This is a genomic window from Nonomuraea mesophila (assembly GCF_004352805.1).
Classification (GTDB): domain Bacteria; phylum Actinomycetota; class Actinomycetes; order Streptosporangiales; family Streptosporangiaceae; genus Nonomuraea; species Nonomuraea longispora.
On record NZ_SMLD01000057.1, the window covers coordinates 1 to 51,216 of the forward strand.

General features: G+C 69.9%; 50 protein-coding genes, 1 tRNA gene and 3 pseudogenes. 36 read left to right on the forward strand and 18 right to left on the reverse strand.

Annotated elements, in window-relative coordinates; translation table 11 throughout:
- Nucleotides 1–221: 221 nt before the first annotated feature.
- A complete protein-coding gene (locus E1295_RS21900; RefSeq protein WP_132632188.1) occupies nucleotides 222–1,250 on the forward strand; it encodes a M15 family metallopeptidase in 1,029 nt (342 codons plus the stop codon).
- Here E1295_RS21900 and mscL read toward each other — a convergent pair.
- The 6 genes from mscL to E1295_RS21930 all read right to left on the reverse strand — a co-directional run bounded on the left by mscL (nucleotide 1,247) and on the right by E1295_RS21930 (nucleotide 5,871).
- On the reverse strand, nucleotides 1,247–1,645 hold the full coding sequence (mscL, locus tag E1295_RS21905; RefSeq protein ID WP_132632189.1) for a large conductance mechanosensitive channel protein MscL: 399 nt from the start codon (nucleotides 1,643–1,645) through the stop codon (nucleotides 1,247–1,249). The two genes, E1295_RS21900 and mscL, sit on opposite strands and share 4 nt — an antisense overlap.
- A gap of 23 nt (nucleotides 1,646–1,668) precedes the next feature.
- Complete coding sequence (locus E1295_RS21910) at nucleotides 1,669–2,259, reverse strand: RcpC/CpaB family pilus assembly protein (RefSeq protein ID WP_246080194.1); 591 nt, start codon at nucleotides 2,257–2,259, stop codon at nucleotides 1,669–1,671.
- Nucleotides 2,256–3,062, reverse strand: coding sequence for an S-methyl-5'-thioadenosine phosphorylase (locus tag E1295_RS21915; RefSeq protein WP_132632190.1), 807 nt, complete (start codon nucleotides 3,060–3,062; stop codon nucleotides 2,256–2,258). The genes E1295_RS21910 and E1295_RS21915 overlap by 4 nt, the downstream gene beginning before the upstream one ends.
- Nucleotides 3,063–3,384: 322 nt before the next feature.
- Nucleotides 3,385–3,705, reverse strand: a complete 321-nt coding sequence (locus E1295_RS21920; protein ID WP_132632191.1) for an FmdB family zinc ribbon protein — start codon at nucleotides 3,703–3,705, stop codon at nucleotides 3,385–3,387.
- Between the two features lie 67 nt (nucleotides 3,706–3,772).
- Entirely contained in the window at nucleotides 3,773–5,278 is a 1,506-nt protein-coding gene (locus tag E1295_RS21925; RefSeq protein WP_132632192.1) for a potassium/proton antiporter, read from the reverse strand.
- Nucleotides 5,279–5,301: 23 nt separating this feature from the next.
- Nucleotides 5,302–5,871, reverse strand: coding sequence for a 5-formyltetrahydrofolate cyclo-ligase (locus E1295_RS21930; protein WP_132632193.1), 570 nt, complete (start codon nucleotides 5,869–5,871; stop codon nucleotides 5,302–5,304).
- Between the two features lie 24 nt (nucleotides 5,872–5,895).
- Here E1295_RS21930 and galU point away from each other — a divergent pair, with 24 nt between their 5' ends.
- The 17 genes and pseudogenes from galU (at nucleotide 5,896) to E1295_RS52500 (ending at nucleotide 22,829) form a co-directional block, all read left to right on the forward strand.
- On the forward strand, nucleotides 5,896–6,798 hold the full coding sequence (galU, locus tag E1295_RS21935) for a UTP--glucose-1-phosphate uridylyltransferase GalU (RefSeq protein ID WP_132632194.1): 903 nt from the start codon (nucleotides 5,896–5,898) through the stop codon (nucleotides 6,796–6,798).
- On the forward strand, nucleotides 6,785–7,972 hold the full coding sequence (glp, locus tag E1295_RS21940) for a molybdotransferase-like divisome protein Glp (RefSeq protein WP_132632195.1): 1,188 nt from the start codon (nucleotides 6,785–6,787) through the stop codon (nucleotides 7,970–7,972). Before galU ends, glp begins: the two co-directional genes overlap by 14 nt.
- Entirely contained in the window at nucleotides 7,969–8,445 is a 477-nt protein-coding gene (gene moaC, locus E1295_RS21945; protein WP_132632196.1) for a cyclic pyranopterin monophosphate synthase MoaC, read from the forward strand. The genes glp and moaC overlap by 4 nt, the downstream gene beginning before the upstream one ends.
- Nucleotides 8,445–8,924, forward strand: coding sequence for a MogA/MoaB family molybdenum cofactor biosynthesis protein (locus E1295_RS21950; RefSeq protein WP_132632228.1), 480 nt, complete (start codon nucleotides 8,445–8,447; stop codon nucleotides 8,922–8,924). Before moaC ends, E1295_RS21950 begins: the two co-directional genes overlap by 1 nt.
- Before the next feature lie 67 nt (nucleotides 8,925–8,991).
- Complete coding sequence (locus E1295_RS21955) at nucleotides 8,992–9,636, forward strand: GNAT family N-acetyltransferase (protein ID WP_132330796.1); 645 nt, start codon at nucleotides 8,992–8,994, stop codon at nucleotides 9,634–9,636.
- Between the two features lie 124 nt (nucleotides 9,637–9,760).
- The gene (gene sepX, locus E1295_RS21960; protein WP_132632197.1) at nucleotides 9,761–10,342 is read left to right on the forward strand and encodes a divisome protein SepX/GlpR; all 582 of its coding nucleotides are present in this window, start codon (nucleotides 9,761–9,763) and stop codon (nucleotides 10,340–10,342) included.
- Nucleotides 10,343–10,391: 49 nt separating this feature from the next.
- Nucleotides 10,392–10,468 (forward strand) — tRNA-Ala (locus E1295_RS21965).
- Between the two features lie 364 nt (nucleotides 10,469–10,832).
- On the forward strand, nucleotides 10,833–11,777 hold the full coding sequence (locus E1295_RS21970; protein ID WP_132632198.1) for a C45 family autoproteolytic acyltransferase/hydrolase: 945 nt from the start codon (nucleotides 10,833–10,835) through the stop codon (nucleotides 11,775–11,777).
- A gap of 600 nt (nucleotides 11,778–12,377) precedes the next feature.
- Nucleotides 12,378–12,509 carry a hypothetical protein gene (locus E1295_RS51915; RefSeq protein WP_281284763.1) on the forward strand — a complete coding sequence of 44 codons (132 nt, stop codon included), beginning with the start codon at nucleotides 12,378–12,380 and terminating at the stop codon, nucleotides 12,507–12,509.
- Nucleotides 12,510–12,708: 199 nt separating this feature from the next.
- Nucleotides 12,709–13,590, forward strand: a complete 882-nt coding sequence (locus E1295_RS21980) for a sigma-70 family RNA polymerase sigma factor (protein WP_132632199.1) — start codon at nucleotides 12,709–12,711, stop codon at nucleotides 13,588–13,590.
- Between the two features lie 174 nt (nucleotides 13,591–13,764).
- Nucleotides 13,765–14,106 (forward strand): DoxX family protein, encoded by a 342-nt coding sequence (locus E1295_RS21985; protein WP_132632200.1) that lies wholly within the window; start codon nucleotides 13,765–13,767, stop codon nucleotides 14,104–14,106.
- A gap of 374 nt (nucleotides 14,107–14,480) precedes the next feature.
- Nucleotides 14,481–14,600 carry a TOBE domain-containing protein gene (locus E1295_RS21990; protein WP_246080203.1) on the forward strand — a complete coding sequence of 40 codons (120 nt, stop codon included), beginning with the start codon at nucleotides 14,481–14,483 and terminating at the stop codon, nucleotides 14,598–14,600.
- 125 nt (nucleotides 14,601–14,725) lie between these two features.
- Nucleotides 14,726–15,709: a helix-turn-helix domain-containing protein gene (locus tag E1295_RS21995; RefSeq protein WP_132632201.1), complete on the forward strand. Its 984-nt coding sequence runs from the start codon at nucleotides 14,726–14,728 to the stop codon at nucleotides 15,707–15,709.
- A gap of 138 nt (nucleotides 15,710–15,847) precedes the next feature.
- Nucleotides 15,848–18,295 (forward strand): S1 family peptidase, encoded by a 2,448-nt coding sequence (locus E1295_RS22000; RefSeq protein ID WP_132632202.1) that lies wholly within the window; start codon nucleotides 15,848–15,850, stop codon nucleotides 18,293–18,295.
- A 25-nt stretch (nucleotides 18,296–18,320) separates the two neighbouring features.
- Nucleotides 18,321–18,812: pseudogene (locus E1295_RS52495) on the forward strand (hypothetical protein); the annotation flags it as partial.
- Between the two features lie 69 nt (nucleotides 18,813–18,881).
- Complete coding sequence (locus E1295_RS22005) at nucleotides 18,882–22,400, forward strand: DddA-like double-stranded DNA deaminase toxin (RefSeq protein ID WP_246080198.1); 3,519 nt, start codon at nucleotides 18,882–18,884, stop codon at nucleotides 22,398–22,400.
- A gap of 84 nt (nucleotides 22,401–22,484) precedes the next feature.
- A complete protein-coding gene (locus E1295_RS52500) occupies nucleotides 22,485–22,829 on the forward strand; it encodes an NUDIX domain-containing protein (protein ID WP_425465358.1) in 345 nt (114 codons plus the stop codon).
- 2 nt (nucleotides 22,830–22,831) lie between these two features.
- Here the strand turns inward: E1295_RS52500 and E1295_RS52505 are convergent.
- Nucleotides 22,832–23,179, reverse strand: a pseudogene (locus tag E1295_RS52505) (thiopeptide-type bacteriocin biosynthesis protein); the annotation flags it as partial.
- Between the two features lie 875 nt (nucleotides 23,180–24,054).
- Here E1295_RS52505 and E1295_RS52510 point away from each other — a divergent pair.
- From E1295_RS52510 to E1295_RS22050, 6 genes are all read left to right on the forward strand, one after another.
- Nucleotides 24,055–24,663, forward strand: a complete 609-nt coding sequence (locus E1295_RS52510) for an RICIN domain-containing protein (protein ID WP_132632204.1) — start codon at nucleotides 24,055–24,057, stop codon at nucleotides 24,661–24,663.
- Between the two features lie 737 nt (nucleotides 24,664–25,400).
- Complete coding sequence (locus E1295_RS22030; RefSeq protein ID WP_281284764.1) at nucleotides 25,401–26,207, forward strand: AfsR/SARP family transcriptional regulator; 807 nt, start codon at nucleotides 25,401–25,403, stop codon at nucleotides 26,205–26,207.
- Nucleotides 26,208–26,344: 137 nt separating this feature from the next.
- Nucleotides 26,345–27,694: a lanthionine synthetase C family protein gene (locus E1295_RS22035; protein WP_166427354.1), complete on the forward strand. Its 1,350-nt coding sequence runs from the start codon at nucleotides 26,345–26,347 to the stop codon at nucleotides 27,692–27,694.
- 30 nt (nucleotides 27,695–27,724) lie between these two features.
- Nucleotides 27,725–30,976, forward strand: a complete 3,252-nt coding sequence (locus E1295_RS22040) for a lantibiotic dehydratase (RefSeq protein WP_132632207.1) — start codon at nucleotides 27,725–27,727, stop codon at nucleotides 30,974–30,976.
- The gene (locus E1295_RS22045) at nucleotides 30,973–32,781 is read left to right on the forward strand and encodes an ABC transporter ATP-binding protein (RefSeq protein ID WP_132632208.1); all 1,809 of its coding nucleotides are present in this window, start codon (nucleotides 30,973–30,975) and stop codon (nucleotides 32,779–32,781) included. Before E1295_RS22040 ends, E1295_RS22045 begins: the two co-directional genes overlap by 4 nt.
- A gap of 55 nt (nucleotides 32,782–32,836) precedes the next feature.
- Nucleotides 32,837–34,714, forward strand: coding sequence for an AfsR/SARP family transcriptional regulator (locus E1295_RS22050; protein ID WP_132632209.1), 1,878 nt, complete (start codon nucleotides 32,837–32,839; stop codon nucleotides 34,712–34,714).
- Between the two features lie 68 nt (nucleotides 34,715–34,782).
- On the opposite strand, the gene E1295_RS48900 is transcribed toward E1295_RS22050, so the two are convergent.
- The 4 genes from E1295_RS48900 to E1295_RS22065 form a co-directional block, all read right to left on the reverse strand.
- A complete protein-coding gene (locus E1295_RS48900; RefSeq protein WP_166427356.1) occupies nucleotides 34,783–34,923 on the reverse strand; it encodes a hypothetical protein in 141 nt (46 codons plus the stop codon).
- 154 nt (nucleotides 34,924–35,077) lie between these two features.
- Nucleotides 35,078–35,626 (reverse strand): peroxiredoxin family protein, encoded by a 549-nt coding sequence (locus tag E1295_RS22055; RefSeq protein ID WP_132632210.1) that lies wholly within the window; start codon nucleotides 35,624–35,626, stop codon nucleotides 35,078–35,080.
- A 15-nt stretch (nucleotides 35,627–35,641) separates the two neighbouring features.
- Entirely contained in the window at nucleotides 35,642–36,178 is a 537-nt protein-coding gene (locus E1295_RS22060; RefSeq protein ID WP_132632211.1) for a MauE/DoxX family redox-associated membrane protein, read from the reverse strand.
- A gap of 219 nt (nucleotides 36,179–36,397) precedes the next feature.
- On the reverse strand, nucleotides 36,398–36,637 hold the full coding sequence (locus E1295_RS22065; protein WP_132632212.1) for a hypothetical protein: 240 nt from the start codon (nucleotides 36,635–36,637) through the stop codon (nucleotides 36,398–36,400).
- A 357-nt stretch (nucleotides 36,638–36,994) separates the two neighbouring features.
- Between E1295_RS22065 and E1295_RS51050 the strand changes: the two genes are divergently transcribed.
- Nucleotides 36,995–37,483, forward strand: coding sequence for an FtsX-like permease family protein (locus E1295_RS51050; RefSeq protein ID WP_425465359.1), 489 nt, complete (start codon nucleotides 36,995–36,997; stop codon nucleotides 37,481–37,483).
- 58 nt (nucleotides 37,484–37,541) lie between these two features.
- Here the strand turns inward: E1295_RS51050 and E1295_RS22080 are convergent, their stop codons facing one another.
- Both E1295_RS22080 and E1295_RS22085 read right to left on the reverse strand, forming a co-directional pair.
- Nucleotides 37,542–38,966, reverse strand: a complete 1,425-nt coding sequence (locus tag E1295_RS22080; RefSeq protein ID WP_166427358.1) for an alpha/beta hydrolase — start codon at nucleotides 38,964–38,966, stop codon at nucleotides 37,542–37,544.
- A 145-nt stretch (nucleotides 38,967–39,111) separates the two neighbouring features.
- Nucleotides 39,112–39,726, reverse strand: a complete 615-nt coding sequence (locus E1295_RS22085; protein ID WP_132632214.1) for a TetR/AcrR family transcriptional regulator — start codon at nucleotides 39,724–39,726, stop codon at nucleotides 39,112–39,114.
- Nucleotides 39,727–39,852: 126 nt separating this feature from the next.
- Here E1295_RS22085 and E1295_RS22090 point away from each other — a divergent pair, with 126 nt between their 5' ends.
- Together E1295_RS22090 and E1295_RS22095 are read left to right on the forward strand one after the other, a co-directional pair.
- A complete protein-coding gene (locus E1295_RS22090; protein WP_132632215.1) occupies nucleotides 39,853–40,146 on the forward strand; it encodes a hypothetical protein in 294 nt (97 codons plus the stop codon).
- Between the two features lie 68 nt (nucleotides 40,147–40,214).
- Nucleotides 40,215–40,826 (forward strand): NADPH-dependent FMN reductase, encoded by a 612-nt coding sequence (locus E1295_RS22095; RefSeq protein ID WP_132632216.1) that lies wholly within the window; start codon nucleotides 40,215–40,217, stop codon nucleotides 40,824–40,826.
- A 51-nt stretch (nucleotides 40,827–40,877) separates the two neighbouring features.
- Here E1295_RS22095 and E1295_RS22100 read toward each other — a convergent pair whose 3' ends face one another.
- Nucleotides 40,878–41,342 (reverse strand): hypothetical protein, encoded by a 465-nt coding sequence (locus tag E1295_RS22100; protein WP_166427359.1) that lies wholly within the window; start codon nucleotides 41,340–41,342, stop codon nucleotides 40,878–40,880.
- Nucleotides 41,343–41,953: 611 nt separating this feature from the next.
- Entirely contained in the window at nucleotides 41,954–42,292 is a 339-nt protein-coding gene (locus tag E1295_RS22105) for an Imm51 family immunity protein (protein ID WP_132632218.1), read from the reverse strand.
- Between the two features lie 146 nt (nucleotides 42,293–42,438).
- Here E1295_RS22105 and E1295_RS51055 point away from each other — a divergent pair.
- Together E1295_RS51055 and E1295_RS51060 are read left to right on the forward strand one after the other, a co-directional pair.
- Nucleotides 42,439–42,561 (forward strand): annotated as a pseudogene (locus E1295_RS51055) (nitroreductase/quinone reductase family protein); the annotation flags it as partial.
- A gap of 145 nt (nucleotides 42,562–42,706) precedes the next feature.
- Nucleotides 42,707–42,871 (forward strand): hypothetical protein, encoded by a 165-nt coding sequence (locus E1295_RS51060; protein ID WP_246080209.1) that lies wholly within the window; start codon nucleotides 42,707–42,709, stop codon nucleotides 42,869–42,871.
- Between the two features lie 119 nt (nucleotides 42,872–42,990).
- Here the strand turns inward: E1295_RS51060 and E1295_RS22115 are convergent, their stop codons facing one another.
- A complete protein-coding gene (locus tag E1295_RS22115; RefSeq protein WP_246080200.1) occupies nucleotides 42,991–43,608 on the reverse strand; it encodes an ABATE domain-containing protein in 618 nt (205 codons plus the stop codon).
- A 90-nt stretch (nucleotides 43,609–43,698) separates the two neighbouring features.
- Here E1295_RS22115 and E1295_RS22120 point away from each other — a divergent pair, with 90 nt between their 5' ends.
- From E1295_RS22120 to E1295_RS22130, 3 genes are all read left to right on the forward strand, one after another.
- Entirely contained in the window at nucleotides 43,699–44,448 is a 750-nt protein-coding gene (locus E1295_RS22120; RefSeq protein WP_132632219.1) for a phosphodiesterase, read from the forward strand.
- Nucleotides 44,445–45,062, forward strand: coding sequence for a LysE family translocator (locus tag E1295_RS22125; RefSeq protein ID WP_132632220.1), 618 nt, complete (start codon nucleotides 44,445–44,447; stop codon nucleotides 45,060–45,062). Before E1295_RS22120 ends, E1295_RS22125 begins: the two co-directional genes overlap by 4 nt.
- Nucleotides 45,063–45,158: 96 nt before the next feature.
- Nucleotides 45,159–45,554 (forward strand): hypothetical protein, encoded by a 396-nt coding sequence (locus tag E1295_RS22130; protein WP_132632221.1) that lies wholly within the window; start codon nucleotides 45,159–45,161, stop codon nucleotides 45,552–45,554.
- Between the two features lie 46 nt (nucleotides 45,555–45,600).
- On the opposite strand, the gene E1295_RS22135 is transcribed toward E1295_RS22130, so the two are convergent.
- On the reverse strand, nucleotides 45,601–46,770 hold the full coding sequence (locus E1295_RS22135) for a YbfB/YjiJ family MFS transporter (RefSeq protein WP_132632222.1): 1,170 nt from the start codon (nucleotides 46,768–46,770) through the stop codon (nucleotides 45,601–45,603).
- Nucleotides 46,771–46,883: 113 nt separating this feature from the next.
- On the opposite strand from E1295_RS22135, the gene E1295_RS22140 reads away from it, so the two are divergent.
- On the forward strand, nucleotides 46,884–47,468 hold the full coding sequence (locus tag E1295_RS22140) for a TetR/AcrR family transcriptional regulator (protein ID WP_132632223.1): 585 nt from the start codon (nucleotides 46,884–46,886) through the stop codon (nucleotides 47,466–47,468).
- A 226-nt stretch (nucleotides 47,469–47,694) separates the two neighbouring features.
- Entirely contained in the window at nucleotides 47,695–48,507 is an 813-nt protein-coding gene (locus E1295_RS22145; RefSeq protein WP_220448836.1) for a GON domain-containing protein, read from the forward strand.
- Between the two features lie 75 nt (nucleotides 48,508–48,582).
- Here the strand turns inward: E1295_RS22145 and E1295_RS22150 are convergent, their stop codons facing one another.
- On the reverse strand, nucleotides 48,583–49,209 hold the full coding sequence (locus E1295_RS22150; protein WP_132632225.1) for a TetR/AcrR family transcriptional regulator: 627 nt from the start codon (nucleotides 49,207–49,209) through the stop codon (nucleotides 48,583–48,585).
- A 45-nt stretch (nucleotides 49,210–49,254) separates the two neighbouring features.
- On the opposite strand from E1295_RS22150, the gene E1295_RS22155 reads away from it, so the two are divergent.
- Nucleotides 49,255–50,100 (forward strand): CPBP family intramembrane glutamic endopeptidase, encoded by an 846-nt coding sequence (locus E1295_RS22155; protein ID WP_220448837.1) that lies wholly within the window; start codon nucleotides 49,255–49,257, stop codon nucleotides 50,098–50,100.
- 85 nt (nucleotides 50,101–50,185) lie between these two features.
- Entirely contained in the window at nucleotides 50,186–51,049 is an 864-nt protein-coding gene (locus E1295_RS22160; RefSeq protein WP_132632226.1) for a TIGR03560 family F420-dependent LLM class oxidoreductase, read from the forward strand.
- Nucleotides 51,050–51,216: the final 167 nt, after the last annotated feature.

Below are 51,216 nucleotides of genomic sequence, written 5' to 3' on the forward strand. Positions count from 1 at the left end.
CTGCTTGGTAGGTGGGTGGGGCGCCTGATTGGAAGGTGGTGGGGCGCGTTGTGGGGGTTGACCGTACAAACTGGGTTTTTTGTCTCATAACAGCTCTTCGGAGTTCGCTCCGGACACTCTGAGGGCTGTAGTAACGTGCGTGCCTGACCCCGGTAACGAGTCTGCAAACGGAGGAGTCGAACGTGCCAGCCCCTCGGTCAGCGGGTCTGATCGCGGTCGTCATGGCGGTGGCTTCCCTCCTTACGCCGTCCGCGCCGGCTCGGGCTGAGACGCACAAGCCACGTGATCCCTCCGGACTGACCGCGCTGCGGAAGGAAGCCGAGAAGTCGGCCAAGGAGCTAGAGGACGCCACCAAGGCGCTCGAGAAGCGGCGGGTGGAAATCGCCGCCTCGGAGAAGCAGCTCAAATCCAAGCTCAATACTCTGGAGAAGCTGGAGGGCCGGCTCGCGGTGATGCGGCAGCCCGTCGCTGAGATGGTCGAGTTGATGTACGAGCAGCCGGTGGCGGCGGACGGGGTGCTTCCGTTCCTGTCCGGTACGTCGGACCAGAAGACGCTGAGGGCGTTGACGGACGCGACCCACATGGTGAGCATGCGGCAGCAGGCGGTCGAGCAGACCAGCACGCTGTACAAGGAGGCCCAGCGGCTGGCCGCCGAGGCGCAGGAGCTGCGGGCCGGCAACCTGCTGGCCGAGGCACAGATAGCGGCCGAGGTCGATACGTTGCGGAAGCGGTCGGACAAGATCGTGAAGTCGGTGACGGCGGCGCTGGTCAAGCTCGGGATCAAGATCGACAAGGTGGGGCGGGACGCGCTGGGGTGCAACCCGCTGCGGGCGGCGACGGCCGATGACTATCCCAACGGGCTGATCCCCAAGGGCATGCTCTGCCCCCTGCAGCAGAAGGGGCACAGTCTCAGGGCCGACGCCACCATCGCGTTCGTGAGCTTGAACGAGGCGTATCGCAAACGGTTCGGTAAGTCGATGTGTGTGACCGATGCCTATCGCACCCTCGGTGAGCAGCAGTCCATCTATTACCGCAAGCCCGGGCTCGCCGCGGTGCCTGGGCGGAGCAACCACGGGCTCGGGCTGGCCGTCGACCTGTGTGGCGGGGTGGAGAGGTCGGGGACGGCGGAGTTCGTCTGGATGGAGAAGAGCTCCAAGCGGTATGGGTGGTTCCATCCTCCCTGGGCCTACACCGGTCCAATCGAGCCGTGGCACTGGGAATATGATCCCGACCTCGACTCGGTGCTCTAGACGGTGGCGACTTCCGCGCTGCAGAACGCGCAGCGGGAGGCGGCCTTGGGGATCTCCGACAGGCATTCGGGGCAGTCGCGGGTCGTCGCCTCGACCTTGGCGGTCAGACGATCTTTGACGTGAGCGTAGGGCTTGACCACGAAGAAGTAGACGACGCCGGCGACGATCAGGAATGACACCACCGCGTTGATGAAGTTGCCGTACATGAAGTCGGACCGGCCGACCGTGATCTTGAGTGAGGAGAAGTCGGGCAGCCCGCCGAAGGCCGAGATCAGCGGCGTGAGCAGGTCTTTCACGAACGACTGCACGATCGAGTTGAAGGCGGCGCCGATGACGACGGCCACGGCGAGGTCGATGACGTTCCCCTGCATGAGGAACTTCTTGAATCCACTCATGCAGAGGGATGGTAGCCATGTGCTCACGTGCCGCCACCCGGATGGATGGTGATGGACAGGCGGCCGCCGGACTGGGCGGCGGCCAGTTCGGCCGCCTGGGCCGGGGTGGTCGCGAGCACGATCAAGGCGCCGCGGTCGTCGCCGGAATCCCTCGTTGCCTCCGGGATGGTCAGGACCGTCAGCTCCGACGCGATCTGGCGGGCGGGCAGGCCCTCCTGCCAGGACGCGAGGACGCCGATCGTGGAGCCGGGCGAGATGAGCTCGACCGCCGCGGCGTCGGCTATGCGCACCGGGGCGGCCACCATGCCGGGCGGCAGGCGGAAGGAGTGGAGGAGGCGGACGTCGGTCAGCGGTTCGCCCTTGCGCATCGGGGCGGCGAGGACCTGGCCGGCCCGCGTGCTGCGCACCGCTCCCGACGGCGGATGGTCGAACGGGACGGGGCTGAAGTCGTCGGGGTCGAGCGGGCCGGGGGACAGGTCGCGCGCCGCCACCAGCACCGTGGGACCGTCGGCGGGGCGCGTGGCGAGGTAGGCGGACAGGACGGCGACCGCGGCCGTCGCCGCCGCGATGAGACGGCGGCGACGGCTGTAGCGGCTCAGCCAGGTCTGGATCACGGGAGTTCGAAGGGGTGGTCGATGCCGTCGAGGGCGGCGGGGCAGGGGCAGCCGCGCTCCTCGGGAAGCGCCTGCACCGTCTCGGTCACGAGGGTGCGCATGCGGGCGACGTTTTGTGCGAAGAACTTGAGCACCTCGTCGTGGGTGACGCCCTGGCCGGTCTCCACCCCGGCGTCGTGGTCGGTCACCAGGCACAGCGAGGTGTAGCACAGGGCCAGCTCGCGGGCGAGGATCGCCTCGGGATGGCCGGTCATGCCGACGATCGACCAGCCGTTGCCCGCGTACCACTGCGACTCCGCCCGCGTGGAGAAGCGCGGGCCCTCGATCACCACCAGCGTGCCGCCGTCGGCGGTCTCCCAGCCGCCGGCTTCGGCGGCCCGCACGGCCACGGCCCGGCCGGACGGGCAGTAGGGGTCGGCGAACGAGACGTGGACGGCGCCGTCGGCGTCGTAATAGGTCTGGACGCGGCCCGAGGTGCGGTCGATGAGCTGGTCGGGGACGACCAGGGTGCCAGGGCCGTATTCGGCCTTCAGCGAGCCCACGGCGCTGGGCGCGAGCACCTGCCGCACGCCGAGTGAACGCAGCGCCCAGAGGTTGGCGCGGTAGGGGATGCGGTGGGGAGGGAAACGGTGGTTGCGGCCGTGCCGGGGGACGAACGCCACGGAACGCGCGCCGATGCGCCCGACCGTGACGACATCGCTCGGCGATCCGTAGGGGGTGGAGAGCTCGATCTCTTCCGCGTCGTCGAGCAGGGAGTAGAAACCCGAGCCGCCGATGACGCCGATGTCTGCGCGAGTGACCATGGCGAGAGAGTAGCCGGGGCGGGGGAGGGGAGTGGGGAGCGGAATGTGGTTCTGTGGATAACGTGGCTGCGGCGCCGGGTCGCTGTGGACGGGCTGTCGTCACGGATCACGAGCCGCAGAATCTGCGCCTCCGGTCAACCGCCCCAAAGGGCCGGCGCGGCTCGCGACGGCTGTTCCACCCGCACCCGCGCGTTCGGAACGGCTGTTCCACCCGCACCTGCGCGCTCAAGACGGCTGTTCCGCCCGCACCCGCGTGCTCGTAACGGCTGCTCCACTGGCGCATGCCGAAGATCCGGGCGGCACGCCCAGGGGTACGGCGCGGTCAGCTGGAGGCTGCGGCCGGTGCGGGAGCGGAGGTGGACGAACCGGAGTCGCCCGACTTGCTCTCCGAGGACTTCGACGACGAGTCGGACGACGACGCGTCAGCCGACTTGGAGGACGCGGAGGTAGAGGCGCCAGAGGACGACGAGCGGCTGTCGGTCTTGTAGAACCCCGAGCCCTTGAACACGATGCCGACGGCGGAGAAGACCTTGCGCAGGTTTCCTTCGCAGCTCGGGCAGACCGTCAAGGCGTCGTCGGTGAACTTCTGGACGACCTCGAGCTGCTCACCGCAGTCGTTGCAGGCGTACTGGTAGGTCGGCACGCGCTTCTCCTTCAGGTTTGGCACTCGAGGGATGCGACTGCTAATGCTAACCGATGCCGTCAATCACCTATTCCAGCCCCCGTTCGCCGTACCAGCCCGCCAACTTCCCGCTGCGGCTCACGGCGCGCATGCGGCGCTCGACCTGGTCGCGGCAGGAGGCGGTGGCGACGACGAGCAGCTGGTCGTTCGCCCTGACCCTGGTGGTGCTCGCGGGGACGAAGGACCTGCCGTCGCGCACGATCAGCGTCACGGCGGCGCCGGCGGGCAGGCGCAGCTCGAAGATCTCCACGCCGTGCAGGCGCGAGCCCGGCGGCACCGTGATCTGCAGCAGGTCGGCCTGGAGCTCCTCCAGCGGCGCCGACTCCACCGCGAGGTCGTGCGCCTCTCCTGGCGCCGTCACCTTGAGCAACCGGGCGACGAACGGCAGCGTCGGTCCCTGCAGCAGGGTGAACACGATGACGATCACGAAGACCTGGTTGAAGATGTCTTTGGAGCCCTCGACCCCGGACGCCCACGGGATGGTCGCGAGCACGATGGGGATCGCGCCGCGCAGCCCCGCCCATGACAGGAACGCCTGGTCGCGCCAGCTCACCCAGCCCATCCGCAGCGCCCATGCGACCGCCGAACTCGCCACGACGCACAGCGGGCGTACGAGGAGCACCATGACCGTTCCGGTGATCAGGCCGGGGATGATCGCCGACGGCATCTCTTTCGGGCTGGCCAGCAGCCCCAGCATCACGAACAGGCCGATCTGCGCCAGCCACGCGGCCCCCTCGGCGAACCCCCTGGTCGCCGCCCGGTGGGGCAGCCGCGAGTTGCCCAGGATCAGCCCGGTGAGGTAGACGGCCAGGAAGCCTGAGCCGTGCAGCAGCACCGCGCCGCCGTACGAGACGAAGGTGAGCGCGAGCACGGCGATGGGATAGAGGCCTGAGGCGGGCAGGGCGACGCGACGCAGCGCGTACGCGCCCGCGGGCCCGACGGCGAGGCCGACCGCCGCGCCGATGAGCAGCTCGATCGTGGTGTCGAGCAGGAACGTTCCCAGATTGGGTGACGAGTGCGCCGCCCCGCTGAGCAGCACCACGGCGATCACGGTGGGCGCGTCGTTGAAGCCGGACTCCGCCTCCAGCACGCCGGCCAGCCGGGGCGGCAGCGGCAGCCTGCGCAGCACGGAGAACACGGCCGCCGCGTCGGTGGAGGCCAGCACCGCGCCGAGGATCAGCGCCGTCTTCTGGTCGATGCCGAGCAGGCCCTGGACGACCAGCGCCAGCACGACGATGCTGACCGCCACCCCCACGGTCGCGAGCACCACGGCTATCGGGACGGATCGCCGCACATGGGACCAGTTGGTGGTGAGTCCGCCCTCGGCCAGGATCACCGCGAGCGCGGTCAGGCCGATCTGCTGGGCCGCTTGAGGGCTGTCGAAAGGGATGCCGAACCCGGAATCGCCCAGGAGGATGCCGAAGCCCAGGAACACCAGCAGGCTGGGCAGACCGGTGCGATGCGCGAGGCGTACGGACGCGATGGCGGCGATGACGATCGCGGCTCCGAGAAGGAGCCAGACATCAAGCGTCATTCAGCCCCCTCTCATCCCTGCGGTCACATAAGCCTAGTAAGGCCTGACGGTGTCATGGCATAGCGGACGCGGCGGTCGTGTGGTTCGGACGGGACATCGTCGATCAGCTCCCCGTCGTGGAGGAGTGCCACTGTGGGGACGTTGGGACCGACTCTGGCCAGGGCTCGATCGTACGAGCCGCCGCCGCGGCCGAGACGTAGGCCCGTCTTCCTGTCGACGGCGAGGGCGGGCACGATCACGAGGGCGGCGGTGCGGATGGCGTCGACGCCGCGGCGGGTGTCGACGGGCTCCATGATGCCGAAGCGCCCGGGGGCGAGCGTGCCCGGTCCGTCGTAGACCGCCCAGTCGAGGTCGTCGTCCTCACGGAGCACCGGAAGGATCACGGTGGCGCCGTGTTTCCACAGGGCGAACACGAGCCCGTGCGTATCCGGCTCCGACCCCGTCGACCAGTAGCAAGCCACGAGACCGGCCATCTGGACCCACGGTTGTTCGAGCAGCGTTTCGCGAACTTTGATGGCGTTTGCCCGTAGTCGTTCGGGGGAGAGTGCCCTACGCGCCGCGTTCAGCTCGCGGCGCAGGTTGAGCTTGTCCACAGGTGCCTCCACTAGGGTCTACTCATGGCTGACTTCGACCCTGTGACGAAAGCCGTTGTGCCCGCCGCGGGTCTGGGCACCCGGTTTCTCCCGGCGACCAAGGCGACACCCAAAGAGATGTTGCCCATCGTCGACAAGCCCGCGATCCAGTATGTCGTCGAAGAGGCCGCCTCGGCGGGGCTCCTCGACGTGCTCATGGTCACCGGCAAGAATAAACGGTCGATCGAGGATCACTTCGACCGGGCTTTCGAGCTGGAGGGGGCCCTTGAGGCCAAGGGCGACGAGCACCGGCTGTCCCAGGTTCGTGAGCCCGCCTCGCTCGCGACGCTCCACTACGTACGCCAGGGCGAGCCCAAGGGCCTCGGCCACGCGGTGCTCTGCGCGAAGCAGCACGTCGGCGACCACCCGTTCGCCTGCCTGCTCGGCGACGACCTGATCGACCACCGCGACCCGCTGCTCAAGCGCATGATCGAGGTGCGTGACACGTTCGGCGGAAGTGTGATCGCGCTGATGGAGGTGCCCAAGGAGCAGGTCTCGCAGTACGGCGTGGCGACCATCGAGGCGACCGCGGAAGACGACGTCGTGCGGGTCACCGACCTGGTGGAGAAGCCGCCGGCCGACGAGGCGCCGTCCAACTGGGCGATCATCGGCCGCTACGTGATCGATCCCGCGGTGTTCGCGGTGCTGGAGGACACCCCGCCGGGGCGCGGCGGCGAGATCCAGCTCACCGACGCGCTGCGCACGCTCGCCGCCCGCGGCTCCACGGAGGGCGGGCCGGTGCACGGCGTGCTGTTCAGAGGGCGGCGCTACGACACGGGCGACAAGCTCGACTATCTGCGGACCGTGGTGAAGTTCGCGGCGGACCGTGAGGATCTGGCGCCGGATTTCGTGCCGTGGCTGCGGGAGTTCCTCGATGAAATCGGTTGACGCGCATCTGGCCGACATCCTGGCCACTGTGCGTCCGCTGGCACCCCTCGAGCTCGACCTGGAGCAGGTGCTGGGGGCGACGCTGGCCGAGGACGTGTCCTCGCCGGTGCCGCTGCCGCCGTTCGACAACTCGGCCATGGACGGGTACGCCGTACGCGCCGACGACTTGTCGGAAATTCCGGTTACGTTGCCGGTCATCGACGACGTGGCGGCCGGGTCGACCGAGCTGCGGGCCGTCGGGCCCGGTCATGCCGTACGCATCATGACGGGCGCGCCCCTGCCCGCGGGGGCGGACACCGTGGTGCCGGTGGAGTGGACGGACGGCGGCACCGTCTCCGTACGCATCGATCGCCGCGCCGAGGCCGGCAACGCGATCCGGCGGGCGGGGGAGGACGTCGGGGCCGGCGACGTGGTGCTCGAGGCGGGCACCGTGATCCGCCCCGCACAGCTCGGCATCGTCGCCGGGGTGGGGCGGCGCCGGGTCAAGGCCCGGCCGCGGCCCCGGGTTGTGATCATCTCCACCGGAGCCGAGCTGGTCGAGCCCGGATCGCCGCTGACCACCGGGCAGATCTGGGAGTCCAACAGCTACACCCTGACCGCCGCCGTGCGGGAGGCGGGCGCCGAGGGCTACCGTGTCGGCTCCGTCACCGACGATCCCGCCGTGCTGCTCGACCGGCTCGACACCCACCTGGTGCGGGCCGACGCGATCATCACCAGCGGAGGGGTCTCGATGGGGGCGTACGAGCCGGTCAAGGAGGCCCTGTCGCCGCTGGGGACCGTCCGGTTCGAGAAGGTGGCCATGCAGCCGGGGATGCCGCAGGGGTTCGGCGTCCTGGGGGACGACCAGGTGCCGATCTTCGCGCTGCCCGGCAACCCGGTGTCCTCGTTCGTGTCCTTCGTCCTGTTCGTACGCCCGGCGCTCGACAAGATGCGCGGCCTGCCCAGCGGCCTGCCCTCATCCGTCACCGCCAGGGCGGCGGGGCCCCTGCGTTCGCCGTCGGGGCGCAGATCGTTCCTGCGCGGGGTGCTGGCGCCCGACGGCACGGTGGCGCCGGTGCACGGGCAGGGCTCCCACCAGCTCGCCGCCCTGGCGGCGGCGAACGCGCTGATCGTGGTTCCCGAGGACGTCACCGAGGTGGCCGCGGGCGCCGCTGTGGAGGTGATCAAGCTGTGAGCGAGCTGACCCACATCGACGAGACCGGCGCCGCGCGCATGGTCGACGTCTCGGCCAAGGACGTCTCGGCCCGCACCGCCACGGCGAGCGGCCGGGTGCTCCTGACGGCCGAGACGGTGGCGCTGCTGCGGTCCGGCGAGGTGCCGAAGGGCGACGCGCTGGGCGTGGCGAGGATCGCGGGCATCATGGGGGCGAAACGCACCCCCGACCTGATCCCGCTCTGCCATCCGATCGCGCTGCACGGCGTGAAGGTCACGCTCGAGGTCGAGGACTGGGGCGTGGCGATCACGTGCCGGGCCAAGACGGCCGACCGTACCGGCGTGGAGATGGAGGCGCTGACGGCGGTCTCGGTGGCCGCGCTGGCGCTGATCGACATGGTGAAGGCGGTCGATCCCGGCGCGACGATCACCGACGTACGGGTGGAGGAGAAGCTGGGCGGCAAGACCGGCAGCTGGACCAGGGAGCCGGCGTGATGCGGGCCCTCGTGATCACGGTGTCGAACCGGGCGTCGTCCGGGGTTTATGCCGATAAATCGGGTCCTCTCCTGCTCGATCTGCTGCGCGACGAGGCCGGCTGCGAGAGCGTCGAAGGGCCCGTACTCGTGCCCGACGGCGAGGCGGTCGAACGGGCGCTGCGCGAGGGCGTGGCGGAGGGGTTCGACGTCATCGTGACCACCGGGGGCACTGGCCTGACGCCTCTCGACCTGACACCCGAGATGACCGCCAAAGTGATCACTCGTGAGATTCCCGGGATAGCCGAGGCCATTCGCCAGGCCAACCGCGAAAAAGTGCCTACGTCTGTCCTTTCCAGAGGATTGGCCGGACAAGCGGGGACAACAATGATCGTGAATTTGCCGGGATCTTCCGGAGGTGTACGCGACGGCGTCGCCGTACTCGCGCCCATTCTCCGGCACGCGGTCGATCAGATCCGGGGCGGCGATCACCCGCGCTGACCCGATCCGGATCTTCGCCCCCAGGACCCCGTGGCGACATCCCGCCCGATAGGGGGATGATGGAAGCGTGGATCGACTTCGTGGCTGGCCGGCGACTCTAGGCGAAGGTCCGGTCGGCCTGCGGCCGCTGCGGCTGAGCGACGTGCGCGTGTGGCGCGAGACCCGCCTGCGCAATGCCGACTGGCTGCGCCCCTGGGAGCCGAGCAACCCCGAGACGCCGCTGTTCAGGACCGGTCTTGGCCCCTACATCTCCATGGTCGGCACCCTGCGCCGCGAGGCCAGGCAAGGACTCGCGCTGCCCTGGGTGGTCACGTACGGCGGGCGCTTCGCGGGGCAACTGACCGTCGGCGCGATCGTCTGGGGATCCGCCCGCTCCGCCCAGGTCGGCTACTGGATCGACGGCGCGCTGGCCGGTAAGGGCATCACCCCCACCGCCCTCGCCATGGCCGTCGACCACTGCTTCTTCACCACCGGCCTGCACCGCCTGGAAGCCAACATCCGCCCCGAGAACCAGGCCAGCCGAAGGGTGGTTGAGAAGCTCGGATTCCGGGAAGAAGGCATTCGGCGGCGCCAACTCCACATAGATGGAGCCTGGCGCGACCACATCTGTTACGCGTTGACCGTCGAGGACGTACCTGGCGGGCTTCTCGTGCAGTGGCGTCGTGCACGTGAGTCGGCAACTCACGGCGGTTCTCCCGTCGAAGAGGTTTGACGATCTCGCGACACACCGCACCGAATGCTCGTCAATTAGTGACACGCGGTCTTACGGTGCGTGACGTGAGCACATTGAAGACGCAACCAGCACACTCGCGTCTTCGTGCTGCCCGGAGGTGCCCATGAGCATCCTCCTCTACTTCGCCATCGTCGTGATGTGGCTGTGCGTCCTGATCCCGATGTGGCTGCGCAGGGACAAGACCAACCTCGCCGAACTCGCCGAACTCGAAGAGCACTACACCGGCGAGCACCAGCTTCCCGACCTCGACAACCTCGACCCCTCCGACGCCGACGAGGACGACGGGGCGGTGCCGATGGAGGTCGAGAAGGTCGACGTCCGCCAGTTCCGGCTCCGCCGCCGCGCCATCATCGTGGCCCGCCGGCGCCGCCTGCTGTTCTTCACCGCCCTGCTGGTGCTCGCCTCGATCATCACGGCGGCGGTCAAGATGATGCCATGGTGGGGGGTCGCGCCCTCCGTCGTCATCATGATGACGTACATGGCCTTTCTCCGCATCGCCGTACAGGTGGACAGGGACCGGCGCGAACGTGCCCGCCAGGCGCGCGCTGAGCGGCAGCGGCGGACACGTGAGCAGCGGCAGGCCGTCGAGGAGGCGGAGGCCGAAATCATCGATCTCGCCTCGCACCACACGGATGTCCTGTTCGATCAGTACGCCGAACCACCCAAGCGAGCCGTGGGCGACTGAAACGGTGGCGCGAGGACCCTCTGGAGTTTGCTAATCTGGTCGAGTCCTTGGGGATGTAGCGCAGTCCGGTAGCGCACTTCGTTCGCATCGAAGGGGTCAGGGGTTCGAATCCCCTCATCTCCACCAGAGGCCGTTCTTGAAACGGCTGGACTGAAGTTGACGGGATCCCGTCTGATCATCGCGATCGGGCGGGATCTTGTTGTTTCAGGGGTTTCCCGTTCGGGTTCGTCCTGGTTTGGGGACCGCAGAGCAGGTGGCTGGCCCGGGTGATGTCGGGCCGCTGGCGGAGGTCCGAGTTTGTGTCGCTGGGCATGCCGACGCTGGCTCCGGGCTCGGGACATGTTCGTCTACTTGGAATCGGCCATGCTCGCGTTCAGCGGCTTCATCAGATCCAGCGCCTGGCCGTCGCCGATGGCGGCCACCTGGTGAATACCTGCCGAATTAGCTAGGTTGCTCTCACCTCGTCCGATTCTCACAGGGAGTGGCAGCCGTGCGGCAACAGCACAAGACCTTCCAGGCGATCGAAGTCGGCGACGGCGGCGACGGGCGGTGGGCCGCCTACGCCCGGGCCCTGTGGCAGGAGATGGAGGGCCTGCTGACCGAGGAGGGCCGGACTCCGGAGGGCGCGGATCGTGTTCGGGCGCTGTTCCGTGCGCACATGCCGGAATTGGTCCCGGTTCTGGACCGCCTGGCCGGCCAACTCGACCGGCCCGAGGCGGAAGTCTTCCTCACCCACGCGGCACTGCGGCCGTTCTCCCAGGCCTGCACCCAGATCGGCCAGAACGGCACTCTGCTGCGCAACTATGACTTACGGCCCGATCAGTGCGAGGGGGCCATCGTCTCCTCCTGCTTCCTGCGCCCCGTGATCGGGATGCAGGACATGCTGTGGGGCTTGCAGGACGGGATGAACGACGCCGGTCTCGCGATCTCGCTCACCTGGGGCGGACGTTCTGTGTACGGACGTGGCTTCGCCATTCTCATCCTCGTGCGCTACCTGCTGGAGACGTGTGACACCGTCGATGAGGCGGTCGACAGGCTGCGGTCCCTACCGGTCGCCGTCCCCCAGAATCTCACCCTTGTCGATCCCAAGAAGGCGATGACGGTGTTCGTGGGACCGGATATGCCGCCGACGGTGGCACCGGACGCCTGCGCCTCCAATCACCAGCACCTGCCGGTGACCGACGAGCAGGAGCGGGCCATGCGGACGCAGGAGCGGCTGCGAGCCATCCGCGCCGCGGGCGCGGACGTGGCGGCGATGCTCAAGCCGCCGCTGTATCGATCCGTCGACGAGCAGGGGACGGTAACGCTCTACACCGCCCACTACCGACCCGCCGAGGGCCTTGTGACGTACTACTGGCCCGGTGAGTCCTGGCAACAGTCCTTCGGCGACTTCACACCCGGAACCCGCACCGTGACCTTGGGTCGGGCCAGCTGAAAGGCTTTCCTGACTCCTGCTCACCCCTGCACGAAGATCTTGCAAGAACGTGATTTCACCCGCAGCAGACAAGCCCTCCCTCGGCTGGCCCTGCCACGTGGCAATCCCCCTGAACGGTCAGCGCCCGGACTGCCTACGCGGGAAGCGATCTTCTCAACCCCTCTTGCGCCCCAGGCCAGCCCTATTCGTGAACACCCCACCAGGAAGATGCAGGTGAGAAGGGTCTTTGGAGCAATCCAGAGGCCCTTTTCTCATGTCTGGAAGTCGATGGGAGCCAGTCGGGGAGCCATCTCACTTCGACTCCCTACCCGTGTCGGCTGTCGCCGAAGATGGTGTCCATCGTTTGAGCACCTTCAGTGATCACCGGCCGTAGCTGGTGCACCATCCGTACCGGCTGGACAAGCAGCCGTCGCGCTGTTCAACGACATGCACCGATAGGAGAACTTTGTGTGCTGTTCGACGCCACCAACGGCCCGCGTTCTTCGGACCGGCTCTCACCAGACTGTCGCCTCGTTCACCCCGAACGGTCGAGTATTCGTCGCATCAGGCCCCGATGGCATCAGCGCCTGGTTCCTCGACGCGCTTCCCTGATATGCGTCGGTGCCGTCGAGGGTGAAGCAGCGCAGGGCGGTGGACGTGTTCGGACTGGTCATCGCGGTGGTGGTGCTGGCCGCCTCCGCGCACGAAACGCCGCCGGGACCGCTCCCGCAGCCCAGAGCTCCGGTACGGTGACCAAAGCCTTGGTCGATCAGGGGTCAAGAGCACGGTCGTCGACCATGGGGCCGGGCTCGAGATCGACGTGGAGATCGTCGAACGCAACCCGCCGACACCGGGTTCGCAGCAGCTCGTTCGGACGCCATAGCTCCCTCTTTGGGGCGATATGTCGGAAAGTATCCTTCCCTTTCGACATTGGTTCACGGAGGAACGTGACATGGACGAACAGCATTGGCTGGCGGAGCGGTTCGCCGAGCATCGCTCGCATCTGCGCGCGGTGGCCTTTCGGATGCTCGGCTCGCTGAGTGAGGCCGACGACGCGCTGCAGGAGGCCTGGCTGCGTGCCAGCCGCGCCGACGTCGGCCAGGTGGACAACATGGCCGGATGGCTGACCACGGTCGTGGCCCGGGTGTGTCTGAACATGCTGCGCTCACGCGGTCAGCGCCGCGAGGAACCGCTGGACATCCAGGCGGCCGATCCGATGCTCGGCCCCGCGTCGGCGGGTGATCCCGAACACGAGGTGGTGATGGCCGACTCGGTGGGGGTGGCGCTGCTGGTGGTGCTGGACACCCTGGGCCCGGCCGAGCGGCTCGCCTTCGTGCTGCACGATCTGTTCGCCGTACCGTTCGAAGAGATCGCCCCCATGCTGGAGCGATCACCGGAGGCGACCCGGCAACTGGCCAGCCGCGCGCGTCGCCGGGTCAAGGGCGCCACACCCGTGCCGCACGTCGATCTGGCCCGTCAGCGGGAGATCGTCGAGGCATTCCTGTCGGCCACGCGCGGCCAGGACTTCCGGGCGCTGATCACGATGCTCCACCCCGAGGTCACCCTCCGCGCCGACAGGGCCGTCATGCTGACCGCCGAACCTGTGATGGTGGCGGGATCCGAGCCCGTCGCCAAGGGCGCGATGGCCGCCATGCAGCGGGCCCAGTTCACCGGACCCGCCCTCCTCGACGGCGCCGTCGGCCTGGTGATGGCTCCCCACGGCCACCTGCGGGTGGCACTCACCTTCACGATCGCCGACGGCCTCATCACCGCCATCGACGTCATCGCCGAACCCGATCGTCTCGGCCAACTCCATCTGGCAGTCCTCGACTGACACAGGCGGGCAGGCGGATCGCTGCGATTCATCTGCCCGGCCAGCTTGCCTATGACGCACATCACAGCCGCCGTCGGTCACATCGCCGTACGGCGGCGGGTCAAGGCAGCGACGGACTCACCGATCACCGCCGCTGCGACCCCCGCCCGGCGTCATCCAAGCAAGGAACACCCCATGATTCACAGCATCGTCACCGTTCTGGCCGCCGCCTGGGTGGCTTTCTCCGCCTACGCCATCCTCACCCGCGCCACGTGGGTCATCGAGCCGCTGCAATCGTACGGTGTCCCCGCCTCATGGTGGCCCTGGCTCGGGGCCGCCAAGGCCGCAGGGGCAGCGGGCCTGCTGGCCGGCCTGGTCGTGCCCGTGATCGGCATCCTGGCCGGGATCGGCCTGGTGGTGTACTTCGCCGGGGCCGTCATCACCGTGCTCCGCGCCCGCTCCTACAAGACTGTCGTTTACCCGATCCTGTACCTCGTCCCGGTCATCGCTGCCCTCCTGCTGGGAGCCGCCGCCTGAGCACACAACCAGAACCCACCCCGGTTGTCCCCGCAGCCGTGGGGGGAACCGGGGTTCCCGTTCCATCATCTGTCGCGAGAGGCGGGAAGCGATCACGCCCGATCCGGGAAGCGATCTTCCGGAACCTGTCGTCGATGCTGCTCAGCCCTACTCGTGAACGTGCCGAGCCTGGAGCGCTACGCCCGGTCAGTGCGCAGCGACTATGCCAGCGATCGATGGTGGGGCCTGTACTGGGTGGACGAAGTGGAGAAGATCCCCGGGGGAGCCAGGTTCATGGTCACCGAGCTTGAGCTCGGCGCGTTGCTGGCGGGCGTGGTCGCCGGTCGCGATGCCGGCGAGCTGCCGGGCGCCGGCGATGGCGGGGGTGCCGTAGCATCAGGACGGGCGCGCCGGTCCCGGCCGGTCGGGCGGCCGTCGCCGAGCTCGATCTCGGCCCGGGCCGAGAGGTGTGGGCGTCGGTCAAGGCCGCCGAAACGCACGCCTATCCCGCCTGAGCGCTCACGTTAGCCTCCGCAGGATGCGACGATGGGAGTAGAAGAGCCTGCGCCGAGGGGAGGATGCCGGGCGCGAGGCGTCGGCCGACAATGACCCTTACAGCTGTCAACACTGTGGTGGTGTCATGGGCGTGGTCAGCACCGAAGAGGTCCCGACGGGAGAGCGGTTCGCCCTCTGGCGCGAGGTCAGCGCGAAGCAGTGGGTGCCCCTCGATGCCCGCTGCGAACGGCATCTGGAGAGCACCTTCCGGGCGCAGGCCGCCTTCGGCGGGCTCGGTCCCGTGCAGGCGGTCCTGCTGACCACGACGCCGCTCACGACCCACCGCACGTCCAGGCTGATCCGGCAGTCAGACCCCGAGACGTTCCTGGTGAGCTGCGCGGTGCGGGGCCGGGTGTGCGGGGAGCAGGACGGCCGGCAGGCGGAGCTGCGCGTGGGTGATCTGTGCTTGCGGGACAGTTCGCATCCCACCGTGACCCGGCTCGGGCGGCCGGGCGAGCGACCCGCTCAGATGCTGTCCCTGCAGTTCCCGCGTTCGTTGCTGCCGTTATCGGGGCGGGAGCTGCGGGACCTCGCTGCGGTACGCATCCCGGGCGACCGGGGCGTCGGGGCGCTAACCTCGCAGTTCCTCTTGCAGACGGCCGCGCGGATGCACGAGTTCAGCCCGTCCGACGGCGTGCGGCTGTCCACCCTGACGCTCGACGTGCTGGCGGTGGCACTGGCGAGCGCGCTGGACGCCGGCGCGTCGATGCCGCCCGAGGCGAGGCGGCGGGCGCTGCTCGCCCAGATCCACGCCTTCATCCAGCAGAACCTGGGCGACCCGCGGCTGACCCCTGGCGCGATCGCCGCGGCGCACCACATCTCGCTGCGCTATCTGCACAGGCTGTTCCAGCAGGAAGGGCACACGGTCGTCGGCTGGATCCGTGAGCGCCGCCTGCGGCGGTGCCGGCGCGACCTGGCCGATCCCCTGCTGTCCGCCCGCCCGATCAACGTGATCGCGGCCCGGTGGGGGTTTGCCAGCCCGGCGCGTTTCAGCCAGGTGTTCCGCAGCGCGTACGGCCTGTCGCCGGCCCAATTCCGCCGGGAGTGCCTGACTGTGCACGCAGGCTAAAGACGTGTGCGCTCTCCCGTAACGACAGGCTCCGGCGGTGGCGTGCACAGTCATCGTTGCGGGCTGCGCCTCAGCCCCCTCGATTGTGCGGCGACGGATACCCCGTGGCCAGGTGTGCTGATTCCCGGAGGGATTTCCATGCGTTCTCTGTTATGTCGCCGTGCGCTCGTCGCGCTGGCCGTCGGTGGGGTGGTCTGCGCGACGCTGCCTGCCGTCCCGGCCCTCGGCATCGTGGGCGGGTCGGCGGTGCCCGCGGACGGGTACGGGTTCGTGGCCAACGTCATGGTGGGCGACGCGGTGCGCGGCTGTTCAGGCGCGCTGATCGATCCGGAGTGGATCGTGACGGCCAAGTCCTGCTTCGCCGAGGGATCCACGCCCGTGGCGATCGGTCCGCCGCCGCTCCCGACGACCGTCACCGTCGGCAGGGTGGACCTGACCACCGTCGATGCAGGCCAGACGCGCGGCGTCATCCACGTGGTGTCGCACCCGGCGCGCGATCTTCTGCTGGCCAAGCTGGCCGCCCCGGTGACCGAGGTGGCTCCGGTACGGGTGAGCGCGACGGCGCCGACGGCCGGTGAGGTGCTGCAGGTCGCCGGCTTCGGGCGTACGGCGACGGAGTGGGTGCCGCACCGGTTGCGCACGGCACCCTTCTCGGTGAAGACGGTGGACGGCGGGGCCATCGAGATCGCGGGCGACCCGTCGGCGCCGGCGACCATCTGCAGGGGCGACGCCGGCGGACCCGCGCTGCGCGGCGTCGCGACGGGTCCGGAACTGGTGGCCCTGCACACCGCGTCGTGGCAGGCCGGCTGCCTCGACACCGACGCGTCGGAGGCCCGTACCTCGGCGACCGAGACGCGGCTGGACGACGTGCGGGACTGGGTGCGGCAGACCGTGCGCGGAGGCGCCTTCGTCCGCCTGGCCACCAGCGCGACAGTGCTCGACACGCGATCCGGGGTGGGCGCGCCCGCCGGTCCGCGGGCCGCGCGCAGCCTCACCCCGTTCCAGGTGACCGGGGTCGGTGGCGTACCGGCCACGGGCGTCACGGCGGTGCTGGTCGACGTGACCGCCGTCACGACCGCGGCCACCTATCTGACGCTGCTGCCGGACGGCGCGCCGCGCCCGCCGGTGTCGATGGTGAACGCCACCGCGAACCAGGTCATCTCCAACACCGCGGTGGTGCCGGTGCCCGCCAGCGGGAAGATCGCCGTCTACAGCCACGGGCCCGGCGCGCACGTGGTGGTCGACGTCCAGGGCTACTACACCAGTTCCACGGATACCGGGCAGGGCTTCGTACCGGTCGGCCCCACCAGGATCGTGGACACCCGCAGCGGCTTGGGCGGCCCGGCCGGCGTCGTGCCGGCGCGGGGGACGCGGACCTTCACCTTGACGGGTGGCGCCATCCCGGCGGGGGCCGGAGTAGCGTACCTGGATCTGATCGTGGTCGGCGCGACCGGGCAGGGCTGGGTCGGCGCCTTCCCGCCCGGCGGCGCCAACAACCGCAGCGTCATGGACTTCGTCCCCGGTACGACCTCCCACGGCGTGACGGTGCGATTGGACACGGACGGGCGTGCGACTTTCACGAACAACAGCAACTCGGCGGTGCACTTCGTGCTGACCGCGCTGGGCTACTTCGGCGGCGCGGACACCGGTACGCGGTTCCGCACGATGGCGGCGCAGCGCCTGCTGGACACCCGCGGGACCGGCACCGGCGTGCCCGTCCCGGCGAACGGCACCGTCGACGTGCCGCTCGGCGTACCCGCGGGCACCACGGCGGCCGTGAACCTGACCGTCGTCGACAACAAGGCCGACGGGCACCTCAACGTGTGGCCGGTCGACGGCGCCGAAACGACCATGTCACTGGTCAACTACGCGCCGCCCGCCGACGGCATCCGCGCCGGGCACAGCGTCGTCAAGGCCGGGACCAGCGGCAAGATCCGGATCAGGAACAACAGCCCGGGCACCGCGCACATCCTGGTCGACGTCCAGGGCTGGTACGCCGGCGACCTCGTTCCCGCCGGAGGCGCCCAGGCGGAACCGGTCGCCGCCGCTGCCCGAACGACGGCCGGTGACTCGATCGTGGAGGACTTCGGCTACCCCGTGAACTTCCCGCACCAGTACGCGGGCACGTCCGGTCAGGAGGATTGGGGCACGGACGAGGCCGAAGCCAAGCACTTCGAACTGATCTCCGGCAACGGCGGCCTCATCTGGGTCTCGTGCACCACGTCCGCCGAGAACGGGGTCGGCGTGATCAAGGTGTTCCCGGGGCTGCTGAACGGCGACACCGAGGTCGGAGAGCCGCACCTCGGCGTGACGGCGGTGTGCTTCAAGGTCCTCGGACCGGCGGGATACGTGAAGCTCCGGATCCCGAACGTCTTCGAGGTCCAGGGAGACAGCCGCGCACCGGGGGCGGGCCATGACGTGGACGCGACAGTCGTGAACGTGACGTCCGGCGCGGAGCGTACCAAGCGCGTGGAGCGGGACGAGAGCGAGCAGTTCGGACGTACCGACACCACGTGCGACCAGAACCACGCGGATTATCCGGACAACTGCCGAGAGACCCTCCTGGAATTGCGGGTCGTCAACTGAGGACGGAAACGGAGGAGTGACTGCGATGCGTGTGAGTCACGCTTTACGTCACAGGGTTCCCTGGCGGGCCGCAGGTGTCATCGGCGTCGTGCTCTCGCTGCTTCTCGTCATCAGCCCGGTGGCTGAAGCGCGGGCCGCGGCGACGGTGACGGCTTCTGCCGAAGCGCCGGTCTGCGAACGCCAGGTGGTCCTGGACGCATGGGCCACCGGCGGCGTGAACGTCCGCCCGGCCGCGGAGAAGGCTCTGCTCGGGGACAAGGCAGCGGTCTGCGCCTTCCTCCAGGAACTGCCGCGGCTCGTGGCCCAGGACGCTCGTGAACAGGTCGGCCACATCAAGGCTCAAGGAGGCCCCGAGGTGGCCGCCGCCGCCAACGCCGCCCTGGTCTCGGAGGACTCCGGCGCGGTGGCGGCGTTTCTCGACGGCGGCTGGGAGACCGCCCGGCAGATCGACCTACGCGCCAGCGTGAACCAGATGAAGGCGGCCGGCGGTCCGGAGGTCAAGGCCGCTGCGAACGTGGCGCTGCGGAACGGGACGCGCGAGGCCCTGGGGAAGTTCGTCGAGTCGGGATGGCGGCTGCCGTACCGCATGGACCTGCGGGCGGTCGTCAATCGTGCGCTGGCCGAAGGCGGCCCGGAGGTGAAGGCCGCGGCGAATCGGGCGCTCCAGGACGGCAGCCTGGAGACACAGGAGCGGTTCGTCCAGATCGACTGGGGTGTGGCGCAGGCCCGGGACCAGGAGAACCAGACCTTGAACGATCTTCGGGCGAGCGCCACGGAGGCGACGCGCCGTGCGGCGTTCGAGGCGATCGCCACAGTCGCGCAGGCCGAGCGCGCGAAGGCTGCGTCACTGGCGGCCAAGAACGACGCGGAGGCGGCGAAAAGCCTCGCGCTGGAGGCGGGAAAGGAGTCAGAGGAGGCCAGGCGTCAGGCACGACGTGCGGCGGAGGCCGCCGACCGGGCCACAGCGGCCTCCCGCGTCGCCGTGCAGGCCGCGCGAGCGGCGGCGGACGCCGCGCGCGTCGCCGCCGGGGCCGCCGGACGCGCGGCGACAGCGGCAGCGCGGGCACACACGAAGGCTGACGAGGCCTGGGCGGCAGCGGCGGCGGCGGAGCTGGACGCGGACGCGGCGGCCGCCGCGGAGGCGTACAACCGAGACATCCAGCAACGGGTCGGTCCGGAGATCGCCGCCTGGATCTCGCCCCTCGATCAGATCCTCACCGTGAGCCACCAGGCGTCTGTCGCCGCCCTGGCCGCCGACTCGGCGATGAAGAACACCGAGGCTGCCGGACGCGCCGCCGAGGCCGCCGGTCATCACGCGGGAGAATCGAGCGCCGAGGCCAAGGTCGCGTTCGCCGCGGCCGGGCGTGCGGCCGCGAGCGCGGAACGGGCCAAGCGCGCCACCGCGACAGCGGTGCGTCATGCCAACATCGCCAAGGACGCGGCCGGCAAGGCGCGTGACGCCGCGACGCGCGCGGTGTCCTACGCGGAGGCGGCGGCGCGCGCGGCGGCGAGCGCGGCCGAACACGCGGGCACTGCCGTCAACGCGGCCGAGCTGGCGACGCAGCACGCGAACAACGCCTACAGCGCGGCGGAGGTCGCGTTGGAGGCGGCGGAAACGGCCAAGACCGTGTATGAAGCGGCGCGTGAGGCGGACGCCGAACGGCTCCAGGACGAGCTCGAACTCGAGCTGTCCTTCGCCCGGCACGTCAGCGCGCAAGCCGCCCAGGCCAGATTCGAGGACGTTCGCGGCTACGGAGTGCCGATGGTCCAGTACCACACTCCGCAGATCGACGCGCTGATCGCCGAGGCCGCCGACACGCAGGCCGATCCGGCGGTGGCGGTCGGCAAGGCACGCCAAGTGGCCCGATACTTCGCGACGGTGCCCGGCACCTGGACCAGTTCGGCGGCCGTGGCGGCGCTCGGCGAGGACGACGCCGTCCCCGTCATCGAGTTCGTCCGGAGCGGGCTCGCGGCCGCCGAGGAGCAGGACGACCGCACCACGCTGACCGGTCTCATGGTCACCGGCACCGCGGCCATGAGAGCCGCCGCTCAGAACGCGCTCGACGCCGGGTGGCCCGAGGTCGTCGAGTTTCTCGGCGACCCGGACTACCCCGAGCTCGCCGCCGAAGAACGCGAGCAGGTCGGGCGGATCCTCGCCGACGCCCGCGGCGCCGGCCACGCGGAGACCGAGCAGGCGGCGAACACCGCCCTGCGGTCGGACGATCCGGACGCTCTGGAGGAGTTCCTGGAGTCGACGCACACCACCGCTCGCACGATCGACATCCGGGCGCGGGTCGGCGCCATCGCCGACGACGACTCGCACGGCACGGAGGTGCGGAACGCCGCCCAGGCCGCTCTCGCCGGCACGACGGCGATGCAGGTCGAGTTCCTGGAGGTGGATCGGCACCGTGCGGCCGAACGCGACTACGCGACCGCGACGCACAACTACATCGCCTCTTCCTTGATGATCGAGACAGCGCGGATCGCGCAGAGCGCCGTCGACTTCGCGCGCACCGCCCAGGCCGCGGCGGCACAGGCCAGCGGCTCGGCGGAGGATGCCATCCGTCACGCGCAGGAGGCCGGTGCGGCGGCCGGCCGGGCGCGGACGTACGCCGCCGAGGCCGTCGCCCGGGCGCGCGACGCCGCCGCGTCCGCGGAACGAGCGGCGCAGGCCGTCCGCACCGCCGCCGCCGCGACCAAGCGGGCCCAGCAGTCGGCCAGTGAGGCGTCCCTGTCGGCCCGCTGGGCCCGTGCCTCGGCTGTCGCGGCCGGGCAGGACGCGGCCCGCGCCTTCGCCGCCTACGACGTGGCGTACGCGGCCCAGATCCGGGCAGGCAAGAGCGCATCGGAAGCAGCTCGCATCGCCGCTGAGGTGTTCGAGTATTACCGGGATGAGGCCGAGAAGCGTCTTGGCGCGCTCAAGGCATCGTGGTTCGGGCACTGCCCGCAGGTGCCCGAGGAGGACCGGCCCAGCGACTGCAACGATTACGTGGAAAGCATTCTCAACGATCCCAAGGGGCCGCTCCACAACCCGGACGGCTACGCCCAGAACAATATCCAGCACTGCCGGAACGAGTTCGTCGGCAAGTCATTGAAAACCTGTTTGTCCCTCGTCCTCAGCCCGCTCTTCTACGTCGCGGTGCGGCGGATTCACGATCGGGAGACCGAGACCCACCGCCTCGAAGAAGAGTACATAGCCCTGACCGCACGGGACGGGGTGAACGTCGTCTCCGACCACATGAAGCTGCTGAAGAAGTGCTGGAGAATCCGTTCGCACCCGGCGATGATGGTCCCGCAGTGCCTCATCGGGATCATGGAGCTGCCTGACGAGCAGGCCCCCGACTGGAACCAGCACATCAAACAGTGGCAGGGGACCTTCGATGCCTCGCACGTCCCGGTCGAGCTTCGGTTCGCCGAGGAGAATTCGATGTGGGGGACGATGTACCTGAGGGAGCAGTTGGCCGATCAGGCCATCGTCATGGCGATTGACGAGACCGAACTCGCGACCTCACTGGGAGATTTCCCGATCGAATGCCTGCGGGGCGAGGAGCCGTGCGTGCACGAGAGAGTCGCGAATGTGCTTAAAGACGTGAGCGAGCGCTACAAGCCGAAGAACAACCAGGGCTATATCGTCGACGAGTCCGGACGGGCGCTCGACTCGAACGGGCTGCCGATCGCGAACACCCCGCCGATCGACGATCTTGAGGCATGGTCACGCTATACGGTCGAGAGCGGGCTGCACGACGATCTGACGGCCCTCGAACACCGTCTCGGACTGCTGTTCAGGCAGCGGTTCGGGGTGCCCATCGCACCGCCGGCGCTGCATCTGGAGACGCAGCTCGCCCATCGCGTCGCCAAACGGGAGGTGGCGCTCCGCGAGAACACGTTGCGGCTCGTGATGAACAACCGTGGCGGCGTCTGTGACGCGGTGCCGGCCGACGACACGGGGCCCGACGAGCAGCGACAGGCCGTGGCGGGCTGCGTGCAGGCCATCAAACTGCTGCTCCCGGCCGGCACCACGATGATCATCTACTATCCGGACCCGGAAAATCCGGCGGAGCTGCTGGAGGTGACCGTACGCGGCGTGGGCCGCTGGCTGGACTGAGGTGCGCGGGCGTTAGATCTACCTGTCCCTGTCGGATCGGGCCGCGTTCTTCACTCCGCTGACGACTCCGGTCCGGTCCGGATAGTGACGGCCGTTCTTCGTGACGGCGATCGGGTGTTGCTGTGTCATCGAAGCGCCGGACGCCGTTGGCATCCCGACGTGTCGGACCTGCCGGGCGGTCATGTCGAGGAGGGGGAGCATCCGAAAGAGAGCCTTGTCCGCGAGCTTCGGGAGGAGCTGGAATCACGGCATCGGAGCCGTCCGGCCCGCCGGTGCATGAGATCCGGACCGCGACGTTCGACATGCAGATCTGGTTGGTCGACAGGTGGACCGGAACACCCGTCAACGCCGCGCCGGACGAGCACGACGCTGTGGCGTGGTTCGAGACGTCCGACCTTGACAGCCTGCGTCTCGCCCACAGCTGCGTAGGCGGCGCCGGCGGCCGTGCGCGCCTGCCAGGCCGCCGTCAGGGCGGGACCGGCCGGCAGGCCGCGCAGCACCGCCCCGCCGGGGTCGGCCAAGCTCATCGCCTGCCGCAGCACCGTCCGGTCGCACGGTGAAGCCGGGGCAGGGCGGGGATGGCGGCCGAGCAGCCAGCGCATGCCCGCCGACCGGCCGCCGGTCATCGCGGCCACAAGGTCGACCATGCTGGCCGCGGTGAGCGCCTGCGGGTGGACGGTCCGGGACGTGGCCACGACGCGAAGCTGCGCCAGAGCGGCGGCCGAGTCGGCGACGAACAGCTCCTCCGCCGCCTGCAGCGCTGCGCCGGAGCCGTAGCGGGCCGTCTCGGGTGGTAGGTGTCCAGGATCAGGTCACCGATCAGGCCACGGCGGCGCAGGCCGGCACCGCGGCGACGGGCGGAGCGGCAGCAGCCAGTGGGAGGACGATCTCGTGGGCGCGGCCTCCGAGAATGTGCCCGGCCCCATGTGGCTCACGGTCGCCGACCCGCACGCCGAGACTCTCGAAACCGACTACCGCAAGACCATCGCAGCCGTCCACAGCTGGTCTCAATCCTGGAGTCGGCCGCCGCCACTGCCGACCGACATCGCGCCTTCTCTCATCTCGCCGCATGGACGCGCCTGCTGGCTGAGCACCTTCGGCGGCGCTGGGCCGACGCCGACATTGACCTGGCAGCCATTCCGTCCTACACCAAGCGCTGAGCCCCCTCTCTGTCAGCCTTGATCAGCTTGTGCCTGGTAGCCACGGTCATAAGTCGCGGTCGTCTTTGCGCAGGGTGATGGAAGATCTTCGGCAGTTCGGCTGCTCTTGGCGTCGGGGACGGATGGCAGAACGCGGGGTTGTGCGGCGGGGCTCGCGCTGGTGGAGGCGGTCGAAGCGGGGGCGACAACCAATGCCGTCACGATGGGAAACGGTCTGTAGTTCGGTCAGGCCGCGAAGTCCTCGCCGAGCCTCGTGCCGCATTCACGAGACCAGAATCACCGGGGAGGACCTGGGCAGGCTGCGTGTCACCTCGGGCATTAATAAACTCGACGGACAGTTAAATGTCCACCATAGGTGCAATGACAAGACATCCAGTGCGTTTTTGCCCTGATCTGAAGCAATTCCCGATAGGCTGCCTCTATGAGTCTCCCGCGCCTGGTGCGTGAACCTTGGGTGGCCCGCTCCGCGATAGGAGCAGCAAGGGGGAATCGCAATGTCGAAGCCCAAGACCTGCCTCAACGCGATCAGCGCATCGCTCGTGTTCTTCGCCCCACTGCCTCCCACGTTCGCGCAACACAATAATTTCTCAGGCCCCATAACCTGGATCCAGCACAGATCTTCGGGCCGACCGGTTGTTGTTGAGCGAAGCGGCTTTTGCACCCCCACGTACCCGGACTGTCTCAAGGGCAGATCCATCTTGCTCAGCACCTTCGACGCCCACCCGGCAGCCGAAGTATTTCGGGTGGTAGAAGCGCCCGCGCCCAACGCGATCCAGATCAGACTCGTTTTGCCGGACTCGCGGAAAAAATTCTGCCTGGATGTCGGGGGATTCCGTACGGACGCCGGCGCCCCTGTGATCCTTTGGGAGTGTCACCAGGGTACCAACCAGCAATGGCGGATAGAGGAGTACTATAAGGGCCCCAACGAAGGCATCAGACGTCTCGTAGGCGTCGGTAGCAACAAGTGCCTCGACGTCCGAAACCCTTCCGGCGGAATCTTCTTCCCACCGCCCAACAACGCCCATCTACAGATTTGGCACTGCTTCCCCGACCACGAGGGCGTCTGGTGGCGTCACAACCAAGACTTCACGTTCAAGTTCTAGTGCTCCTATGTGGACGCGGGACTCGCGCAACCAGCGCTCATCACGGCTCAGCTTCCTAGCGTTTGTCGTGCCTTCGGGCTCACAAAAACCTGCCCGATCAAGGCCGAGCGTCTCCGGCGGATCCGTGCAAGGAGCAGGTAGTAGCCGGGCGGCCCTTATGCTGCGCCGCCGTGGGTCACGCGGTGCCACACCGTGGCTGACCAAGCACATGCCGGTATAAGGTCAAGCACACCGCCCGGGCTGACCTGCCGCCCGAGGAGCGGTAGGCGCAACCATAACCGCCCCCCGTCGTAACTGGGACGGCGGCGGCGCGCATTCTGACGATCGCCGACCTCGTAGGGCACGCAGGCAGCAGCGTCACGGAAGCGGTCTACCGGCACCAGCTCAAGCCGTTGATCACCAAGGGTGCTCCCGTGGCTCGTCCCGGGGTGGGAGAAGACCGGACCGGGGGGCGCGATAGCGGTCGGCTGCGAGCGGCCGTTCGCCGTGACGTAGGCGCCCACGGCGTCGGCCCCGGGCAGGGCTCCGGTGTTCTCGCGTTGATTGGCGTTTCGTCTGATTGTGAGTCCGGAAGTGGCCAGGCAGCGGTGAGCATCTTGATGTGACTACGTCGCTCGCCACGCAGGGCTGAGGTAAGGCAGATGATCGGAGCAGTCGCCCGGATGTCCGGTTAGTGTCCTGCGGAGGCCCTGGGGCGGTCGGCGCGCTCGCCTGAGGATGTCCATGTGAATCATGCGATGTTCCCTGACCCATCATCGCGACCCTCCAACAGGCTGGGAGCGCTGCGGTTCGGCGTGCTCGGAACGCTGGCCGTATGGCGGGAGGGAGGCTGTACCGAGATCGCCGCAGCCAAGCATCGGACCGTGCTGGCGATGCTGCTCGCCAACCCGAACCGGACCGTGAGCGTCGGCATGCTCATCGACGAGCTGTGGCCGGGCCTGGCCCCGAGCACGGCCAGGAAAACAGTTCAGGGCTACGTCTGGCGGCTGCGCCGGGTGCTCGGGCCGTTCGCCGACCGGCTGGTGACCATCGGTTCGGGCTACAGGATGGTCCTGCCCCAGGACGGGCTCGACGTCCTGGAGTTCGAGAGGTCGGTCGACACCGCGCGCGTCGCCCTCCACGCCGGCGCGTCCGAGAGGGCGGTCGGTGAGCTGACCCGGGCGCTCGACCTGTGGCGCGGGCCGGCTTTCGACGGCGTGCCCCGCAGCCCCGCCATCGAGGCGTACGCGGTCCGGCTCGACGAGGCGTACGTGGCCGCGCAGGAGTCGCTCATCGCGACCCGGCTCAACCTCGGCCGGCCTGCCGAGGTGGTGCCCGACCTGGTCGGGCTGTCTGCGGCACATCCCCATCGCGAGTCGCTGCACCGCCTTCTCATGACGGCGCTCCACCGTACGGGGCGGCGGCTGGACGCGCTCGACGTCTTCCAGCGCCTGCGGTTCCGGCTGGCCGCCCATTACGGGCTCGAACCCGACCGGCAGACCACGGAACTTCACCAGGCGCTGCTCCGGGACTGCGTCGACGTGGCGGCCATCCCTCAGCGGTGACCGTCCGCACGCCGGCCCTCACCCCCTCGTTCCCCGCGTGCGCCGGCTCTTCACGGCCGGTCCGAACACCTTTGGAGATCTTCGGCATGCCAGATGCCCACCTTCTGCCTCCGGCGACAACATCGAAGGCCGCCGCGGTGGCAACGGCGATCCTGCACCGCCTGTCCGACGAGACGCTCGTCACCGAGGTGGCGAAGGACGCGTCGCGGACGATGGGCCGGCCGGTATGGGAGCCCGGAGCGTCGCTGTACGCGGGCGCCGCCGGCAGCGCGCTCGCCTTCGCGTACGCGGCGCGAGCCTGCCCCGATTCCTCCGGACACTGGTGGGCCCAGGCGCACCGCTGGTTGAAGCTGGCCGCCGCCCGTACCCGGGACAAGCCTGTGGTGGTCTCCGGCCTGTCGGACGGGACCGCCGGCATGGCGCTGGCCGTGGCCGGGTGCGACCCGGACGGCAGGTACGCCCGGACGCTGAGCGGATTGCACACCCGGCTCGCCGAGCAGGTCGACCAGCCGGACCTGGCCGACGACCACGACTTCTTCTACCCGGACTACGACGTGGTGACCGGGCCGGCCGGAATCCTCGGCCAGCTGGCCCCCCATCTCGCGGATCCCACGGCTCTGCGGGTGGCCACCGGCATCGCCGAACGTCTCATCGCCCGCTGTGACACCACCGGCCCTCGCGGGGATGACGGTGGATCGCTGCGTACCGCGCCGTGGAAACCCTGGTTCATCGCCCGGAAGCACTACGACCGCTGGAAGGAGGAGGTCCGGCTCAACCCGTACGGCTTCGTGAACCTCGGCCTCGCCCACGGTATCCCCGGACCCCTGGCGGCGCTCAGCCGAGCCTGGCTGGCCGGGCACCGTGTCCCCGGGCTCCGCGAAGCGATCCGCGCTCTCGGCGACCAGCTCGTCGCGGCGTCGCGGCACGAGGACTGGGGCCGCACCTGGCCGCGGGTCCTGCCGTTCGACGAGGCGGGCGAGGTCGCGCCGGACAGGGGCCGGCCCACCCGGCCCTCCTATTGCTACGGAGCTCCCGGCATCGCCTCGGCGCTGCTCGACGCCGCCGACGCGCTCGGGGACGACACGCTGCGGACCGTCGCCGTGGAGGGCTTCGAGGCCGCGCTGCGCCAGATGGAGGACCTGCCGGCCGCGGCGCTGAACTACCCCGGGCTGTGCCATGGCGACGCCGGGATGGTGCTGATCTGCCGCAAGTTCGCCACCCAGACCGCCAGCGTGGCGGCCGGCACGGCGCTGGAACCTCTGGTCGACCGGCTGCTCGGCCACTGCGACCCGAGCCACCCCCTGCTCGTCCGGGACTACCGGCCGGTGCAGGCCGCGGAGCCGGGATCGCCGTCGGCTCTCGACCCGGACGGCACCTGGGTGGACGACCCCGGGCTGCTGGAGGGCGCCGCCGGTGTCGCGCTGACGCTGTTGTCCGTCGCCACGCCCGTCCCCCCTTTCTGGGCCCGGGCCGTTCTCGTCAGCTGACCGAGTACCCAAGATCGAGAGGAGAGTCGAATGGCGCAGCCTGGCAGCGGCTCCGTCGCGGCCGCGCGGGCGTACGGCACCGGCCTGTACGCGGCATCGGATCTGTTCGTGCTCCGGGCGCCCGTGCTGCCCGCCGACACCTTCGTCAATCTGGGCGCCGACGCGGCCGTGCCGGCGCCTGCCGGGACGGCGGAGACGCTGGCCGCCGCCCGCGCCGAGGGCCGGGGGATCCTTCGCACGCTGGCCGCCTCGCCGCGGGTCCGCCAGGCGGTTCAGGTCGCCAGCCCGAGCCTGGCCGCCACACTGCCCGGACTCGACGCAAACGTCCCGCATGACCGGGCCACCGACCGTGCGTACGCCGCGCTGCTCCACTACCTCATCCGGATGTCGACCCGCCCCACCCCGCTGGGATTGTTCGCCGGAGTGGCCCCGGGTACGTTCCTGGGCGAGCCCGCGGGAAACGGAGAGGGGATCGCGACGCTGGACCGCGACCCGGTGCGGGCCACGCGCACCCGGGCCGACAGCGCGTGGCTGGCGCACCTGGTGGAGCGGATCGGGCGCGACCCGAAGGTCCGCGACAAGCTGCGGGTACGGGTCAACGCGCTGCTGCGGCGCGTCGGAGACAGAGCCGTGCTGGTCAAGGCCGACGGCACGGACGAGCCGGAGCGGGTCGAGCTGGCCGTCAACCCCGCCTTCGCGGCGGTGCTGGACCTGGCCGGGCACGACCCGGCCTACGGCGAGCTCGCGGCCGCGCTGGCCCGCCGCTTCCCGAGTACGTCCCCGGAGAAGATCCGCGCCCTGCTCGACCGGCTCTGGGACCTGGGCGTCCTCCTCCCCGACCTGCTGCACTCGCCGACCGAGCCGCTGCCCGAGGTGCATCTGGCCAAGCGGCTGATCGACCAGGGTGCCCCTGCCGACGCCATCGACGGCCTGACACGCCTGCGGCAACTGGCCGATGACGTGGACCGGGGCCCGCGCGGAGGCGACGTGGCGGGTCTGGAGCGGCTGGAGGCGCACCAGCGGGCGATGGCGCCGGACTTCACCGGCCCGGCGTTCCAGACCGACACCGCGCTCGCGCTGGAGCCCGCGACCCTGCCCGCGGACGTCGCCGCGACCGCGGCCGAGGCGGCCGAACTGCTGATGAGGCTCGGCTGCGTGCAGCAGCGGCGCCCGCACATCGCCGGCTACCACGAGGTGTTCCTGGAGCACTATGGGATCGATGCGGAGGTGCCGCTGCTCGACGTGCTCAACCCGGAGACCGGGCTCGGCCCGCCCGGTTCGTACATCCGGCCCGCCCGCCGGCCTCCATGGCCGCCGCAGGCCGGGCAGACGCACCCGGAACGTGACCGGACATTGGTCGAGCTGGCGTCGCACGCCGCCCGAGAGGGCCGGCCGACGGTCGACCTCGACGACGAGCTGATCGACCGGCTCGCCGTCTGGCGGCCGGACGCGGAGCACAGCCGCCCGCGTACCTCCCTGGACCTGTTCTTCGCGCTGGCCGCAGGCTCGCCCGAGGCGATACGGGACGGCCGGTGGCGGATGGTCCTCAACCCGATCGGCATCTTCGGCGGCTGGCAGGCCTTCGGCCGGTTCTTCGACCTGTTCGACGAGGCCACCGTGACCCGTATCCGCGCTCAGCAGCGCCTGGAGGAGGTGCTCCGCCCCGATACGGTCTTCGCCGAGCTCAACTACGGGGTCAGACACCGGGGCGGGAACGTGGCCGGCCACCCGCCCACGCGCGACTACGAAGTGTGCGTGAACGCGGCCCCCACAGGGCCGCCCGTGCGGCGGATTCCGCTGGCCGACATCGTCCTCGGCGCCGACGCGGACCACTTCCACCTCCGGTCCGTTTCGCTGGGCCGCACACTCTCGGTCGGCCAGACCCATGCCATGACCGCCACGTGGGCGCCCAACATCTGCCGTGCCCTGCTGGAGTTCTCGGAGGACGGCTACACCCCGCCGTGCCGGTTCGACTGGGGCGCCGCGGCCGACGCCCCGTTCCTGCCGCGCCTGGTCCGCGGCAACGTGGTGGTGCAGCCGGCCCAATGGACGATCACCGCGGCGACCTTCCCGGCGTGCCAGGACCCGGACGACTTCTTCCGCGCCTGCCGGGCCTGGCGGCGTCAGTGGATGGTCCCCCGGTACGTCTACCTGGTCGAACTGGACAACCGGCTCCTGCTCGACCTGGAGCACCCGACCTGGGTGGACAGGCTGCACCGCCAGGTGACCCGGTTGTCGGCCCGGTCCGGCGCGTCCGTCCGCCTGCACGAGGCGCTGCCGGGACCTGGCGATCTGTGGCTTCGCGATCGGGCCGGGCGCCCGTACCACGCCGAGATCGTGGTGCCGCTGGTGCTGCGGGACCGTACCCGGATGCCGGAGCCGGCAGCCGCCCGGACCGCCGCACCGCCCACGACGACCCGCCGCTGGCTGCCCGGCGACGAGTGGACCCACCTGAAGCTGTACGCCGCCGCGGAGCTGCACGACGCGATCATCGCGGGGCCGCTGCGGGAACTGCTGGCCGACGACCGGTTCGGCCGCCTGGTGGACCGCTGGTTCTTCATCCGGTACGCCGACCCCCTGCCGCACCTGCGGCTGCGCTTCCACGCCCGCGGCCCCGAGCCGGCCGCGGAGGTGATGTCGCGGTGCGCGTCCTGGGCACGCGGCCTCGTCCACGCCGGCCAGGCCACCGACCTCGCTTTCTGCAGCTACGACCGCGAGGTGGAGCGGTACGGCGGCGGGCATGCGATCGACTCGGTGGAGACCGCCTTCTGGGCCAACAGCCAGGCCGCGGTCGAACTCCTCCACCTGCTGCGCACCGGCCGGTTCGACCCGGACGTCGTACGCGTGGCCGCGCTCCACGAGCTGTACCGGGCCTGGGACGCCGGCCCGCCGCCACTCGACGGCGACGGCGGCGTGGCGGCGTGGATGACCGACGCGGCCCGCAAGCGCTTCCGTGACGTGCGGCCCCTGCTCTGCGAGATCCTCACACCGGGGGAGCGCCGCCCCGACCGCCGCGCGCCGGAATATCGGGCCGCGCTGGAACCGGTGTTCGCCCGGCAGCGGCGGCCGCTGGCCGAGGCGGGCGGGTTGATCCGCGATCTCGCCTCCCGCGGGCTGCTGACCGGCGGCGAGCGCAACGTCATCGAGAGCCTCGCGCACATCCAGTCGATCCGGCTGGCCGGGATCGACCGCGACCAGGAGCGGCTGACCTGGGCGCTGTGGTCGCTCAGCCGGCGCGCGATCCGCAACCGCCCCGCCGGCACGGCCGGAGCCCGGCGGTGAACCGCCTGAAGGTCCTGCTGCGCACGATGCGGCTGATGGCCACCCTGGCGCCCGGCAAGGTGCTGGCGGCCGCGCTGCTCGCCGTGGCCGGAGCGCTGCTCCCGGCCGCCAGCGTGGCGATTTTGAGCTGGTCCCTGCAACTCCTGGTGGAGGAGGCCCGCGGCGGCTCCGGGGCCTGGACCGGAGGGGCCACCGTCGCCGTGCTGGCGCTAGCGACCGCGTCCACGTTGACGTTCCTGTTCGCGGTCGGGCAACGCTACAACGAGACGCTGCTGCGGCAACGGCTGGGCAACGCGGTCATCGACCGGGTCCTGGCCAAAGTTCTGACGCTGGAGCTGCGGCACTTCGAGGACGCCGCGGTGTACGACTCGCTGGAGCGCGCCAAGGCCGGCGCGCGAAGCCGTCCCCATCAGGTGTTCGCCGGTCTGCTCGCGACGGTGTCGAGCCTGGTCACGATCGGTTCGGTGGCGGCGCTGCTGCTGTCCTGGTCTCCGCTCGCCGCCGCGCTCATGCTCGTCTCGCCGGCGCCCCTGGCGATCGCGCAGGTCGTCCACCACAGGACGCGCTGGCGGGTGGAGTACGCGCGCTCCGCCGATCAGCGCCGGCTGTTCTACCTGGAGTACCTGCTCACGAACGACAAGGCGTACAAGGAGATCCGCCTGTTCGGGCTCGGCCCGTTGTTCCGTCGGCGCTACGCGGCCGTGGTGGACGGGTTCTACGACGTCGACCGGCGGCTCGAAGGGCGCCACGCGGTCGCCTGCGCGCTGCTCGCGATGTGCGGCGCCGTCGCCGTCGGCCTGGCGCTCCTCCTCATGGTGCAGGATGCGGTGCGCACCGGTCAGGCAGGGCAGTTCGCCGGCTACGTCACCTCGGTCGTCCTGATCCAGACCTCGATGCGCGCCTTCTTCGAGGGCGTCGCGAAGCTCTACGACGACTCCCTGTACCTGTGCAACCTGTTCGAGTTCCTGGACCTGCCGGTTCAGGAGCGGCGCCCCTCCGTGGCACCTTTCCCGGGCTCGCTGCGCAAGGGGATCGAGTTCCGCGACGTGTCGTTCACCTATCCGGGCACGGACACGCCGGTTCTGGACCACTTCAACCTGTTTCTGCCCGCCGGCCGGTGCGTGGCGCTGGTCGGCGCCAACGGCGCCGGCAAGAGCACGATCGTCAAGCTGCTGACCCGGTTCTACGAGCCGACCGAGGGTGTCATCCTGGTCGACGACGTGCCGCTCGCCGCGTACGGCCTGGACGACCTTCGGAAGCACGTCAGCGTGATGTTTCAGGACTTCATGGAGTACGAGGCGCCGGCACGGGAGAACATCGGCTTCGGCCGGGTGGAGAACATGTCGGACCGGCCCGGTGTCAGGCGGGCGGCCGAGCGGGCGGGCGCTCTGTCCTTCCTCGACCCGTTGCCGAGCGGGCTCGACACCACGCTGGGCCGCTGGTTCGAGGGGGGACGGGAGCTGTCCGGCGGACAATGGCAGAAGGTGGCGCTGGCCCGGACCTTCTTCCGGGCGGCTGCGATCAACGTCCTGGACGAGCCTGCCGCCGCCATCGACGCCGCCGCCGAGGCGGAGCTCTTCGCCCGCCTGACGAACGCAGCCGCCCGGTCCACCACTCTGCTGATCGCACACCGGTTCTCCACCGTCCGCGCCGCCGCGGACCACATCGTCGTCATCGACGCGGGCCGCGTGGTCGAAGAGGGCGGCCACCACGAGCTGATCGCGACCGGCGGTCTCTACGCCCGGTTGTTCCGGTTGCAGGCGGCCGGGTATCAGGACGAGCCGAGTGACGCCGTACCTCGGTGAGGAACCGCGAAAGGGGACGACATTGCCGAGGTTGACGGTCGGGATCCTCGGTCCCTTGCACGTCGCGGTCGAAGGGCGGCCGATCCGGTTGACCGCCGGCAAGCTGCGCACGCTGCTGGCGGCCCTGGCGATGTCGGCGGGCCGGGCCGTCACGGTGGAACGGCTGGCCGAGATGGTGTGGTGCGACCGGTTCCCCGCCAACTCCCGGCGGAGCCTGCAGAACTACGCCGCACGGCTGCGCAGCGCCATGGGCGATCCGTTGATCGAGACGTGCCCGGGAGGGCTGCTGCTGCGTGCCGACGCGGATGACGTGGATGCGCTGCGCTTCCTGCGTACTCTCGACCGGGCCGCGCAGGCGCAGGATCCTGATGCCGAACGTGGGCTCCTCGACGAGGCGCTGGCCTTGTGGCGGAGCGAGCCGTTCGAGGACGTGGATTCTCCCTGGTTGCGGGAGAGCGAGGCGCCGCACCTGGTCGAGCGGCACCTGGCGGCTCTGGAACGGCGCGTCGACCTGGACCTTGCCGGCGGGCGGAAGAGCCGCTTCACCGCCGACCTGAGGAAGCTGACCGACCGGCATCCCCTGCGTGAGTCGTTGTGGCTGCGCCTGCTGCGGGCCCTTGTCCAGGACGGCAGACGGGCGGAGGTGCTCGATCGGTACGAGGAACTCCGGGCGCGGCTGGCGTACGAACTCGGCGTTGATCCCGATCCCGCCATCCAGCGGCTGTACGCGGAACAGCTCGCCGATCACCCTAAGGCGTACGCGGAACCCCGCGCGGACCATCCGCGTGTTCCCGCCGTCGACGGCCTCTCCGCGACGGGCGATCCGGCGGATCGCCCCGCCGAGGACGCGTCGCTCTTCGCCGCGTCACCACGACGGCTCCCCACGGCCACGGTGGACTTCATCGGCCGCGAACGTGACCTCGCCTCGCTGGCCGCCCTCGTACGGGCGGAGCCGGCGACGGCGATCGTGGTCGACGGGATGGCCGGGGTGGGCAAGACGACGCTCGTCGTCCACAACGCCCATCAGGTGGCCGCCCGCTTTCCCGACGGCCAGCTGTTCATCGACCTGCACGGCCATACGCCTGGCCGCGCTCCGGTGCCGCCGGAGGACGCCCTTGATCGCCTGCTCCGCACCCTCGGCGTGCCCGCGGACCGCATCCCGCCCGACCCAGAGGACCGGGTCGCGCTGTACCGCGGCCTGCTGGCAGACCGGAAGGTCCTGCTTGTGCTCGACGACGCGGCCGGCGAAGCACAGATCCGGCCGCTCCTGCCGGGCAGCGTGAGCTGCTGTGTCCTGGTCACCACCAGGAGGCGCCTGACAGATCTGGACGGAACGCGCACGCTGACGCTGGGCGTCCCGTCGCCGGCCGACGCGATCGCGATGTTCACCCGCGTCGCCGGACCGCATCGGGTGGCCGGCACCGCCGCCGGAACGCTGGCCGAGACGGTGGCGCGGTGCGAGCTTCTCCCGCTGGCCATCCGGCTGGCCGCCATCAGGCTGCGCTCCCATCCCACCTGGAGCGTCGTCCGGCTCCTGGCCCGGCTGGCCCCGGCGCGCAGGCGACTGGCCGAGCTGGCGGCCGGAGAGCGCAGCGTCGCCGTCGCCATCGACATGTCGTACCAGAGCCTCCCCGACCGCCTGCAGCGCGCCTACCGGCTGCTCTGCGGGCACGCGTCCGAGAGTTTCGGCGCCGACCAGGCCGCCGCCCTCATGGGCACGGACATCATGGCGGCCGAGCGGCTTCTGGAAGGCCTGATGGACGCGAACCTGCTGCAGGAGCCGGCTCCGGGCCGCTACGCCTTCCACGGCCTGATACGCGATCACGGCGCGGAGCTGGCGATGGAAGGAGGCAGCGGCTCGGCGGGGCGAACCGCGCCGCTCCTCCACCTGCCCTGCCCTCCGAGAGGGGCCCTGGCCGAGCACAACAGGTAGGCGGGTGGGCGCCCGCAGCCTCGCCGTGGCGGCTGTGGCTGCGGGCGCCCCGTGCACGATCCGTCCGGTCAGTTGTTGCAGCAGTCGTGGTCGAAGATGCCACTGGCCGGGGCCCCGGTCGAGGCGCCGGCCACGCTCGTGTACGACGCTCCGGCGAGCGCCAGTCCAGCCACGGCGGTGGCGGTAAGGAACCGTGCGAAGAGCTTCATGAGAGACTCCATTCCCGGGTGAGAACCATCGACATCAGTAAAAGGCCGGCCATCCTCAAAGCCGCACAGGATCTGCCTCATATTTCGCACCCCTCCGAATCGAGCGTGATGCCGAAGTGAGGCAGCCCGCTGATGAAATGGAATGCGTGGGCATTCAGGGCCTGGCCGGCGTGACCTCGCGCAGATCGCCCGCGCTCTTCCTGACCGTGCCGTCCCGGTCGAGCACGACGAAGGTGGGCCACTTCCGCACATTGAACGCCTGCGACACCGGGCCCGTCTGCGGCTCGACGACCACTCGGGCGACCTTTCGCACGGCTTCGACGATGTCCGCGCCCTGCTCGGCCGATCCGGCGACCACCGCCAGGACCTGCTCCCGTCCACCTGACAGCGCCTTGCCGTACTCGACGAAGCGGGGCAGCACCTCGCGGCAGGAAGAACATCCCGCGGAGAAGAACGCGGCGAGAAGCGGGCCCTTCAGGTCGCGCAGGGACACCGTCCCGCCGTCGATCGTGGTCGCGGTGAAGTCGGTGACGCGGTCTCCGGCCTTGGGTGCGGACTTGCGCTCCAAGAGCTGGTCGAGACCCGCCTGCTCCCATTTGGCGGTGTACTCGCGCAGCCGGCGCAGCGCGAGGAGCACCAGCAGCAGGTTGAGCCCGCCCAACACACCGACGACGACGATCGCGGCGACCGTTGCACCATCCATCGACACGCTCCTCCTTCAACGGAGTAGAGCCAGGGCCACGAGGTCGTCGTACGCGATGACCAATGCCGCCGCGACGACGGCCGCGAACCCGGAAACGAACAAGGCCGCCGTATCCAACCCGGCGCTCCCCATGTGGCCGGTCAGCACGGTTGCCGCCAGGCCCGCCCCGGCGACCGTCAGGAGGATCGCATTGCGTACCAGATGCCGCGCACCGAGCGGCCGCGTCGACGTGCCGAAGCACCGGCAGCTCGTCGACAGGCCACGCCGCAGCGCTGATCCGATCACCAGCGAGAAGACGATCAGCAGCGCGATTCCGATGCCCAAGCCCATGGGCGCGGTGACGTCGGCCGGCATCAGTGCCGCCGCGGCCAGTTCGCACGCGATCACCGCACCGGCGGCAGCGGAACTCCAGCGCGGTTTCACGCCGAACGCACTTACGGCGGCACGGAACTCGATGAAACCACGTCGACCGCGCAGCTTGCTCGCGGCGGCGGCGAGGAAAACCAGGGCGAGCAATACACGGCAACCGAATCCGATATAAGCGAACAGCATCCGAGTCCTCACGGCGATGAAGGTCGTGCGAGTCACCAAGGGCCTTTTCGCACGCGATTTCGCTGTCCGGGAAGGAATCCCCCGAGCCGCCGAGATCCGATGCGAAACGATCCCGATCGTCGACGGCCCGGCGGTGGTGAGTCGGCTACGGGAAACCGGCCTCATCCTCGGGAGCAGGTCGCTCGGAACCGGCCGTCGCCCGTCCGTCCGCCCCCATGCTCAGGCGCAACTCCAGGGGTGAGTGGCGCAGACGCTGATGCACACGCAGTTCGACCACCTGTCGCACTCGCCGTCCCTGATCTCGCCGGGCATCGACGACACGAGGATGTCGAGGTCGAACTCATCCATGAGTGCGATGCTCGCCGGATCCTGCGGTCTCGTGTCCAGAGCGTGCACCTCGGGCGTCGTGAACTCGGCGAACGCGGTTGGGTCGGTCACCTGAACCGTGTCGATGGACATGGTGTTTCCTTCCTTGCTACGCGTGGCTGTTCTCTGCGTCGGACGCTATCCAGCCCGGGTGTGGCGGCGGTGTTGCCCGGGTTGTGCGACGTGCGCTGCTCACCCCCCGCAGGCCGGCGTCAGGGACGTGCGGAACCTCAGGGGCCGTCGGGGTGATGCCTGATAGGCAATGACGGACCTCGACCGGAACACTACCGATCATGTGTGATCATGCGGTCCTCCCGACGGAGTGACCAGGACATATGGGAACGGTGCTACCGAGGTGGCGGCGCTCAACCAGGTCAGCGTCGGGTTTCCGCGCGGCAGTTTCACTGCGGTGATGGGCCCGTCGGGATCGGGGAAAAGCACACTGCTGCAGTGCGCGTCGGGGCTGGACCGGGGCCGGATGCGGGCCCGGTTCGCATCGCCGGCCTGTTCGCCGCGGCGACCTCAGATGCGGCGGCGGGCGTCGTCCGTACCGGGCCGTCGGCGTGGGCGGCCCCCATGCTGGTGGGGTCGGCGGTGGTCTACACCGTGATCTCGGTGCTCAACGCGACGGCCATGACGATGACCGAGCGGGCGGAGGAGATCCGGCTACTGCGCACCTTGGGGACCAAGCCGCGGCAGCTCACCAGGATGGTGTGCTGGAAGACGTTGACCGTGACGTGCACCGGGACGCTGCTCGGAACAGGCATCGCCGCCGCATCACTCACCGCACTCGGCAAGGCCGCAACCGGCCAGCCGTCGTTCGTCTACTCCGTGCCGCAGTACGCAGGGCTGGTGCTGGTCTGCGCCGTGAGCGGCCTGGCCGGAGCGCTGGCCTCAACGCGGAAGGCACGGCGCGGTTCGCTCCGGTCCGATGACTGACCGTTCCTGCAGGGCCGGACTGACGTCGACGGGATTCTTGCCAGGGCCGGGCGGAGCGTCACGCCTCCGGGCAGCGGACCCCGTCGGCCGGGACCGACTGCGAGATCAGGTAGCGGTCGATCGTGCCGATGGTGCAGGCGTTCCGGCCGTATACGCCGTGCCCCGATCCCTCGTACGTGACCACGCGGGCCTCGGCGCCGATCTGCTCGGCCGTGCTCTGTGTCCACCCGTAGCCGGTGGCGGGGTCGTTCAGCGAGGAGGCCAGCAGGATGGGAGGGGTGCCGTCCACCTGCAGCCGGTGTTGCGGGTTGGGAATGGGCGTCGGCTGTCCCAGGCAGCTGGCGATCCGGTCCAGCGCGGGCGTGCTGTAGCGCATGTCCCTGGCCGGTGCCGACTGCCGGCGCAGAAACGCGGTGTACTCGGTGTAGTCGGCGACCGGCAGGTGGAAGTCCTGGCAGAACACCGGCGTGCTGACCTTCACCTCCTCGTCCTTCACGGCTCTCGCAGCCGGGTACGGATCGCCGGCGTCGATGGCCGCCAGCATCTCGGCGAGTTCCGCCCAGTTGGGGTTGTAGAGGCCGGCGAAAGCCGTGTCCACGAGCTCGTAGGCGCCCAGGGGTACGTCCGGCCGGCCCGGTTCGTGGAGCTCCCCGCGGTCGGCCCGCTCGAGAAGCCCCTTCCAGAATGCCCGGACGTCTTCGCCGTGCAGCGCGCACGACGCCGTTGCCTCGCACCAGCTGACGAATCGGTCGAACGCCCCCGCCGTCTGGGCGGCCGTAGTGCTCAGATAGCTCGCGGTGTTCACGCTGTGGTCGAAGTTCGAGTCGAGCGCGAGCGCCCTGACCTTGCCGGGGAAGCGCTCGGCGTATGCCTGGCCGATCAGGGTGCCGTGCGAGACGCCGTAATAAGTGAGCTTGTCGTCGCCCAGCGCCGCTCGCAGAGCTTCCACGTCACGCGCGACGTCCAGCGAGCTCACGTGGTCGTACAGCGGTCCAGTGCGAGCCCGGCAGTCCTCCCGCAGCCGCTGGTTGAACGACACCCAGGCGTCCATGTCCGCTTGCTTCTTGAGGAGTGGGTGTGGACGTTCACCCATGAGCGCGGCTGAGCAGACCACCGGGTGACTGCGTCCCACCCCGCGTGGGTCGAATCCGACGACGTCGAAGCGTCCGCGAAGCTCGGCGCTGAAGTACCTGCTGTTGTGCACCACGAAGTCGACACCGGAGCTGCCTGGCCCACCGGGGTTGACGACCAAGGAGCCGATCCGGGCGTCCGGGTCGGCGGCTTTGCGCCTGGCCACTGCCAGGTCGACGGTGGCGCCGTCAGGGGTGTCCCAGTCGATGGGCACCGTCAGCGTGCCGCACTCGGCGGTCGTGTCCTCGGGGCACGGCGCCCAGGCGATCGCTCGCGGAGAGGTGGTGGCGGCTTCGACGGCGCCTCCTGGGATCAGGCTGATGACCAGGGACGAGACGGCTGCGAGTAACATGCGGTTTTTCATGATGCTCCATGGGATCGTGATGATCCACAGAAGTATGCGGCCATCCGTATAAGTCACCCGTAACTATCCGAATTGCCGCTCGAACCTCGCCGCGGCGGCGGCGTCCGGGGAGGTTCGCACCTGTACGTCGTCGTCAGCGGCACAGGGTTCGTTCGGCGGTGGTGGTGAGCAGCATCGCGGTCTGGTCGAGAGGCAGGTCGCGGCCGGTGTGCAGCAGGTCGAAGCTGTCGAAGCCGGTCAGCAGCCAGAGCAGGTCGGTGGCCTGGTCGACGGTGACGTCAGGGCGCAGCACCTCCTGCTCGTCCAGGTGTGTGGCCAGCTCGGCCATTCCGGCGGCGCGGCCTTGCTCCATCCGCTGCACCGCGCCGCCCACCGCGGCCGCGTCCAGGAGAGCCATCGACGCGAGCACGCGCAGCACGTCCCGGTGGGCCGCGTACATCTCGACGATCGCGTGGATCGAGCCGCGCAGCGCCTCGCGGGCGTCGGGGTGGGCCGACGCCTGGAGCATGCGGTCGAAGCCGCCGCGCTGCAGCAGGTCCGCGCCAACCGCGTCGAAGAGCCCGGCGCGTGAGCCGAAGACGAGATAGACGGTGGGGCGCGCGACGCGCGCCATGCGGGCGATGCGATCGATGCTGACCGGTTCCGATGGCGCTTCGCGCAGCCGTTGGTAGACCGCGTCGAGGATGCGGCGCCGGGTCTCCTGTGCCGCCTCTGCGCGGAGGCGCTGCTCGTACTTCCGGGTGGCCATGGGCCTCATCCTAGCATTGAGTTGACAGGCCGTTTTTTGAAATACATGCTGTCGTGTGAAATCGGGGAGACGGTCGCCGCAGGACGGCGACAAGCCGATCCCGACCGTTGATGCGAGGAGCCCGTCATGCACGTGTTGATCCGCTGGCGGATCAAGCCCGATCAGGTGGAGCACGAACTGGAGTTGCTGCGTGCCGTCTACGAGGACATGCACGAGGTTCGGCCGGAGGGCCTGCGCTACGCCACCTACCAGCTCGACGACGGGGTGACCTTCGTGGACGTGGCCGAGATGGCCGAAGGCCCCGGGGTGTTGCAGCAGGTGGAGGCTTTCCAGCGCTACCGGGCGTCCCTGGACGAGCGGTGCGACGAGCCTCCCGCCGTCACCGTGCTGCAGGAAGTGGGCGCCTACCGCTTCCCTTGACGTCACCGATCAACGGTTCGAGGCCCACGTCAGACACGTACACGAACGTTCCGGAAGGCAGCCCCGTCATGCGACCCACGATCCAAGCGCCCGTCGCCAAGCCCCGGCCCACCAGCAGACCGAAGGTGGCGATCATCGTCGGCAGCACCCGCCCGGGCCGCAAGGCCGAAGCCGTCGCGGCTTGGGTGCACGCTCTCGCCGCCCCCCGCGACGACGCGACCTTCGAGGTCGTGGACATCGCCGACTACGCGCTGCCCCATCTGGACGAGCCCGTCCCGCCACGTGCCGGCCAGTACAGCCACCCACACACCCATGCCTGGGCACAGAAGATCGGCGCCTTCGACGCGTACGTCTTCGTCACCCCGGAGTACAACGCCTCGGTTCCCGGTGCGCTGAAGAACGCCATCGACTTCCTGTACGCCGAGTGGAACGGCAAGGCCGCGGCATTCGTCGGCTACGGCATCCAGGGCGGCACCCGAGCCGTCCAGCATCTGCGGCAGATCCTCGGCGACCTGGAAGTCGTCGACATACCCACGACGGTCGCCTTGACCCTCGCCGACGACTTCCAGGACCACACCGACTTCACGCCGAGCGCCGTACCGACCAAGTCGGCCGCCCTCATGCTTGACGAGCTCGTGGCGCAGGCCGCGCGATCGAAGGAGGCGGGGCGGTCACTGTAGAGCCCAGCAGCCGGGGGGAGCGGCGGAGGCGCTGCGGGTCTGGCCGGGTGACTACCTGAAGGGCGTCACGTCTATAAGCAGGTAAGCATCCGCTTTCGGTGACTTCATGACCGAATCGGCTACCTCAGCGCCGTAGCCCGCCAGCTTTCTGATGGGGGTGATCGTCAAGGATGTGAAGGCCCATTGGGGCGACTCCATGTGGATGAGATCGTCGTACGACGAACCTGACCTCACCCAGCCACGTCCTTCCAGAGCGGTACGAGCTGCGGCGGAAGCGTTCCCGAAGGATGGAGCGCCGACGTCCATGATCAGAAGATTGATGACTTGGACGGTGTGGTCATCGAGGAGACGCACGGTGTTCCGCGCAACGACCGTACCGATACTGCTGACCTCGCGAAGTGCGCCTGGTTCGACTTCGAGCATCTCGTATGGCAACAGTCCCTGGCCATTGATCACGCGCTGGGCCGCTCCTGCACAAGCCACAAGAAGGATCAGGGATCCCGCCGTGGCGAGCACAGCGGCCCATAAGCTGGACGGCGATATCCCCCGCATGGGCCGGCTCCCGGGTTCATCAGCCACGTCCAGCTGGATCCGACATTTCCAGGCGCGGCTGCGGTGATCATAAGGCGTGATCAACTACGCCCGTGCAGCTTAGCCACGGTCATGTTCCGCAGCAAGGTGCGGTACAGATAGCTGGTCACCCGTGGGCGGACGACGGCGGACGGATACATTGACCCGCACCCGCGGCATACCGTCGAGATACCGCGCCTCCGTAAGGTCGAAGCGCGTTTCGAGCGGCGGCCTGGCTGTCGTCTCTGTCCGCGGCGGACCTGCCGGAGCCGTGCTGTCCATCACGGGGGAGCCGGTGGAGGCCGACAGCAGCGGCTCCTTCGGCAGCCTGTCGAGCCTGGCGAGCAGTACGGCTGGCACGATCACTGCGACGAGTGAGACCGTGACGTGATCGTTCCCACGCACCGCCGGCTTCCCCCGTCGTCGGAGACCGCTCTGACGAGTTGCCTCACGGGTGGCCATCGTTCCACGAGATCTGGGAGCCCTGACGCACCATGGGGCGAGGCGGGTACGACGCCGAGCCCTGGCAGGGCCTCAGGGGCGTCATGGTGTGCGGATCAGTCGTCGAACTCGAAACCCGCGGCCTCGGCTGCTGCGATGAGCCCGCGCAGCCGGGTCTCGTCCGTGGCGACCGCGCTCATCAGCTCGGCCAGATCCTGCAGCGCCTCCCGGTCGTCACCGCAGGCGCAGAACATGCCCCCCTCCGAGTCGTACTCGAATCGTTCCTTGAGCGTGGGCGCCTCCGTGCTCACGAGGAAACGTGCGACGCCTTCCCAGAAGTATCCGTTCGGCTCGTGACCGGACTCTTCGATGAGTTCGTCGACCTGGGTCGTTCCTGCGTCCAGCAGCAGCGAGAACGTCCCGGGCGTGGTTTCGAGCAGTTTCAGCGGGTTCATTTGGTGGATTGTCGCACCTTCGGCGGGCACCGGCGACATCGCAGGGATGACGGCTCAGGCTGACGCTTGATCGCCGGGTGGGCCCGCGGCCCGCCGTTTCCTCTCCATCCAGTACGGCACGACCAAGAAACCACTGATGGAGAAGAATGGATGTCAACAAGCAGGTCATCGACGAGTTCCGCGCCGGCAACGGCCAGGTCGGTGGCTCTTTCGAGGGGGCGCGACTGCTGCTGCTCACCACCACGGGCGCCCGCTCGGGCAAGCCGCACACGACCCCGCTCGGCTACCTGCCCGACGGCGGCGAGCGCATGCTGGTCATCGCCTCCGCCGCCTGGCCTGGGCGTGCAGCTCAGGATCACCTGCCTGACCGTCTGCCAGGGGCTGCACCATCACCACACCGGCGAGGACACCATGATGTTCCCCGGCCTGGCCGAGCGGCATCCCTCGCTCGCTCCGACCTTGGAGCGGCTGGGCAGGGAGCACGAGCGCATCGCCGTACTGCTGCGAGGAGCTGAAGCAGGCCCTTTCCGGCGCGGATCCGCTGAAGGTGCGGGACGAGGTCGAGCGGCTCGTCGATGAGCTCGAAGCGCACCTGACGTATGAGGAGGAGCAGTTGATCCCGGTTCTCGACCTCGCCTGACGCCGGACGTCGGCGCGAGCACAGCTCACCATGCAGGTACGCCGGGAGCGCGCAGGAGTCAGGCGTCAGGGGCGTGGCGGCGCTGGTAGTGGCGGGCCGCACGGGCGCGGTTGCCGCAGGACGGCTTGCACCACTCCTGCCGCCCGTGGCTCTTGACGAAATAGCGTACGCAGCGCGGCGCGTTGCAGGCTCGCAGGTGCTCGCGGTGCGGACCGCTCAGGAAGTCGATGGCGGCACGGGCCAGGGCCGCGATCAGCCGGACGCCGGCGTCGGGTTCGGCCGACAACACCCCCGTACGAGGTGCCGCCCCCGCGGGCCAGTCCAGTTGCGGGGCGATCCTCTCGCGGGCGGCCGCCGCGTTGAGGTGGGCCAGCGCCTGCTCGACCGGCATCAGCCGGTGGGCGTCGGCCCGGCTCGGCGGCGCGGGGCTGACCGCCTGCGCGAACAACGCTCGTACGGCCCGCCGCAGCTCGACGATCTCGCGGGTGAGCTCGTCGTCCACCGTGAGCCCCGCGACGTCGACGAGCCCGGTCAGCGGCTCGGCCTGCTGGTGGATCCAGCGGGCCGTGCTCCGCGGCGTGGCCAGGTCGTCGGCGACGCCGCCGTCGCCGTCATGGCGGATCGTGCTCGCCAGTGCCAGTGCCAGTGCCAGGGCCAAAGCCGGCCAGCGCTCCACTCAACCCCTCCAGCTTGCCGGTTCGCTCTCGCGTACTCTACCGTCTCTAACGGATAAAAGCGTTTATCCGTTAGAGAATGGGATGACACGATGACGTTGTTGCTGGCTCACATCAGCGACCTGCACCTCGACGGCACCGGCCGAGCGCTCCGTCGCGCCACCCGCGTCATGGACCACCTGCGAGCCCTTCCCCGCCCGGTCGACGCCGTACTGGTCACCGGCGACATCGCCGATCACGGCGAGGAGGCCGAGTACGACCAGGCCGCCCAGGTTCTCGCCGCCCCCTTCCCCGTGCTCACCTGCCCGGGCAACCACGACGCCCGCCCGGCCTACCGCAAGGCGCTGTTGCGGCAACCGTCCGGCTCCGGGCCGGTCAACCAGGTGCACCACGTCGGCGGCACCGCCATCCTGATGTGCGACTCCACCATTCCCGGCCGCGACGAGGGCCGCCTCGACGCCGAAACCCTCGCCTGGATGCACGCCACGCTCGACGGGCTCGCCCCCGGCACGCCCGCGCTGATCGCCTTCCACCAGCCGCCCGTGGCGCTCCACCACCCGCTGCCCGACTCCCAGCGGCTGGAGGGAACCGGCGACCTGGCCGCGCTGCTCGACGCCCATCCCCAGGTCGTCGCCGTACTCACCGGCCACGCCCACACCGCGGCCGCCTCCACCTTCGCCGGCCGCCCCCTGATCGTGGCCCCGGCCGTCACCTGGACCCTGCGCCTGCCGTGGGAGGGCGACCAGCCCGCCGACCGCGAGCAACCGCCCGCCCTGGCCTTCCACGTCCTGGACGACGACCGGCGCCTGACCACCCACTACCGGGTCGTGCTGGAGGCGTGATCCATCCGTACGCGGTCGCCGGGTTCCTCCTCGCAGTCCTGCCCGTCGTCGCCACCCCGGGCGCCAGCCTGACCTTGCTGATCCAGCACGTCACGGCGGGCGGCCGCGGCCAGGCGTTCCCGGTCGTCCTCGGTACGGTCACCGGCCTGTACGCGCACGCCACCCTGGCCGCCGCCGGTCTGTCGACGCTGGTCCTGCACTCCAGCCAGGCCTTCACCGCCGTCAAGCTGCTCGGCGCCGCTTACCTGGTCGGCCTGGGCGTGTGGACCTGGCGCTCCACGACCCTCCCCCCGCCTGCCGCGCCGGCCACCCAGCGCGTACGGACCGGCTCCGTCTTCAGCCAGGCCCTGCTCGCGAACCTGCTCAACCCCAAGGCGGCCTCGATCTACCTGACCCTGGTCCCGCAGTTCATCGCGCCCGGCCGGCAGCTCGGCGGGCAGATCCTCACCCTGGCCACCGCCCACGCCCTGCTGGTGGCGGTGTGGCTGCTGACCTGGACGGCCCTCGTTCACCGCGGGGCGCACCTCCTGCACAGAGCCCGCTTCAAACGCGCGGTCGGAAAGGTGGCGGCGGTGGTGCTCGTCGTCCTCGGCCTCCGAGCCGCCACGACCTAGACGGGAGCACGCCGAGTTCTTCGTAAGCAGGTCGCCGTCGCGGGGTGATCAGTTCATATCGGTATAGTCCTCCGGAAGTCGTGTTAAGGAGGACAAATGAAGCAAGCTATGTGGCGGACGGTACTCGGCCTCGGTGGCTCCTTGCTGCTGGGAGCGGGGCTCATGGTCGGCACCGCGGCCCCTGCCTCGGCGGCCGGGTGTTCGGGCACTCATCTCGACAACTGGTCGATCACGGGCGGCTACATCGCCGTCTACTACAACTCGTCCACCGGCAAGAACTGTGCGATGACGTACACGAACAAGCCGGGCAAGAAGCAGTACATCAGGGTGGACATCTCCGCCAGCGGAGGGGGCAGCCAGACGGACAAAGGCTCCTTCACGACGTACGCCGGCCCGGTGAGCGTCAACGCCAAGGGCAAGTGCATCAGCTTCGCGGGGCAGGTCGGCAGCGGCAATCCGCTCGAAGGCGTGACCAACGTGTATTGCGACTGACCGCGGACGACCCTGAGCGGCCGCGAGGCTGGGTAGGCCGCCGCGGTCAGCGCCGCGCCGGGACCGGGCGCGTACGGCCGGTGGCGACGGCGATGGCGGAGGCGGCGGCGCACAGGATCGCGGTCCATGCCAGGGTCGCTTCCGTCGAGGTGTGGTCGGCGACCACACCGGCGATCCACGGCCCGGCGGTCTGGCCCGCAGCGAACACCGTGGTGAAGGCCGCCAGCGTGGCGGTCCAGTCGGCGGCGGGGACGGTGCCCTTGATGAGGGCGGTGATCGCGGCGGGGACGCCCATGAAGGTCGCCCCGTAGACGATCGCGGAGGCGAGGATGACCGGGGGTGCGGGCGCCGCCAGCGCCAGCGCGGAGCCGCCGCCGAGGAGGGCGAGCAGGGTGGCCAGGGCGCGGGTGCCCGGCCAGCGGGCGGTGGGGCCGTTCCAGAGTGCGGGCGCGGCGATGACGGCCAGGCCCAGCGCCGTCCAGGTGAGCACCACCTGCCCGAGCGGGGCGTGCTGGTCGGCGAGGTACGCGGACAGGAACGTGATGTAGGTGATGTATCCCGCGGCGAACAGCAGGTAGGCCAGGGCGGGTCCCCACAGCGGGAGCAGCCGGGCCCGGCCCGCCGTGGCAGCCCGCGCGTCCTCGTCCGTACGCGCCGCGCTCCAGCTCGCCACGGTCGCCAGCGCTGCGGCGGCGGCCAGGCCGATCCAGGCCAGGCGCCAGTGCTCGCCCAGCACGGGCACGCCCACGCCGCTGACGACGATGCCGAGCCCGGTGCCGGCGAAGTAGATGGTGATGGGGGCGCCCGAGGCCGCGCGGGCGGCCACCCGTGAGGCGATCACGCCGCCGGCGACGAACACCACCGCCCCCGCCACCCCGGCGGCGGCACGTGCGACGAGCAACGACAGGTAGGCCTCGCTCGCGGCGGTGGCGGCGAGCGAGGCGGCCGTGATCGCCATGCCGACGCGGAAGGCGGCGGCCGTGCCCCAGCGGCGTACGACCGCGGCGGTCGCGAGGGCGCCGAGGAGGTAGCCGAGCCCGTTGGCGGTGCTCATCGCCCCCGCCTCGGACAACGTCCAGCGCAGATCCTCGCGCATGGCGGGCACGAGCAGGCCGTAGGCGAAGCGCGCGAGCCCGAGGGCCGTGGCGGTGCCGAGCGCCAGCCGGGCCGCCTGCCACGCCGCCGCGGACCCCGCCAGCGGCGTCGTATGCGTCATCGGCCGCGGCTCTCGGCGGTGTTGTGCGGTGTCATGGCGTCTCTCCGGATCGAACCGATCGGTACGAACCCGATGCTAACAAGCAGAACGAACCGTTCGGTACGATTCATGGCATGCCCGTACCCAAAGGCTCGACCATCGACCCCGGTCGCACCCGGGCGGCCATCCTCGCCAAGGCCACCGAGGTGCTGTACGAGCGCGGACTCGACGGTGTCGGCGTCGCCGAGCTGTGCGCCCGCGTCGGCGTGTCCAAGGAGACGCTCTACCGGCACTTCGGCACCAAGGACGGCCTGGTGGAGGCCATGTTGCGGGCACGCAGCGAGCGGGTGGCGGGCTGGCTGGCCGACGCCGCCGCCACCGCGGGCGACGACCCCGCCGACCAGCTCGCCGCCGTGTTCGACGCCCTCCAGGGGTGGTACGACGACCCGGTCTTCCGCGGTTGCGCGATGCTCAACGCCGCCGCGCAACACCACGTAGCCGCCGTACGCGCGATCACGGCCCGCCACCTGGGCCGGCACCTGGAACTGCTGACCGGCATCGCCGCCCGCGCCGGCGCCGCCGATCCACCCGCTCTGGGGCGTCAGCTGCTCCTGCTGGTCGAGGGGGCGACCGTCGTGGCCGCGCATCACGACGCGGCGGGCGCGGGCGAGGCCGCCAAGCAGGCCGCGCTCGTTCTGCTGTCGGCCCACCGGGCCTGAGCCGCGCGAACCGGTTTCGCTCCGGTGCATTTCTTGTTGAATGCCCGTTTCCACCGCGGTGCGGCCTCAAATGGTTTTGACCATTGATTGTCCCACGCGCGCCCATCGGCGCCGTCCGGGCCATGACGTGTTTGTTAATCTCCCCAACGCAAATGGTCCGTTCGCAGCTGGAGGGGAAATACTCATGGCTCGACAGCACGTCCGAATATCGGCATTTATGGCGGTAATGGCCGCTGCCCTGCCGGTGGCGGCCCAGGTGCCCGCGCATGCCGCGGCCCTGCCCGTCTTCAGCACATGCCAGGACGTCCGCCGGACGATTCCGCTCGCCAGGGACGGCACCTATCTGCTCATCAACAACGGAAACGTGTTCACGGCGTACTGCCACAACATGGCCACCACGCCCGCCGAATACATCACGCTCGCCAGAACGGGCCAGGACGTCAATTATTCGCAGTACACCGCGGGCGGCGCCTCGCCGGGCACGAACGTCAGGACGGCCTTCACCCGGCTGCGCGTCGACCCCCGCACCATGACCGTGGACATCGGCGACCTGACCTTCGCGTCGTCCACCGGTTCGCTGCGCCACGCCTCGACGACCGTGACGAGCATGCCGTACGGCGCCGCGATGGCGTGCACCGGCAGCGCCGACGGCCGGGGGAACATCGACCTGCGGGGCACGCCGTTCCGCGTGGCCGACACCTTCGTCACGGGCGGCAACGCTCCCACCGGGTCGGCGAGCGCGAGCGCGCGCAACCAGGTGGTCGCCCTGCAGGGTGGCGGTTACTGCGGCTGGATCACGTCGGCCCCGGTGATGTACAACCCGTTCAACCCGCAGGCGGGCACGCCTCACCTCGAGCTGAGGTGCTCGGGCAGGCGCACGGTGTTCACGCGCGACCAGATCTGCGTGCGCCTGAACGACGGCGCCCCCGTCACCACGCAGGTGCGGCGGCGGGGCAGCCAGGGCCGGGTCATCGTGCAGCACGGCGACAAGGCGGTGGCGGTGCTGGGCCCCGACGGGCAGGTCCGTCCGCTGGGCTGACCCGTCCGGCTCGCGCATCCGGCAGGCCCGGTTCCCGGTGGGGGGAGCCGGGCCCTTCTGTCTGCGGAGACGTGGTCACGCCGGCGCCGGCGTCCCGGTCAGCAGGCGCAGCTCGTCGCGGAGCATCCGGCGTACGGACTGCGGCGTGAACCTGTCGGGGTAGGTCGCCGCGTGCAGGGTCAGGCCGTCGATGAACACGTGGAGCCGCCCGGCCTGATTCTCCAGATCGGCCCGCGGGAGCTCCTGGCCCGGCCGGTCGGGCAGTGGCAGGCCGTGGCAGGAGGCGACCGCGATGCGGCAGATGTGGCGCTCGCCGGCCCAGCCCGTGTGGCGCAGCCGCGCCAGCGACTCGTCCACGTGGGAGCGCAGCAGGCAGGCCAGCCAGACGTCGACCTCCACCCGCCGCTCGTCGTCGAGGGGGAGCAGCTCTTCGAGCATGAGCAGGGCGCGGCGCTCGCCGGGCATGTCCGCGTGGTAGTGCGCGGTAATGCGCCGCGTGACGCTTCTGGCGACCGCCTCCGCCGCGAAGCGCAGCAGGCCGCGCTGGCTGTCGAAGTAGTGGCGCAGGCCGCCGACCGAGATGCCCGCCGCCTCGGCGACCTTGCGTACGGTGGCCCCTTCGATGCCCTCGCGGCTGACGACCTGCCACACCACGCGGACGATATCCTCGCGCCGCTGCTCGTGGTCGACGATCTTCGGCATGCTCCTATTACAGCACAGCTGTACGGTTTCCTATACAGTACAAGCGTGCGAAATAAGCTCTCCTATGCCGTCCTGGGCGGTGGCCTGGCCCTGATCGCCGGATCGGCGCTGTGGCTGGTGCTGACCGGAGCCGCCGACATCCGCTATTCCGCCGACCACGGCGACACCGTGCCCATGTGGCATCGCTGGATCCCGGTGCTGGCCGGGCTGGCTCTCGTACGGCTGGTGCCGCCCAGGACGGAGCCCTCGGGTGGGGTGACGGGAGGGCGTGGTGTCCGGGTTCAGGCGGGCGTGCTGCTGGTGGCGGCGCTGGTCTTCGCCGTGGCGTTACGGTGGTCGGGCGGCGGCGAACCCACGCACACGGTGCTCAAGCTCGCGCTTCTGTCGGCCGTGCCCGCGGTGCTGTTCCGGTGGTCGAGGCGCGACCCTGTCACCCTCGTACGCGAGCCGTTGACGGCCTGGCGGCGCTACGGCCCCGCGGCGCCGGTGGCCGCCTGGCTCGTCCTCTCCTACGCGGGCCCGCTGGCCCTGCCGGCCAGCGACTTCGCGGCGACCGTCGACCCCCTCACCCTGGTGGTCACCGTGGTCGTGGTATTCGTCGTCAACGCCCTGCTCGAAGAGGTCTTCTACCGGCGCTGGCTGCAGACCCGATGGGAACATCTGCTCGGCCCCTGGCCCGCCATCGTCCTGTCCTCGCTGCTCTGGGCGTCCTGGCACATCGGCATCCAGGGCACGGGTGACCTTCCGCGCGACCTGGCCTCCGCGTTCGTCAACCAAGGGGTGCAGGGGTTGTTCCTGGGCTACCTGTGGAGCCGCTATCGCCTGATGTGGCCCCTCCTGGTCGTCCACGGCGCGGTGAACGCCGCTCCTATCCTGCTGGGAATGTTGTGAGATAATAGGAATCTACGCAAGCCCTCTCGCCTTGAACACGTCCAGGCGAGAGGGTTTTTTCATGCCCTGATCAAGGAGTGATCTCATGGACCTCGGCCTGACGTGCCCTCGTTTCACCTGGCCCGGTGGCGACGCCGCCATCGCCTCCAGGTTCGCCGCCGCCGCCCGGGGCGCCGACCAGGCCGGTTTGCGCAGTTTCTGGGTGATGGACCACCTTTTCCAGATCCCCAACTTCGGCGCGGTGGAGGATCCGATGCTGGAGGCGTACGGCGCGTTGTCCTACGCCGCCGCCCTCACCGACCGGGTGAGCCTCGGCGCGCTCGTGACCTGCCCCTTGCACCGCGAGCCCGGCCTGCTGGTGAAGCAGGTCAGCACCCTCGACGCGCTCTCCGGCGGGCGGGCGGTGCTCGGCATCGGCGCCGGCTGGTACGAACCCGAGTTACGCGGGCTCGGCCTGCCGTTCCCGCCGCTCGCGGAGCGGTTCGAGCGGTTGGAGGAGACGCTGCGGATCGTCCGGCAGATGTCGAGCGACACGGACGAGCCGTACGAGGGCCGCCACTACCGGCTGGGACGCACGCTCAACGCGCCCCAGGCGAACCCGCCCGTCCTCATCGGCGGCAGCGGGGAGAGAAAGACCCTCAGGCTCGTCGCCCAGTACGCCGACATGTGCAACCTCTTCTACGGCGCGGACGTACAGCACAAGCTGGGCGTCCTACGGGCCCACTGCGAGCGGCTGGGACGGCCCTACGAGGAGATCGAGAAGACCCTCCACATGCGCATCCCCGGCGGCCAGAGCGTCGAGGAGAGCGTGCAGCGCTGCGGTGAACTCGCCGGGCTGGGCATCGACCACGTCATCGTGGCCGTGCCGGACGCGGCCGACGACCGGTGGCTGACGCACCTGGCCGAACTGGCCACGAAGATCGCCGGCATCACCCCGCCGGGGCGCTGAGCGTACTCTTCGTCGTATCGCACCAACCCGGATCGGCTTGTTCAGCCGAATCTGGCGTGGAACCCTGGGCGTTTACGCCCGGGAGGAAACGACAGCGCGGGAGGGCCTCCAGGCCCGAGCGGTGCCGTGACAGCTGGTCCGCGTGAGCGGATCAGCCTGGCCGTTTC

What these genes read in the sequence shown, in the direction of transcription:
- E1295_RS22000 (WP_132632202.1), top strand. Translation starts at nt 15,848, where the DNA reads ATGCGTTCTCTGTTATGTCGCCGTGCGCTCGTCGCGCTGGCCGTCGGT.
- E1295_RS21925 (WP_132632192.1), bottom strand. Translation starts at nt 5,278, where the DNA reads ATGACGCTTGATGTCTGGCTCCTTCTCGGAGCCGCGATCGTCATCGCC.
- E1295_RS22160 (WP_132632226.1), top strand. Translation starts at nt 50,186, where the DNA reads ATGGACCTCGGCCTGACGTGCCCTCGTTTCACCTGGCCCGGTGGCGAC.
- galU (WP_132632194.1), top strand. Translation starts at nt 5,896, where the DNA reads ATGGCTGACTTCGACCCTGTGACGAAAGCCGTTGTGCCCGCCGCGGGT.
- E1295_RS22080 (WP_166427358.1), bottom strand. Translation starts at nt 38,966, where the DNA reads ATGTTACTCGCAGCCGTCTCGTCCCTGGTCATCAGCCTGATCCCAGGA.
- E1295_RS22090 (WP_132632215.1), top strand. Translation starts at nt 39,853, where the DNA reads ATGCACGTGTTGATCCGCTGGCGGATCAAGCCCGATCAGGTGGAGCAC.
- E1295_RS48900 (WP_166427356.1), bottom strand. Translation starts at nt 34,923, where the DNA reads ATGAAGCTCTTCGCACGGTTCCTTACCGCCACCGCCGTGGCTGGACTG.
- E1295_RS22105 (WP_132632218.1), bottom strand. Translation starts at nt 42,292, where the DNA reads ATGAACCCGCTGAAACTGCTCGAAACCACGCCCGGGACGTTCTCGCTG.
- E1295_RS22065 (WP_132632212.1), bottom strand. Translation starts at nt 36,637, where the DNA reads ATGTCCATCGACACGGTTCAGGTGACCGACCCAACCGCGTTCGCCGAG.
- E1295_RS22060 (WP_132632211.1), bottom strand. Translation starts at nt 36,178, where the DNA reads ATGCTGTTCGCTTATATCGGATTCGGTTGCCGTGTATTGCTCGCCCTG.
- E1295_RS21980 (WP_132632199.1), top strand. Translation starts at nt 12,709, where the DNA reads ATGGACGAACAGCATTGGCTGGCGGAGCGGTTCGCCGAGCATCGCTCG.
- E1295_RS22040 (WP_132632207.1), top strand. Translation starts at nt 27,725, where the DNA reads ATGGCGCAGCCTGGCAGCGGCTCCGTCGCGGCCGCGCGGGCGTACGGC.
- E1295_RS21915 (WP_132632190.1), bottom strand. Translation starts at nt 3,062, where the DNA reads ATGGTCACTCGCGCAGACATCGGCGTCATCGGCGGCTCGGGTTTCTAC.
- glp (WP_132632195.1), top strand. Translation starts at nt 6,785, where the DNA reads ATGAAATCGGTTGACGCGCATCTGGCCGACATCCTGGCCACTGTGCGT.
- E1295_RS22030 (WP_281284764.1), top strand. Translation starts at nt 25,401, where the DNA reads ATGTTCCCTGACCCATCATCGCGACCCTCCAACAGGCTGGGAGCGCTG.
- E1295_RS22130 (WP_132632221.1), top strand. Translation starts at nt 45,159, where the DNA reads ATGAAGCAAGCTATGTGGCGGACGGTACTCGGCCTCGGTGGCTCCTTG.
- E1295_RS22140 (WP_132632223.1), top strand. Translation starts at nt 46,884, where the DNA reads ATGCCCGTACCCAAAGGCTCGACCATCGACCCCGGTCGCACCCGGGCG.
- E1295_RS21950 (WP_132632228.1), top strand. Translation starts at nt 8,445, where the DNA reads ATGCGGGCCCTCGTGATCACGGTGTCGAACCGGGCGTCGTCCGGGGTT.
- mscL (WP_132632189.1), bottom strand. Translation starts at nt 1,645, where the DNA reads ATGAGTGGATTCAAGAAGTTCCTCATGCAGGGGAACGTCATCGACCTC.
- E1295_RS51060 (WP_246080209.1), top strand. Translation starts at nt 42,707, where the DNA reads ATGTTCCCCGGCCTGGCCGAGCGGCATCCCTCGCTCGCTCCGACCTTG.
- E1295_RS52510 (WP_132632204.1), top strand. Translation starts at nt 24,055, where the DNA reads ATGTCGAAGCCCAAGACCTGCCTCAACGCGATCAGCGCATCGCTCGTG.
- E1295_RS22005 (WP_246080198.1), top strand. Translation starts at nt 18,882, where the DNA reads ATGGACCTGCGGGCGGTCGTCAATCGTGCGCTGGCCGAAGGCGGCCCG.
- E1295_RS22120 (WP_132632219.1), top strand. Translation starts at nt 43,699, where the DNA reads ATGACGTTGTTGCTGGCTCACATCAGCGACCTGCACCTCGACGGCACC.
- E1295_RS22135 (WP_132632222.1), bottom strand. Translation starts at nt 46,770, where the DNA reads ATGACGCATACGACGCCGCTGGCGGGGTCCGCGGCGGCGTGGCAGGCG.
- E1295_RS22145 (WP_220448836.1), top strand. Translation starts at nt 47,695, where the DNA reads ATGGCCGCTGCCCTGCCGGTGGCGGCCCAGGTGCCCGCGCATGCCGCG.
- E1295_RS21995 (WP_132632201.1), top strand. Translation starts at nt 14,726, where the DNA reads ATGGGCGTGGTCAGCACCGAAGAGGTCCCGACGGGAGAGCGGTTCGCC.
- E1295_RS21900 (WP_132632188.1), top strand. Translation starts at nt 222, where the DNA reads ATGGCGGTGGCTTCCCTCCTTACGCCGTCCGCGCCGGCTCGGGCTGAG.
- E1295_RS22055 (WP_132632210.1), bottom strand. Translation starts at nt 35,626, where the DNA reads ATGGATGGTGCAACGGTCGCCGCGATCGTCGTCGTCGGTGTGTTGGGC.
- sepX (WP_132632197.1), top strand. Translation starts at nt 9,761, where the DNA reads ATGAGCATCCTCCTCTACTTCGCCATCGTCGTGATGTGGCTGTGCGTC.
- E1295_RS22085 (WP_132632214.1), bottom strand. Translation starts at nt 39,726, where the DNA reads ATGGCCACCCGGAAGTACGAGCAGCGCCTCCGCGCAGAGGCGGCACAG.
- E1295_RS22150 (WP_132632225.1), bottom strand. Translation starts at nt 49,209, where the DNA reads ATGCCGAAGATCGTCGACCACGAGCAGCGGCGCGAGGATATCGTCCGC.
- E1295_RS21985 (WP_132632200.1), top strand. Translation starts at nt 13,765, where the DNA reads ATGATTCACAGCATCGTCACCGTTCTGGCCGCCGCCTGGGTGGCTTTC.
- E1295_RS22095 (WP_132632216.1), top strand. Translation starts at nt 40,215, where the DNA reads ATGCGACCCACGATCCAAGCGCCCGTCGCCAAGCCCCGGCCCACCAGC.